Here is a 57,671-nt window from a genome sequence, read left to right as displayed (position 1 = left end):
CCTGATCGACAAAATGCCCGACAATAATACCGCCGAACAGCACGCCTCCGATGCCAAAACCAACACCACGTATTTTTATGTTGCCGATCCATAATCCGACAACTGCCACCATTGCCAGAACGCTGACCGTCAATGCTATATCACTCATTTTCCTGTTCCCTGTGAATAACATTTTATTTAACGAGGATTATGACTGAACCGTTCAGGCATGAATGCAGAGTGGCGCACATTATCATGCTACAAAGCGCCCAGGAGCGCTTGAGAAGGGCGTTCTTTACTGTTTTTCTTCACGTCGATTTGAAATTGCTGAATGCTTTTTTCTGGCAATGGCAGCGCTTCCGGCATCCTGCCCTCCCAGATAATAGTTTCATGTGGGCTGACGCACAAAAAAGCCCCGTCATTTCTGGCGGGGCAAAGGCATGGAGCTATTTAACTGTCTAATGCGGGACGTTCGCTGATGGCGATACGTTGTGGAGCGATGGTTTCAGGTTCATTCCGGGTCAAATCGATATGCAGCAAGCCGTTAGTGAAGCTTGCGCCGGAGACTTCCATATTTTCAGCCAGCGTAAAGCTCAGGCTGAACGGCTGAGTGACCAGCCCCTGATGCAACCATTTGGTCTCTTTTTCCGGCTGCTGCGGCGTACCTTTCACGGTCAGGCGTGTGCCTTCCAGTTGAATATCCAGATCTTCCTGGCGGAAACCGGCTAACGCAAGGGTAATGCGGTAGTGGTTATCATCGCTCTTTTCGATGTTATAAGGCGGGAAGCTCTGGCTTTCGCCCGTGTTTTGCAAGGCATTGGCCAGTTTGTCAAAACCGATCCATTGACGCAGCAGTGGGGATAAATCGTAGTTACGCATAATAATCTCCTTCTAAGAAGCGAGTAAGTACCTTTTGGCTCCCTGACGGCAAGCCGATTGCTTAGCAGGGCCGCCTGAAGCGGCCCACAGAATTAGTTGATTTCGATGCGGCGCGGCTTATTCGCCTCGGGAATCACGCGTTCGAGATCGATATACAGCAGACCATTCACCAGGTTCGCGCCGCGAACATGAATGTTCTCCGCTAACTGGAACTTACGTTCGAAGTTGCGCTCGGCAATCCCCTGATACAGGTAAGTACGTTCTTTTTGATCGTCCGCATGGGCACCTTTCACCACCAGCAGATTGTCCTGGGCAGTAATTTCCAGTTCGCTTTCAGCAAAACCAGCAACGGCAATCGCAATTCGGTAATGGTTTTCGTCTACCAGCTCAACGTTATACGGAGGGTAGCCGCCATTGCTCTGGCCCTGATTGTTTTCCAGCAGGTTAAACAGGCGATCAAAACCAATAGCAGAACGGTACAGTGGGGATAAATCAAAGTTACGCATAATCAATAGCTCCTGAAATCAGCGAGAATAATAGACCTTCCATCATGGACAGGTCAGGTAGCCAGGACACCCATCAGGCATGCCCTTCATTTGTCTACACTCTAAAAATGGGTCTTAATACAAACTTTTCAAGCGTATTCATCTGACTTTTTTTGCAGTTTGTTGTCTATTGCATACACTGGTGGGAGCAGTTGTTATCGTTAAATCGCGATAGCCGCCACAGTGTGACGAAATGGTGATGTTATTTTCGCAACGGATCGCTTTAACTCACCATGCAAACACAATAAATACAGATGAAAAAAATGATGATAAAAAAAATGTTGGTAACACTGACAATGTGCAGCGGGATGGCGTTTGTGAGCGGCTGTTCCAGCATTATGTCGCATACCGGAGGCAAAGAAGGGACGTATCCTGGCACGCGCGCCAGCGCCACAATGATTAGCGAAAGTGATACAAACTGGGGAACCAAGTCACTGGCGATTCTGGATATGCCGTTTACCGCAGTACTGGATACAGTATTACTTCCGTGGGATCTCTTTCGCAAAGATAACTCGGTGAGATCCCGTGTAGAAAAAAGCGAGGAGAGAACGCAGGCCGCGAACGCCGTTATCCCTCCGGCTGAAATGCCTGCTCCTTAAGCTAACGCCCAGTCTCTGTTACCCACAACTGGCGGAAACCCTCGACGTCTTCCATCCACGCAACCTGTCGACCATCAGGAGAGAAGATGATCGCATCGCCCGATGGTGGGTTGCCGTGACGGTCCGTTAGAAAATCAACCTCTCCCGTCTGAGCATCACAACAAGCAATTTTGTTATCCAGTACAAACCCCAGCCATTTCCCTGACGGATGCCAGTTGAATGCTGACTGAATATCCGTGGCGCAGCGGGTAAGCTGACGCGGTTCTCCTCCTTGTGGGGAAATCAGCCACAGTTGCACAATGCCGACGTCATCACGCATTAAAAATGCAATCTCAGATGCCTTTGGATTACTGCGCACCCAATGGCGCGGCTGATTTACCAGACCGGGAAAGGCGCGCGCATGAGTAAACGTCAGGCGGCGTTGATTAATACCGAATGGCGGCGCAGGCATTGTCGCCTCAGTGCCCTCCAGCGGAGCGTCGCCCGGCTGTTTCCAGCCGCTTTCATCCTGAGGTAAATCAACAATAAATAACTCCGGCACTTTCTCGCCCGTGACTGATAACGTATCACCGATAAACGCCAGTCTGTTTTCCCCTACCCAGCCCTCTTCATAGGCGCGGTTAATCTTATCGCTACCCGGTTTAGGCGTGGGTGTCGTCTGGGTTACCAGCACGCACCAATGGCTCCCGCTGTACTCACGGGGATGCTGCGCGGAGACCGTCACCGGACCATAGGGCGCAGCCACACCGACATTGCGTAGATCCAGCGCCGGTGAGCGCTCATGCAGCACATGGTCGTTATAGGTGAAACTGACAAACTCGCCGCTCGGGCTAAATACATGCACATGACTACCGCCACGCAGCGCGCCCGGCGTATATGGGGCGGTAATATCCATCGCATCCAGATTCTCCACTTTTGCCTGCGTAGCTATCACCCCACGCCGATGATGGAAGTCGTAATGCCATGTTTCATCAGGATTTTCAGGCCCATGAATAAACACATATTTTTCCAACTTTGGATGAACGGTCACCACGCCAACGTGCGATCCCTGCATGGCCCGATAAATCACCTCCAGCTCGCCAGTATGAATATTGACGCGCTCAATTGTGTCGCCGGTAAAGGAGGCACCGGAAGGGCGCACATCAAAAACCAGCCACTGGCTGTCCGGTGTCCAGGTATTGATATTGGTAAGCTGATGATTACGCGGCGTAAAGGTGATTTGCTTCATGGAATGCCCTGATACAAGACGATTTCAGCAATCATACTTCACAAGCACTTCACTTTCAGGCTTTAGCGTATCGCCATCTTCATTTTTGCGGACAGAAAGATGGAACATTTTGACGTAGCCATTATCGGGTTAGGCCCGGCAGGCGCAGCGCTGGCACGGCAGTTGAGTGGAAAAATGCGCGTGATCGCGTTGGATAAAAAACACCAGTGCGGCAACGAAGGTTTCACCAAACCCTGCGGCGGTCTGTTGGCCCCGGATGCCCAGCGTTCGTTTATCCGCGACGGGATAACCTTACCCGTTGATGTCATCGCTAACCCACAAATATTTAGCGTTAAAACGGTTGATGTTGCAGCCTCTTTGACGCGTAACTACCAGCGTAGCTACATTAATATCAACCGCCATGCTTTTGATTTATGGCTTAAATCTCTCATTCCTGATGATGTACAGGTGTACCACGACAGCCTGTGTCGGAAAATCTGGCGCGAGGGCGATAAATGGCATGTCATCTTCCGCGCCGACGGTTGGGAGCAGCAGATCACCGCGCGTTATCTGGTGGGAGCCGACGGCGCGAACTCATTGGTACGCCGTCATCTCTATCCCAGGCACCAGATCCGTAAATATGTTGCTATTCAACAATGGTTTGCGGAAAAGCATCCCGTCCCGTTCTATTCCTGCATTTTTGATAACGACGCAACCGACTGTTATTCCTGGAGTATCAGCAAAGATGGCTATTTTATCTTTGGCGGTGCCTACCCGATGAAGGACGGCCAGGCGCGCTTTGACGCGCTGAAAGCGAAGATGGAAGCGTTCCAATTTCAGTTCGGCAAACCGGTGAAAAGTGAAAAATGTACGGTGCTGTTTCCTTCACGCTGGAAAGACTTCGTCTGTGGCAAGGACAACGCATTTTTGATTGGCGAAGCGGCCGGTTTTATCAGCGCCAGCTCACTGGAGGGGATTAGCTATGCGCTGGACAGCGCGGAGGCGCTCAAATCTGTATTGTTGCGGGATGCACCAGATATGAATCACGCTTACCGCAAAGCCACCCGCAAGTTACGTCTCAAACTGTTTGGCAAGATCCTGAAAAGTCGGGCCCTGACGTCGGCGTTTTCCCGTAAATGGATAATGCGCAGCGGCGTGGCGCATATTCCTCAAGGTGACCACTCAGTATCACAACTAATTGCTGAAACAGGGCAAATGCGCCAAGGCATTTGCCCATAACATCTTATTTCAGCGCAAACTTCTCAATGGCATACGCGACGCCATCTTCAAGGTTAGATTTCGTCACAAAGTTGGCGATTTCTTTGACTGATCCAATAGCGTTGTCCATGGCAACGCCCACGCCTGCGTATTCAATCATCGCGATGTCGTTTTCCTGATCGCCAATCGCCATCACCTCTTCGGCTTTTATACCCAACGCATCGGCCAGCGATTTCACGCCAGTCCCTTTATTGACGCGTTTATCGAGGATTTCGAGGAAATACGGCGCACTTTTCAGCACGGTGTACTTCTCTTTTACTTCCGCAGGTATGCGTGAGATAGCTTTATCGAGGATCTCCGGCTCGTCAATCATCATCACTTTCAGGAACTGGGTTGCGGGATCCATTTTCTCGGCTTCACAGAACACCAGCGGAATCGTCGCAACAAACGATTCATGTACCGTGTAGTAGCTGATATCACGGTTCGCGGTATACAGCGTGTTGCGATCGAGTGCGTGGAAATGCGAGCCAACGTCCCGGGAGAGCTGCTCCAGATAACGATAATCATCATAGCTCAACGCGGTTTGCGCGACAGTACTGCCATCCCCTGCTTTCTGCACTAGCGCGCCATTGTAGGTAATGCAGTAGTCACCGGGTTCTTCCATATGCAATTCTTTCAGATAGCTGTGGACGCCGGCATACGGGCGCCCCGTGGTCAGCACCACATTTACGCCACGCGCGCGCGCTGCGGCAATCGCCGTTTTGACCGCGGGTGAAATGGTGTGATCGGGCAGCAGAAGTGTGCCATCCATGTCGATAGCAATAAGTTTGATAGCCATGAGTTCCCCGGATTAAATGAGTCCGTCCTCATGCTAACGCGATTCCGCTCAAAAAACAGCTACGAAAAGGGGGATAGAAAGGGGAATCGAGATTCCCCTTTTGCAGGACGGTTGTAGACCTGGGTGCAAGTTAGATATCGATGTTCGCCGCTTTCAGGGCGTTTTCTTCGATAAACGCGCGACGCGGTTCAACGGCATCGCCCATCAGCGTAGTGAAGAGCTGGTCGGCGGCAATCGCATCCTTCACGGTAACGCGCAGCATACGACGGCTTTCCGGATCCATGGTGGTTTCCCACAGCTGATCCGGGTTCATCTCGCCCAGACCTTTATAACGCTGGATAGCGAGGCCGCGACGTGACTCTTTCTGCAGCCATTCCAGCGCCTGCTCAAAGCTGGCAACCGGCTGGCGGCGCTCGCCACGTTCGATAAACGCATCGTCTTCGATCAGCCCGCGCAGCTTCTCACCGAGCGTACAAATACGACGGTATTCGCCACCGGTCACAAACTCGTGATCCAGAATATAGTCGGTATCCACACCGTGAGTACGGACGCGCACAATCGGCTCAAACAGGTTCTGCTCTGCGTTGTGGTGGATATCAAACTTCCACAGGCTGCCGTGCTGTTCTTTTTCGTTCAGCTCGGTAATCAACGAATTAACCCAGCGGGTAACGGTCTGCTCGTTCGCCAAATCAGCTTCCGGCAGCGTCGGTTGATAAACCAGTTCTTTCAGCAGCGCTTTCGGGAAACGACGTTCCATACGGCCAATCATTTTCTGCGTCGCGTTGTATTCAGAAACCAGTTTTTCTAACGACTCACCTGAAAGAGCAGGTGCGCTGGCATTAGTGTGTAGCGTTGCGCCATCCAGAGCGATAGAAATTTGGTACTGATCCATCGCTTCGTCATCTTTAATGTACTGTTCCTGCTTACCTTTTTTCACTTTGTACAGCGGTGGCTGTGCAATGTAAACGTGGCCGCGTTCCACGATTTCCGGCATCTGACGATAGAAGAAGGTCAACAGCAGCGTACGAATATGCGAGCCGTCGACGTCCGCATCGGTCATGATGATGATGCTGTGATAACGCAGTTTGTCCGGGTTGTACTCGTCACGACCGATGCCACAGCCGAGCGCGGTGATCAGCGTTGCCACTTCCTGAGAAGAGAGCATTTTATCAAAGCGCGCTTTCTCGACGTTGAGGATTTTACCCTTCAGCGGCAGAATCGCCTGGTTTTTACGGTTACGGCCCTGCTTCGCAGAACCGCCCGCGGAGTCCCCTTCCACAAGGTACAGTTCGGACAGCGCCGGGTCGCGTTCCTGACAGTCCGCCAGCTTGCCCGGCAGACCCGCTAAGTCCAGCGCGCCTTTACGACGGGTCATTTCACGCGCGCGACGTGCCGCTTCACGGGCACGTGCAGCATCAATAATTTTGCCAACGACGATTTTCGCGTCAGACGGGTTTTCCAGCAGGTATTCGCTCAGCAGTTCGTTCATCTGCTGTTCTACCGCCGATTTCACCTCAGAGGAGACCAGCTTGTCTTTGGTCTGTGAGGAGAACTTCGGATCCGGTACTTTCACGGAAACAACGGCAATCAGGCCTTCACGGGCATCGTCACCAGTGGCGCTGACTTTAGCTTTTTTGCTGTAGCCTTCTTTATCCATGTAGGCGTTCAGGGTACGGGTCATCGCCGCACGGAAGCCTGCCAGGTGAGTACCGCCGTCACGCTGCGGAATGTTGTTGGTGAAGCAGTAGATGTTTTCCTGGAAACCATCGTTCCACTGCAGCGCAACTTCAACGCCAATACCGTCTTTTTCGGTGGAGAAGTAGAAGATATTCGGGTGGATCGGCGTTTTGTTTTTGTTGAGGTATTCAACAAACGCCTTAATGCCGCCTTCGTAGTGGAAATGGTCTTCTTTACCGTCGCGCTTGTCGCGCAGACGAATGGAGACGCCGGAGTTCAGGAACGACAGCTCGCGCAGACGCTTAGCCAGAATCTCATATTCAAACTCAACGACATTGGTAAAGGTTTCGTGGCTTGGCCAGAAACGTACCTGAGTACCCGTCGCTTCTGTTTCGCCGGTTACCGCCAGCGGCGCCTGCGGCACACCGTGCACGTAAGTTTGCTGATGCACTTTGCCTTCACGACGAATCACCAGCTCCAGTTTCTGTGACAGGGCGTTTACTACGGACACACCTACGCCGTGCAGACCACCGGAAACTTTATAGGAGTTATCATCGAATTTACCGCCTGCGTGCAGAACGGTCATGATAACTTCCGCCGCCGAAACGCCCTCTTCCGGGTGAATACCGGTTGGGATACCACGGCCATCATCGGTAACGGACACGGAGTTGTCAGCGTGAATCGTTACAACGATATCTTTACAGTGACCCGCGAGCGCTTCGTCGATAGCGTTATCTACCACCTCGAATACCATGTGGTGCAGACCGGTGCCGTCATCCGTGTCGCCGATATACATACCCGGGCGCTTACGCACCGCATCCAGTCCTTTCAGGACTTTGATACTGGAGGAGTCATAAGAATTCGACATCAACGTTTCTCGCTCATTTAAACTTGGGTTAATCCGTTATTTTACCCTTTTCCACGGTGAACATCTTCGAATTTTTGTCCGACATGTCCAGAACGTGTTCAGCGCTGATTGCGCTGACAAAGACCTGAGATTGCGTCGCTTTTAAGCGGCTGGCTAACAGCCCACGACGGGCATCATCAAGTTCAGAGGCAAAATCATCTATCAGGTAGAGACACCGCCGCCCACTTTCGCGGGTGAGGAACTCCCCTTGCGCCAGACGTAAGGCGCACATCAGCAGCTTTAGCTGCCCACGCGACAACGTGTCTTCCACCGGCGCACCGTCAGCGCGAATGCGAAAATCCGCTTTGTGCGGACCGTGCGCGGTGTAAGTCAACATGCGATCGCGTTCAAAACTGCGTTCCAGCACTTCGGCATAATCGGTCTCTTTCTCCCAGCCGCGCTGGAATGAGAAGGAGAGAGAAAACTCGGGTAGAAACTGCTGACAGGTATCCGCCATATCCTGCGCGATACCGGCGCTGTACTCCGCGCGCCAGGTGCTGATTTGTTCCGCCAGCGGGATCAGTTCTTTATCCCACGGACGCAGTTGCTCATAACGACTCACCTGGCGCAGGGCTGCGTTGCGCTGCTTGAGCAGTCGCTTCAGATTGCTCCAGGCGGTGAAAAATCCGGCTTCATTGTGAAAGCATCCCCAGTCAAGGAATGCTCTTCTGTATTTGGGGCCGCCATTGAGTAAAGTAAACCCCTCTGGCGTGATCAGCTGCATCGGCATCAGGTGCGCCAGTTCCGCGACCTTGTGCCCGTCAGTGCCGTCAATGCGCACTTTGCTGTCGCCCAGTTTGTCTTTCGTCAGGCCAATCGATGTCTCACGCTCTTCCCCCTGCAAACGCCCGTGTAAAACAAACGACTCCTGCTCGTGGCGAATTACGCGGCCAATCTGCAAACTGCGAAACGCCCGACCGTGGCCGAGCGTATAGATGGCTTCCAGCACGCTGGTTTTGCCGCTGCCGTTCGCGCCAACCAGGAAGTTAAAGCCAGGGGATAAAGCGAGATCCGCGCTTTCGATATTGCGAAAGTCGCGGATCAACAGACGGGTGAGCGACATTACAGTCTCATTGGCATAACAACATAAGCCGCGCTCTGGCTGGCAGCATCTTCAATCTGTACGCTCGATACGGAATCGGTCAGCAGAATACGAACGTTCTCGCACTTCAGCGCGTTCAGTACGTCCAGTACGTAGCTAACGTTAAAACCGATTTCCAGTTCAGTGCCAGGATAGGAGACATCCAGAATTTCTTCCGCTTCTTCCTGCTCCGGGTTGTTGGCGGTGATTTTCAGCTGGTTTTCACTGACATACAGACGCACGCCGCGGAATTTCTCGTTAGAGAGGATCGCCGCACGAGCAAATGCCTGTTTGAGGATATCGCAACCGGCTTCCAGATGTTTGTCCGGATTCTTCGGCAATACGCGGCGATAATCCGGGAAACGGCCATCAACCAGCTTGGAGGTAAAGATGAAGTCACCCACGTGCGCACGAATGTTGTTGCTGCCAATCTGCACGCGCAGCGGGTTGTCGCCGCCGTCGAGCATACGCATCAGTTCAATTACGCCTTTACGCGGAACGATCACCGAATGGCTGGGTAACTGCTGACCGACAGGCATTGAACAGACCGCCAGGCGGTGACCGTCGGTCGCCACGGTACGCAGCTCTTCCCCTTCGGTTTCAAACAGCATGCCGTTTAAGTAGTAACGCACGTCCTGATGCGCCATCGAAAACTGCGTGGCTTCAATCAGGCGCTTCATCGTGGCCTGCGGCAAAGTGAATTCGACTTCGCTCTGCCAGTCGTCCAGATTCGGGAAGTCGGCGGCAGGCAGCGTAGACAGGGAGAAACGGCTGCGGCCAGACCGCACCAACATGCGATCGCCTTCCAGTTGAACGGCAATTTCCGCGCCTTCCGGCAACCCACGGCAAATATCGAAGAATTTACGCGCCGGAACGGTGGTCGCACCAGGTTCATGAGGCTGGATCAGCGCCACGCGCGCCACCATCTCCATTTCGAGATCGGTACCGGTCAGAGAAAGCGCACCGTCAGCAACCTGCAGCAGCAGATTTCCGAGAATAGGCAGTGTAGGACGTCCACCCAGCGGGCCGCTGACCTGCTGAAGCGGTTTTAATAAATGTTCACGTTCAACGGTAAATTTCATAGCGTCACGAAGATAATGTTCTGATTAAATTGGAGAAATCTTCTTTAATATCATGGCTTTCTTCACGCAACTGCTCAATCTTGCGACAGGCATGAAGCACGGTAGTATGGTCACGCCCACCAAACGCGTCGCCAATTTCCGGCAGACTGTGGTTAGTGAGCTCTTTTGCCAGCGCCATCGCCATCTGGCGCGGACGAGCTACCGAGCGAGATCGACGCTTAGAAAGCAGATCCGCAATTTTGATTTTGTAATACTCCGCCACCGTCTTCTGAATATTGTCGATGGTGACCAGCTTTTCCTGCAAAGCCAGCAGATCGCGCAACGCTTCGCGCACGAAATCGATGGTAATCGCCCGGCCGGTAAAATTAGCGTTGGCGATCACGCGGTTCAGTGCGCCTTCCAGCTCACGTACGTTAGAGCGTAGACGCTTGGCAATAAAGAACGCCACTTCACCCGGCAGACGAATGTCGTTTTCGTCGGCTTTTTTCATCAGGATCGCGACGCGCGTTTCCAGCTCAGGCGGCTCGATCGCAACAGTCAGTCCCCAGCCGAAGCGGGATTTCAGACGATCTTCAACGCCGTTGATCTCTTTCGGATAGCGATCCGAAGTCAGGATGATCTGCTGATTGCCTTCCAGCAGGGCGTTAAAGGTGTGGAAAAACTCTTCCTGCGATCGTTCTTTATTCGCGAAGAATTGGATATCGTCAATCAGCAGCGCATCCACGGAACGGTAGTAGCGTTTAAACTCTTCGATCGCGTTGTTTTGCAGGGCCTTAACCATGTCCTGCACAAAACGTTCGGAGTGCATATACACCACTTTCGCGTTTGGCTTACGCGCCATAATACCGTTACCGACAGCGTGCAGCAGGTGGGTTTTACCCAGACCCGTACCGCCATAAAGAAATAACGGATTGTAGGCGCCACCAGGATTGTCCGCCACCTGACGTGCCGCCGCGCGCGCCAGTTGGTTAGATTTACCTTCAACGAAGTTATCAAACGTATGTTTGACGTTGACGTTAGAACGATAGGTAGGTTCTGCCGGTGCCGGGACGTTATCCCAGCCTGAGCGCGCCGCCGGAGCGGCACGTTGCGGTTGCACTTGCTGAGCCACGTAAGCGGGCGCAACAACGTTGTTCACCGGCGTTTTCAGCGTTTGCGTGACGGGTTTAGTACCGACTTCAAAGCGCAGCTGCGGGGCATCCGCTCCACAGAAGTTATTGAGTAATCCATTAATATTATTAAGGTATTTATCCCTTACCCAATCAAGCACGAAACGGTTTGGCGCATACAAAGCCAGCGTGTTATCGCTCAGTTCCGCCTGCAACGGGCGTATCCACATACTGAACTCTGTGGCTGGTAACTCATCCTGCAATCGGGCAAGACACTGCTGCCAAAGCGAAAGTGACACGGCGGACTCCACTCGAACAAAAGTCGATAAATGACAAAGGCTGAAACATTCATGATTGTTGACGCACATCGACAAGACCCTATGCAAAGGGTGACGTGCGAATTGCTATCTGCAATTTTTACCCGATCAGGATCCATTGAAACGATCAGGACCGCGGATCATAGCGTAAACTGAGAAAGAGATCTTCTGTTTCTCACAGATTCTTCCCGATTTATCCACAGGATGATCCAGAATCGGCTAAGTGTAAACGATCCTGGAGAAGTGCTGCAGGTTTTAGCGCGCATATTGAAAAAATTAATGAGTAAAGATGCTTTACTGCTTAAACGATCTAATAAAGATCCCGAGCGATCCTTGCGCTTTATCCGCCAGCCCGTATAATTCTTACCCCCAGCGAGTAACGGTCGCCTTACGGCGTCAACGCTGCCTGTTTTATACGCGAAACCATGCGGAAAAAAGCGGGAAATAAGGAAAGAGAATTGACTCCGGAGTGTACAATTATTACAATCCGGCCTCTTTAATCACCCACACTGTGGCGTAAGTCGTTCGAAATTCGTTCGGGTATACGCAAAAGTCAGTGAATTTATTCAAGTTTAGGTAGAAATCGCCATGAAACGCACTTTTCAACCGTCTGTACTGAAGCGCAACCGTTCTCACGGCTTCCGTGCTCGTATGGCTAATAAAAATGGTCGTCAGGTTCTGGCACGTCGTCGTGCTAAAGGCCGTTCTCGTCTGACCGTTTCTAAGTAATAAAAGCTAGCCCCTGAGTGGTTAAGCTCGCATTTCCCAGGGAGTTACGTTTGTTAACTCCCACTCATTTCACATTCGTCTTCCAGCAGCCACAACGGGCTGGCACGCCGCAAATCACCATCCTCGGCCGCCTGAATTCGCTGGGGCATCCCCGTATCGGTCTTACCGTCGCCAAGAAAAACGTTAAACGCGCGCATGAACGCAATCGGATTAAACGTCTGACACGTGAAAGCTTTCGTTTACGTCAGCACGAACTTCCAGCAATGGATTTCGTGGTGGTGGCGAAAAAAGGGGTTGCTGACCTCGATAACCGTGCTCTCTCGGAAGCGTTGGAAAAATTATGGCGTCGCCATTGTCGCCTGGCTCGCGGGTCCTGATAGCCCTTATTCGGGTCTATCAACGCCTGATCAGTCCGCTGCTTGGGCCGCATTGCCGTTTCACTCCAACCTGCTCGAGCTACGGAATTGAGGCATTGCGCAGGTTTGGAGTGATAAAAGGCAGTTGGTTGACGGTGAAACGCGTATTAAAATGCCACCCTTTACACCCTGGTGGTGACGATCCCGTCCCGCCCGGACCATTTGATACCAGAGAACACTAACGATGGATTCGCAACGCAATCTTTTAGTCATCGCTTTGCTGTTCGTGTCTTTCATGATCTGGCAAGCCTGGGAGCAGGATAAAAACCCGCAACCTCAGGCCCAACAGACCACGCAGACAACGACCACCGCAGCGGGTAGCGCCGCAGACCAGGGCGTACCGGCCAGTGGCCAGGGGAAACTGATTACGGTTAAAACTGACGTGCTTGATCTGACCATCAACACCCGTGGTGGTGATGTGGAACAGGCTTCACTGCCAGCTTACCCGAAAGAACTCGGTTCTACCGAACCGTTCCAGTTACTGGAAACCACGCCACAGTTCATCTACCAGGCACAGAGTGGCCTGACAGGTCGTGACGGCCCGGATAACCCGGCTAACGGCCCGCGTCCGCTGTACAACGTCGAAAAAGACGCGTTTGTACTGGCTGACGGTCAGAACGAACTGCAGATCCCGATGACCTATACTGACGCAGCGGGTAACACATTCACTAAAACGTTTGTACTCAAGCGCGGTGAATATGCTGTCAACGTTAACTACAGCGTGCAGAACGCCGGCGAAAAACCGCTGGAAGTCTCCACCTTTGGTCAGCTGAAGCAATCCATCAATCTGCCATCTCATCGCGACACTGGTAGCAGCAACTTTGCGCTGCACACCTTCCGTGGCGCGGCGTACTCCACGCCGGATGAAAAGTATGAGAAATACAAATTCGACACCATTGCTGAAAACGAAAACCTGAACGTCAATGCTAAAGACGGCTGGGTCGCAATGCTGCAACAGTATTTCGCAACGGCATGGGTTCCGCGTAACGACGGCACCAACAACTTCTATACCGCTAACCTGGGTAACGGCATTGCCGCTATCGGCTATAAATCACAGCCGGTACTGGTTCAGCCTGGCCAGACTGGCGCGATGACCAGCACCCTGTGGGTCGGCCCGGAAATTCAGGATAAAATGGCGGCAGTTGCACCGCACCTGGATCTGACCGTGGATTACGGCTGGTTGTGGTTCATCTCTCAGCCGCTGTTCAAACTGCTGAAGTGGATCCATAGCTTCCTGGGTAACTGGGGCTTCTCCATCATCGTTATCACCTTTATCGTTCGTGGCATCATGTACCCGCTGACCAAAGCGCAGTACACCTCCATGGCGAAGATGCGTATGCTGCAGCCGAAGATTCAGGCTATGCGTGAGCGTCTGGGCGATGACAAACAGCGTCAGAGCCAGGAAATGATGGCCCTGTACAAAGCTGAGAAGGTTAACCCGCTGGGCGGCTGCTTCCCGCTGATCATCCAGATGCCAATCTTCCTGGCGTTGTACTACATGCTGATGGGCTCCATTGAACTGCGTCATGCGCCGTTCGCTCTGTGGATCCATGACCTGTCTGCACAGGACCCGTACTACATCCTGCCGATCCTGATGGGCGTGACGATGTTCTTCATTCAGAAGATGTCTCCGACCACCGTGACCGACCCGATGCAGCAGAAGATCATGACCTTTATGCCGGTCATCTTCACCGTGTTCTTCCTGTGGTTCCCGTCAGGTCTGGTGCTGTACTATATCGTCAGCAACCTGGTAACCATTATTCAGCAGCAGCTGATTTACCGTGGTCTGGAGAAACGTGGCCTGCATAGCCGCGAGAAGAAAAACTCCTGATATTAGTCGCAGGGGCGTTGGCTGCATTTGCTTGCCGCCTTCCTGCAACTTGAATTATTTCGAGTATTCACGGTAAAGTTAATGCCAGAGAAGGCGGTCGTTAGACCGCCTTTTTTACATTTACAAGAGAGCTATCATGAACCATAACGACACCATCGTCGCTCAGGCCACCCCTCCGGGACGTGGTGGCGTGGGTATCCTGCGCATCTCCGGCCTGAAGGCGCGCGAGGTTGCAGAAACCGTACTGGGGAAACTACCAAAACCGCGCTATGCCGACTATCTGCCGTTTAAAGACGCGGATGGCAGCACGCTGGATCAGGGAATTGCCCTGTGGTTCCCCGGTCCGAACTCCTTTACCGGTGAAGATGTTTTAGAGCTTCAGGGCCACGGCGGTCCGGTGATTCTCGATCTGCTGCTTAAACGTATTCTGATCATTCCCGGGCTGCGCATTGCCAGACCGGGTGAATTCTCCGAGCGTGCGTTTCTCAATGATAAGCTTGATCTGGCCCAGGCAGAGGCAATTGCCGACCTGATCGATGCCAGTTCAGAGCAAGCCGCTCGCTCGGCGCTGAACTCGTTGCAGGGCGCATTTTCTGCACGGGTAAATCATCTTGTGGAAGCGCTCACTCACCTGCGCATCTACGTGGAAGCGGCGATCGACTTTCCGGATGAAGAAATCGACTTCCTGTCTGATGGCAAGATTGAAGCGCAGCTCAACAACGTTATCAGCGATCTCGATGCTGTTCGTGCCGAAGCGCGTCAGGGCAGCCTGCTGCGCGAAGGGATGAAGGTGGTCATTGCCGGTCGCCCAAATGCCGGGAAATCAAGCCTACTGAACGCGCTGGCAGGTCGTGAGGCGGCCATTGTGACCGACATTGCGGGTACGACTCGCGACGTACTGCGTGAGCATATTCATATCGACGGTATGCCGCTGCACATCATCGACACTGCCGGTCTGCGCGATGCCAGCGATGAAGTTGAACGCATTGGTATCGAACGCGCGTGGCAGGAAATTGAACAGGCCGACCGCGTTCTGTTTATGGTTGATGGCACCACCACCGACGCCGTGGACCCGGCTGACATCTGGCCAGACTTTATTGCCCGCCTGCCAGCCAAACTGCCGATTACCGTGGTGCGTAACAAAGCGGATATTACCGGTGAGACGCTGGGCCTTAGCGAAGTAAATGGCCACTCACTGGTTCGCCTATCCGCGCGTACCGGTGAAGGCGTTGACGTGCTGCGTAACCATCTCAAACAGAGCATGGGCTTTGAAACCAATATGGAAGGCGGCTTCCTGGCGCGCCGTCGTCACCTGCAGGCGCTGGCAGAAGCGGCGGAGCATCTCGAGCAGGGTAAAGCCCAACTGCTCGGAGCATGGGCCGGAGAATTGCTGGCAGAGGAACTACGTCTGGCGCAGCAGAACCTCAGTGAGATCACCGGGGAATTTACCTCCGACGATCTGCTGGGAAGGATTTTCTCCAGCTTCTGTATTGGCAAGTAACGTTGTGTTGCCCGGTGGTGCGATGCCTACCGGGCCTACAGTACCCGTAAGTCGGATAAAGCAAAGCGGCTATCCGGCTACAAGTAATTTCCCATATGGAAATCACTGTTGTCCAAATGGCAACTCGTGCAGTTGACTCTCTGCCCGTATGCTTAGCGCCACATTCCTCATGAGGTCGCTATGACACGCTTTCTAATCTGCAGTTTCGCCCTGGTGTTACTCTATCCCGCGGGTATTGATATGTATCTGGTGGGGCTGCCCCGTATTGCTGCCGATTTACAGGCCAGCGAGGCGCAACTGCATATCGCGTTTTCGGTTTATCTGGCGGGAATGGCGACGGCGATGCTGTTTGCCGGGAAAATTGCCGACCAGTCAGGACGCAAACCCGTCGCTATTGTCGGCGCCCTCATCTTTATTTTCGCCTCTGCGCTGTGTTCATTCGCCGAAAGCGGTACGCCGTTTCTCACAGGCCGCTTTATTCAGGGCGTCGGCGCAGGCTGCTGCTATGTGGTGGCTTTCGCCATCCTGCGCGATACGCTCGACGATCGCCGCCGGGCGAAGGTACTGTCGCTGTTGAACGGTATCACCTGTATCGTGCCGGTACTGGCGCCGGTGATGGGGCATCTGATTATGCTCAAATATCCGTGGCAGAGCCTGTTCTACACGATGATCGGTATGGGGGTGGCCGTTTGCCTGCTGTCAGTGTTTATCCTGCGAGAATCGCGCCCAGCGACGCTCCCGGCATCTGCAGAGAAGAACCACCTATCTGAATCCCTGGTGAACCGTTTTTTCTTAAGCCGTCTGGCCATCACCACTCTCAGCGTGTCGGTGATCCTGACCTTCGTGAATACTTCGCCGGTGCTGTTGATGGAAGTGATGGGCTTTGACCGTGGAGAGTACGCCACCACGATGGCCATGACCGCAGGCATCAGTATGGCGGTCTCGTTCTCTACGCCATTCGCCCTGAGCGTGTTTAAACCTCGTGTTCTGATGCTGACCTCACAAGTGCTGTTTCTGTCTGCTGGTGTGGTGTTAACCCTTGCCAGTACGCACATGGTGACGCTGTTTGGGCTGACCTTAATCTGTGCCGGGTTCTCGGTCGGCTTCGGTGTCGCGATGAGCCAGGCGCTGGGACCTTTCTCGCTGCGTGCGGGCGTTGCCAGCTCGGCGTTAGGTATTGCGCAGGTTTGCGGTTCCTCTCTGTGGATATGGCTGGCTGCGGTGCTCGGTCTTGATGCGCTGAATATGCTGATCGGGATTCTGATTGGCTGTAGCATAGTGAGTATCATGCTGATTATCACTGTTGCCCCTAGCCGGTCCACGCCAACTCATGAAGAAATCCCTCAGCAGTCTCGATCTTAATTTATTGCTCTGCCTGCAGCTGTTGATGCAGGAACGCAGTGTTACCAAAACTGCCAAACGGATGAACGTCACGCCGTCGGCGGTCAGCAAGTCGCTGTCGAAACTGCGGGCCTGGTTTGACGATCCACTGTTTGTAAACACCCCGCTGGGGCTAACGCCAACACCGCTGATGGTCAGCATGGAACAGAACCTGGCAGAGTGGATGCAGATGGGCAACCAGTTGCTGGATAAGCCGCACCATGAAGCGCCGCGCGGGCTGAAGTTTGATCTGGTGGCCGAAACGCCGCTGGTGATGATCATGTTTAACGCGCTCTCCCGACAGATCTATCAGCGTTATCCCCAGGCGACGATCAAAATACGCAACTGGGACTATGATTCGCTGGATGCAATTATTCGCGGCGAAGTGGATATCGGCTTTACTGGCCGGGAAAGCCATCCGCGTTCGCGTGAACTGTTGAGTTTGCTGCCGTTGTCGATCGACCATGAAGTGCTGTTTTCCGATCTCCCCTGTGTCTGGCTACGTGAAGATCATCCGGCATTGCAGGAAGAGTGGAATCTGGACACATTTCTACGCTATCCGCACATCAGCATTAGCTGGGAGCAAAGTGATACCTGGGCACTGGATGAAGTCCTGCAAGAGATGGGGCGTACGCGCAATATTGCGTTATGTCTGCCCGGTTTTGAGCAGTCGCTGTTTATGGCCGCCCAGCCGGATCACGCGCTAATAGCCACAGCTCCGGTTTATTGCCAGCGTTATAACCAACTCCACCAGCTTCCGCTCGTGGCGCGTCCTATGCCTTTTGATGCCGCGCAGCTGGAAAAAATGCGCGTACCGTTCACCCTTCTTTGGCACAAACGTAACAGTCATAATCCTAAGATCGTCTGGTTGAAAGACACCATCAAGGCGCTTTATCGCGATATGTCCTGACGTTGCACCGCCACTTTGTTGCTAAATCGACTATTCTGGCAACAGAAATGTAAATATCGCGTAATGTATTCTATTTCAGCTTACTTTTTGGGCAGCAAAGCCTGCCTGGATGCCGCGTAAATGTTACTCTGGTAATTATCACGGACCATTAATCACGGAGCGAAAAATGGCGACACATTTTGCCAGAGGGATTCTTACGGAGGGACACCTGGTTTCAGCTCGCCTCCCTTCTCCATGTCATATCGAAGCAAGAGATCTCCCCGCTCATCGCCGAACACGTTTCCTGGCTTCCCGAAGTTTACTCGCTGAACTAATGTTTATGCTTTACGGCACCAGTACGCTGCCCGAGATTGTTACTCAGGCCAAAGGTAAGCCCGTTTTTCGCGATAAGAACCTGCCGGGATTTTCGATTTCTTATGCCGGGAATATCGTTGGCGTTGCGCTAACAACTGAAGGAACGTGCGGGCTGGATATGGAACTGCAGCGAGCTACCCGCAGCTTTCACCATCCGCATTCAACGGAAACATGGCGCTTCTCCAGCAACGAAAATCTGTGGATCAATAACCAAAACGACCCCAACGAAGCACGCGCGCAGCTCATTACGTTGCGCCAGAGCGTACTCAAACTCACCGGCGATGTAAGCAATGATGATCCGCACGAACTCCAGCTTTTACCCGGCGCAGGACGTCTGAAATGTGCCCATGTTGCGCAGGTTGAAGCCATTTGCGATGCGGAAGATGTTCTGGTGTGGTCGGTTGCGGTTACGCCAACCATTGAAAAACTCAAGGTTTGGGAGTTTGATGGTAAACAGGACTGGAAAAGTTTGCCTGATATCCAGACCCGCGCCAATGAGCCTACGGGTCGTCTGATCCGGTTCTCTCAATTATGCGCAGCGAAGAGCCATACGCTTTGATTTAACCTTTATGATGAAACAGGAGTCACCATGTCAGAAACATTGAATGTTGTTACGTTACTGGGAAGTCTGCGCAAAGGTTCGTTTAATGGAATGGTTGCCCGTACGCTGCCCAAGATTGCTCCAGCAGGAATGGAAGTCAACGCGTTGCCATCAATTGGTGATATCCCACTGTACGATGCCGACCTCCAGCAGGAAGAAGGTTTTCCGGCAAGCGTAGAAGCGCTGGCAGAGCAAATCAGGAAGGCTGACGGTGTCGTCATCGTGACACCGGAATATAACTATTCCGTGCCTGGCGGACTGAAGAACGCCATCGACTGGCTGTCCCGCCTGCCGGATCAGCCATTATCGGGTAAGCCGGTGCTGATCCAGACCAGCTCCATGGGCGCCATTGGCGGCGCGCGCTGCCAGTACCATCTGCGTCAGATCCTGGTGTTCCTCGACGCCATGGTAATGAATAAGCCGGAATTTATGGGCGGCGTGATTCAGAACAAAGTGGACCCGCAGACAGGTGAAGTGATCGACCAAAGTACGCTGGACCATCTAACCGGCCAGCTGACCGCATTTGGCGACTACATCCAGCGTGTGAAAGCCTAAAAGAAAAAGCCCGCTGGCTGCAATGCCTGGCGGGCCGTATCCGGTTATCAAATTTGCCTGATGGCGCTGCGCTTATCAGGTCTACACGCCTCGCGCAGCACCGTCTCAGCGGCAATTAATGCGCGTCGATAAACACAATCTTCAACACAAACAGCAGTGCGACAACGATGACGCATGGGCTGAGATCGCGGAAACGTCCGGTACCGATTTTCATCACACAGTAGGAAATAAAGCCCAGCGCGATACCTTCGGTAATCGAGAAGCTAAACGGCATCATCACGGCGGTAATAAACGCCGGAACGGCTTCAGTCAGGTCATCCCACCTCACGCGCGACAGGCTTGATGTCATCAGGACGCCAACGTAAATCAGCGCACCAGCGGCCGCATATCCCGGTACCATTCCCGCCAGCGGCGACAGGAAGATAACCAGCAGGAATAGCAGGCCGACAACTACCGCGGTCAGGCCAGTGCGTCCACCGACAGAAACCCCGGAAGAAGACTCGATATACGCGGTAACGGAAGAAGTACCGATAAACGCACCAGCAACCGATGACACGCTATCCACATACAGCGCCTGCTTCATGCGCGGAAACTTACCCTTCGCATCCGCCAGACCGGCTTTATCCGTGACGCCAATCAGCGTACCGGAGGAGTCGAACAGGTTGACCAGCATGAACGAGAAAATTACGCCCGCAAGACCAATGTTAAACGAACCAGCCAGATCAACATGCCCGATAACGGACATTACGCTCGGCGGCGCGGAGACGATCCCGTTGTAATGGACATCGCCCAGCATCCAACCCAGCAGCGTGGTCACAATGATAGAGATCAGTACCGCCGCATGGATGTTACGTGAAGCCAGAATCGCGATGATAAAGAAGCCCAGAATACCGAGCAGTACGCTGTGGGACGTCAGGTTGCCAATAGACACCAGGGTGTCTTGGTTGGCGACGATAACACCAGCGTTTTTCAGCCCCATCATGCCGATGAACAGACCAATACCGCTGGTGATCCCCACGCGCAAGCTAACCGGGATGTTGGCAATCATCCAGTAACGTACGCGGAAAATCGTCAGTAGCAGCAGACCTACCGCGCCCCAGAAGATTGCGCCCATACCGATCTGCCATGACAGGCCCATCGCGCCAACGACCACGAAGGCGAAGAACGCATTCAGACCCATAGCAGGCGCAAGTGCGACCGGCAGGTTGGCAAACAGGCCCATCAGGATGCTACCAAATGCAGCAATCAGGCAGGTAGTCACAAAGACGGCGCTGGTATCCATGCCAGCCACGCCAAGAATTTGCGGGTTAACAAAAACGATATACACCATCGTCAGGAAGGTGGTTAAACCGGCGATCACTTCGGTCCGTGCCGTCGTGCCATGTTCGCGCAGTTTGAACACGCGTTCCAGCATCCCCTGGCCAGAAGCCTGGGTTGTGTGTTGTTGACTCATTATCAATTTCCGAACAAGGAGGGAAAATTCGTCGCTATCCTATACCAAAATGCGACAATAGGGTTGGGTTATGAGCAACTTTTTTCATTGATTTTGCTTATACGGCAACGATTGCGTCGCCCAATAATGCATTACGAAAACGTTAAACTTGTTAAAACGGAAATGACATGTCCCAGATAGAAGCCGTATTTTTTGACTGTGACGGTACCCTTGTCGACAGTGAAGTGATTTGTTCTCGCGCGTATGTCAGCATGTTCCAGGCGTTCGGCATTACGCTCGATCTTGAAGAAACTTTTAAACGCTTCAAGGGGGTAAAGCTGTACGAGATCATCGACATTATCAACGAAGAGCACGGTGTCGAACTGGCAAAAGCCGAATTAGAACCGGTTTACCGCGCAGAGGTCGCACGTCTGTTCGATACGGAACTGGAGGTGATTGCCGGTGCTAATGCGCTGCTGGACAGCATGACCGTCCCTATGAGCGTGGTATCTAACGGTCCGGTCAGCAAAATGCAGCACTCGCTGGGTAAGCTGGGTATGTTGCACCATTTCCCTGATTTGCTGTTCAGCGGCTACGATATTCAACGCTGGAAACCCGATCCGGCCCTGATGTTCCATGCGGCGAAAGCGATGGATGTTAACGTTGAGAACTGCATTCTGGTTGATGACTCCAGCGCAGGTGCCCAGGCGGGGATTGCTGCAGGGATGGAAGTGTTTTACTTCTGCGCCGATCCGCATAACAAACCAATCGATCATCCAAAAGTGACGACGTTTACCGATCTGGCGCAGTTGCCAGCGTTATGGAAGGCGCGGGGTTGGAATATTACGCGATAACTGAAAGGCCGGATGGCGCTAACGCTGATCCGGCCTGCATGTCTCGTAGAGCGGGTAAGCGTTAGCGCCACCCGCCACAAACATCACTCTTTCGGATCTTTGCCCGCCAGCAGCTTATCCAGCTCATCACCGCCCACGTGACGGAAGTCTTGTCCCTTCACGAAGTAGAAGATGTATTCGCAGATATTCTGGCAACGGTCACCGATACGCTCGATGGAGCGCGCGCAGAACAGCGCGGTCAGCACGCTTGGAATGGTACGCGGATCTTCCATCATGTAGGTCATCAGCTGACGCACGATACCTTCATACTCCTGGTCGACTTTCTTATCTTCGCGATAAATACGTACCGCTTCGTCAAGATCCATACGCGCAAACGCATCCAGCACGTCATGCAGCATTTGTACGGTGTGGCGACCCAGTGATTCCAGGCTTACCAGCAGCGGCTGATGCTGTTGAGAAAATTTCTCCAGCGCGGTGCGGCAAATTTTATCCGCAACGTCGCCAATACGTTCCAGCTCAGCGATCGTTTTGATAATCGCCATCACCAGACGCAAGTCACTGGCGGTCGGCTGACGCTTGGCAATGATACGCACGCAGGCCTCGTCGATCGCCACTTCCATCATATTGACGTTCTTATCGCCTTCAATGACGCGCTTCGCCAGCTCACTGTCCTGATTGTGCATGGCGGTAATCGCATCAGAAAGCTGCTGCTCGACCATGCCGCCCATGGTCATCACCTGGGTACGGATGCTTTCCAGCTCTGCATTGAACTGGCCGGAAATATGTTTATTAAGGTTAAGATTATCCACAACAAGCTCCTGAATCAGCCGTAACGACCGGTGATGTAGTCTTCAGTTTGTTTCTTCGCGGGCTTGGTGAACAGATCGTCCGTGTTACTGAACTCAATCAACTCGCCCAGGTACATAAATGCCGTGTGATCGGAACAACGCGCAGCCTGCTGCATGTTGTGGGTAACGATAACGACGGTGTAATCCTCTTTCAGCTCAGTGATCAGCTCTTCGATACGCCCGGTAGAAATAGGGTCGAGCGCTGAGCACGGCTCATCAAGCAGAAGCACTTCCGGGCGAATGGCGATCCCACGCGCAATACACAGACGCTGCTGCTGACCACCGGAGAGAGAGTACCCGCTCTGGTGTAATTTATCTTTGGTTTCGTTCCACAGTGCGGCCTTGGTCAATGCCCACTGCACACGCTCGTCCATATCCGCACGAGAGAGTTTCTCAAACAGACGCACGCCAAAAGCGATGTTGTCGTAGATGGACATCGGGAACGGCGTCGGCTTCTGGAATACCATGCCCACTTTGGCACGCAGCAGAGCGATATCCTGAGTGTTGGTGAGAATATTGTCGCCATCCAGCAGGATTTCGCCTTCCGCACGCTGTTCCGGGTACAGTTCAAACATTTTATTGAACGTACGCAGCAACGTCGATTTACCACAGCCTGACGGCCCGATAAACGCCGTTACCTGGTTTTTGGCAATATCCAGGTTGATGTTCTTCAGGGCATGGAACTTGCCATAGTAGAAGTTCAAATCACGAACCTGAATCTTACCCGGGGCAGTATCAACCATACTCATTTCAATCTTTTCCTCATCATGCCTGATGGCGCGCAGCTTTCAGGCCTACAAATGTCTTCAATCGTAGGCCGGATAAGGCGTTTACGCCGCCATCCGGCACTTCGTCTTAACCGTGTTTCTTCTTCGCGAAAATGACGCGCGCCAGAATGTTCAGCAGCAGTACGCACAGGGTAATAATCAGTACCCCGGCCCAGGCCAGTTGCTGCCACTCAGCAAACGGGCTCATTGCAAACTTAAAGATAGTGACCGGCAGGTTGGCGATAGGCTGCATCATGTCGGTGCTCCAGAACTGATTGGAGAGCGACGTAAACAGCAGCGGAGCCGTTTCACCTGCGATACGTGCAATAGCCAGTAAAACGCCTGTAATGATGCCTGAGACAGACGCCTTCAGGGTGATTGCAGAAATCATCTTCCATTTCGGCGTACCCAGCGCATAGGCGGCTTCACGCAGGCTATCCGGTACCAGTTTGAGCATGTTCTCCGTGGTACGAATAACAATGGGCACCTGCAGCAGCGCCAGCGCGATAACGCCCGCCCAGCCGGAGAAGTGCTCCATTTTTGCTACCACGATGGTGTAAACGAACAGACCGACCACGATTGATGGCGCAGAAAGCAGGATGTCGTTGATAAAGCGGATCACCTCAGCCAGCCAGGACTTACGTCCGTACTCTGCCAGGTAGATGCCCGCCATAATACCAAGCGGTGTACCAAACACGGTCGCCCACAGAATTAACAGTCCGCTACCGGCCAGGGCATTCGCCAGACCACCACCAGCCGTATTCGGCGGAGGTGTCATTTCGGTGAACAGCGCCAGTGACATACCGTCAATACCGCGGGTGATCGTGGACATCAGGATCCAGATAAGCCAGAACAGACCGAATGCCATGGTCGCCATAGAGAGCGTCAGCGCGATGCGGTTCTTCAGACGACGACGCGCCTGCATTTTACGGCGGGATTCCGCAAGCGCAGCGGTGTTTTGCATTTCAAGCGTAGCCATTAGCGTGCCCCCTCGTTCTTCGCAAGGCGCATGATCATGAACTTAGACGCCGCCAGCACGATGAAGGTAATCACAAACAGAATCAGGCCCAGTTCCATCAACGCGGCAACGTGCAGTCCTGATTCCGCTTCGGCAAATTCATTCGCCAGCGCAGAAGTAATACTGTTGCCCGGCATGTACAGCGAGGCACTATCGAGCTGGTAGGTGTTACCGATGATGAACGTCACCGCCATGGTTTCACCCAGCGCGCGGCCCAGACCGAGCATCACGCCGCCGATCACACCGTTTTTGGTGAACGGCAGGACGATGCGCCAGATAACTTCCCAGGTAGTACAACCGATGCCGTAGGCTGACTCTTTCATCAGCACCGGCGTTTGTTCGAACACATCGCGCATAACCGCCGCAATGTACGGGATGATCATGATGGCGAGGATCACGCCAGCGGCCAGAATACCGATACCAAATGCCGGACCCGCAAACAGCGCGCCAACAAACGGAATGTTGGAAAGGATGTTCCCGACCGGCTCCTGGAAGTAAGTCGCAAACAGCGGGGCAAAGATAAACAGGCCCCACATGCCGTACACGATACTCGGAATTGCCGCCAGCAATTCAATAGCGATACCCAGCGGGCGACGCAGCCAGCCAGGAGCAAGTTCAGTCAGGAATAAGGCTATGCCAAAACTCACCGGAACGGCGATCAGCAGTGCGATAAGCGAGGTGACCAGCGTACCGTAAATCGGTACTAATGCACCGTAGATATCGTTTGGCGCATCCCATTCTTTAGTCCACAGAAAGGAGAAGCCAAATTTCTGAATGCTTGGCCAGGAGGAGATAACCAGAGAGACAATAATGCCACCCAACATCAATAGCACAATCAGCGCAGCCAGTTTTACCAGCGCGCTGAATATCATGTCACCTTTTTTACCCGGTGGGTTCAAAGCAGGCTTGGTTGCAGCCATAAATCACTCTTTAAGTTTGGGCCAGGAAGCACGCATTTTATCGTGCTTCCCGGCTAACGTAATGCCATACCCTAAATAATTCGAGTTGCAGCAAGGCGGCAAGCTTGTGAATACCCAGTCACATAGATTCACTATGTGACTGGGGTGAACAAGCACAGCCAACACAACTGCGGCTCGAAGTATGACGGGTATTTAGTACAGCGCTTTACCGTTGCTGTCCTTCACGTTGGTCTTCCATGCAGCACGAATCTGCTCAACCACGCTGTCCGGCAGGCTGGCGTAATCCAGGTCATTAGCCTGTTTGCCGCCATTTTTGTACGCCCAATCGAAGAACTTCAGCACTTCAGCGCCCTGCTCAGGTTTCTTCTGCTCTTTATGCACCAGGATGAAGGTGGTGGAAGTGATCGGCCACGCATCGTCACCTTTCTGGTTAGTCAGATCCTGAGCGAAGGTTTTGCTCCAGTCAGCGCCTTTTGCAGCGTTGGCAAAGTTTTCTTCGGTCGGACTTACCGGTTTGCCATCAGCAGAGACCAGCTTGGTGTACGCCAGGTTGTTCTGCTTAGCGTAAGCGTACTCAACGTAGCCGATAGAACCCGGCAGACGCTGTACGAACGCAGCGATACCGTCGTTACCTTTACCGCCCAGACCGGTCGGCCAGTTAACGGTAGAGCCGGAACCAATTTTAGATTTCCACTCTTCGTTCACTTTCGCCAGGTAGCTGGTGAAAACGAAGGAAGTACCGGAACCGTCAGCACGACGCACAACGGCGATATTCTGAGAAGGCAGCTTCAGACCCGGGTTCAGTTTGGTGATGGCTTCATCATCCCACTTCTTAATTTTACCGAGGTAGATGTCGCCCAGCGTTTTACCGTCCAGCACCAGTTCGCCGGATTTCAGGCCAGGGATGTTCACCGCCAGCACCACACCACCGATAACAGTCGGGAACTGGAACAGGCCTTCTTGCGCCAGTTTCTCGTCAGACAACGGTGCGTCAGAGGCGCCGAAATCAACGGTATTGGCCGTAATTTGTTTTACACCACCGGAGGAGCCGATACCCTGGTAGTTTACTTTGCTACCGGTCTCTTTCTGATAGGTATCTGCCCATTTGGCATACACTGGCGCAGGGAAGGTTGCACCTGCACCTGTCAGGCTCGCTGCTGCAAACGCAGAAAACGCGCTCATGGATAAGGTCGCGGCGACAACAGTTGCGACAGTGGTACGCATAACTTTCATAATGTCTCCTGCACGGTTTTCGTAAATCGTTGTTTGAGTTGCTACTGTGAGCAAAATAGGACAAACAGGTGACAGTTAAATGTACGAAATATGACAGTTTTATGACAATGAAAAACTCGGGAAGTTTTTTATCTAAAAATACATTTAAAACAGTATGTTAATTACCATCATGACAATAACATTTCGCTGAAATTTTCTTTTTATGACACTGAAAACAGTAGTTGAAGATGACGGTTTGTCACATAAAACAGGCGGGATAATTGATTAAAAACAGAACAAGCTAAAAAAATGCCCCGCTTGCAGCAGGGCATTTTCAGTTCAGTTAAGTGCGGATTACTCTACGGTAACCGACTTTGCCAGGTTACGCGGCTGGTCCACGTCGGTGCCTTTAATCAGCGCCACGTGATACGCCAGCAACTGCAGCGGAACGGTGTAGAAGATCGGTGCAATCACCTCTTCCACATGCGGCATCTCAATGATGTGCATGTTTTCGCTGCTGGTAAAGCCAGCATCCTGGTCCGCAAAGACGTACAACTGACCGCCACGAGCGCGAACTTCTTCAATGTTGGATTTCAGTTTTTCCAACAGTTCGTTGTTCGGTGCAACTACGATAACCGGCATATCGGCATCAATCAGCGCCAGCGGACCGTGTTTCAGTTCGCCTGCAGCATATGCTTCAGCGTGAATATAAGAGATCTCTTTCAGCTTCAGCGCGCCTTCCAGCGCAATCGGGTACTGATCGCCACGGCCCAGGAACAGCGCATGGTGTTTGTCTGAGAAACCTTCCGCCAGAGCGGCAATGCGTTTGTCCTGAGACAGCATCTGCTCAATACGGCTCGGCAGCGCCTGCAGACCATGAACGATCTCCTGCTCGATAGACGCATCCAGGCCTTTCAGACGAGACAGTTTCGCCACCAGCATCAGCAGAACGGTCAGTTGGGTAGTAAATGCTTTCGTCGAGGCCACACCGATTTCGGTACCGGCATTGGTCATCATCGCCAGGTCGGATTCGCGCACCAGAGAAGATCCCGGTACGTTACAAATAGCCAGCGAGCCCAGATAGCCCAGCTCTTTAGATAAGCGCAGACCCGCCAGGGTATCCGCCGTTTCACCGGACTGGGAAAGGGTAATCATCAGACTGTTACGACGCACGGCGGATTTGCGATAGCGGAACTCGGAAGCGATTTCGACATCGCAAGGAATACCAGCCAGCGATTCAAACCAGTAGCGGGACACCATACCGGAGTTGTAGGACGTACCGCAGGCGATAATCTGGATATGCTCAACCTGAGACAGCAACTCGTTGGCACGTGAACCCAGCTCGCTTAAATCCACTTCACCGTGACTAATGCGCCCGGTCAGCGTATTTTTAATTGCGTTCGGCTGTTCGTAGATCTCTTTCTGCATGTAGTGGCGATAAATACCTTTTTCGCCCGCGTCATACTGCAGATTCGATTCGATATCCTGACGCTTCACTTGTGCGCCAGACTTGTCAAAAATAGAGACAGAACGACGGGTCACTTCTGCGATGTCACCTTCTTCCAGGAAGATAAAGCGACGGGTTACCGGCAGCAGCGCCAGCTGATCGGAAGCGATAAAGTTTTCCCCCATCCCCAGACCAATCACCAGCGGGCTACCTGAACGGGCCGCCAGCAGCGTTTCTGGGTTACGGGTATCCATGATCACCGTGCCATAGGCACCGCGCAACTGTGGAATAGTACGCAGTACAGCTTCACGCAGCGTACCACCCTGTTCCAGTTCCCAATGCACCAGGTGAGCAATCACTTCGGTGTCGGTTTCAGAAACAAAGGTGTAACCACGGGTTTTCAGTAGTTCACGCAGAGGTTCATGGTTTTCAATGATGCCGTTATGCACCACAACAATGTGTTCAGAAACATGGGGATGCGCGTTCGCTTCTGAAGGTTCACCGTGTGTCGCCCAACGGGTATGAGCGATACCTGTACCACCATGCAGCGGATGTTCTTCCGCAGCAGCAGTCAGCATCTGCACTTTACCCAGACGACGCAGACGGGTCATGTTGCCTTCAGCATCGACAACGGCCAGACCAGCAGAGTCATAACCACGATATTCCAGACGACGTAAACCTTCGAGAAGGATTTCAGCTACATCACGCTGCGCGATAGCGCCAACAATTCCACACATATTTTTTGATTCCGAATTTAGGCATTTGCCTGTCGTTGTCGCTGACCTGTATTTGCCCTTTCCGGGCGCCCCGAGCCTTGTAGAGAGTGGGGTTATTTTTATGGTACTGCTTGTTGAGCGGAGGATTATGTTATCCCCTCATCTCTTGTCTGCCTGATGGCGCTTACGCTTATCAGGCCTACAGAACGTCACCGCACGTAGGCCGCCATCCGGCAAAAATCACTTACTTCTTCTTCACCGGACGCTGCCAGCCCTGTTTATGGACCTGAGGTACACGGCTTAATACCAGTTCGTTATCGGCGACATTACGCGTTACGGTGGTTCCGGCGGCAATCGTCGCACCTTTACCCACGGTGACTGGCGCCACCAACTGAGTATCAGAACCCACAAACACATCATCACCAATAATGGTTTTAAACTTATTGGCACCATCGTAGTTGCAGGTAATCGTACCCGCGCCGATATTCACATTATCGCCAATTTCCGCATCGCCCAGATAGGTCAGATGACCAGCTTTAGAACCTTTACCCAGACGCGCTTTTTTCATTTCGACGAAGTTACCCACGTGCGCGCCTTCCTGCAGCTCAGCACCCGGGCGCAGACGCGCGAATGGGCCGATGGTGCAAGCGGCTTCCAGATGGGCATCTTCCACCACACTGTATGGGCTAAGCTCACAACCTTCACCAATCACGCTGTTTTTGATGATACAGCCAGCACCAATCTTGACGCGATCCCCAACGGTTACGTTACCTTCAATGATAACGTTAGTATCAATTTCAACATCGCGCCCGTGAATAAGCGTACCGCGAAGATCAAAACGTGCAGGATCGCGCAGCATCACGCCCGCCAACAACAGTTTCTCTGCTTGCTCAGACTGATAAACACGCTCCAGACGGGATAACTGAAGACGGTTATTCACCCCTTCCGTTTCGCTAATACGTGCCGGATGTACCGCAGCAATTTCGCGTCCTTCCTGATACGCCATCGCAATGATATCGGTGATGTAGTATTCACCCTGCGCATTATTATTGGTGAGTTTGGACAGCCAGCGCTTCATATCAGCGCCATTGGCAATCAGAATACCGGTGTTGATTTCCTGGATTTGGCGCTGCTCGTCAGTTGCATCTTTATGCTCGACGATACCAGTGACGTTACCGTTCTCACGCGTAATACGCCCATAGCCGGATGGATCATCCAGTTTTACCGTTAACAGGCCGATGCCGCCCTGCGGTTTAGCATCACGCAGGCTACGTAAGGTATCGGTAGAGATCAGCGGCACATCGCCATAAAGCATTAAAATGTCTTCGTCATCACCAAAGAATGGCGCTGCCTGCTGCATTGCATGGCCGGTCCCCAACTGCTCTGCCTGCAGAATCCAGTTTAGATTGCCATCTTTCAGCGTCTGCTTAAGCAAATCACCACCGTGCCCGTAGACCAGATGTACGTGAGTTGCACCTAATTCATTAGCAGCATCAATGACATGCTGAACCATCGGCTTTCCTGCGAGGGTATGCAGCACTTTAGGGAGATCGGAATACATACGCGTGCCTTTGCCTGCGGCAAGGATCACGACGCTCATAGCATTATTCAACATACACGTCCTGACTGTAATTTGAGAACGAATTTATACCGTTTCACATTGAAAATACTACATTTTTTTCATCGTGAAATGGACCGAAGATAAAACGTTCAATCGGGGAAATTTCCCCTCTGATAACTCTCTATTTTCGTCTATTTCGGCGTCTTTTGTCTCCCAAAAACCAGGAGGCTGCTCTTATTAAAGCCTAGGTTAATGTTTTTGCTATTTTTTTACTGCATGAATAAAGAGCTACAAAAGAAAAGTACAATTTTATTAATGTGATTCAGCGAGAAGCAGAAAAAACAGACAGGGAAAATAGAGTTTTAAAAGGGAAGAGGACAAACGATAAAGCGGAGGAGGGGAATTTAATAACAGCTGGCGCGGGCTGATAACCGTATGAAGCATCGCGCCACAGAGCAGGTCGGGAAGACTAAACTTCCATGCTGCTGAAAAGGGCGATGATTTTATTAATCAGTTTCATGTTGGTATCCTGTTTTTATCTGAGTTAATTATGTGACACACATCACACAAAAAAGAGTCTACGCCTCATCTTTTAACCGATCAATATTTTTGTGACACAAATCACAAAATAATAAAACAGCTTTTTAGTTCCACTTTCACTGAAACAAAACCATAAAAAAAGCCAGCCTGGCAACCAGACTGGCTTTTGTGCTTTTCAAGCCGGTGTTACATCGCTTTTTTGGTCAACTCGATAACGCGCAGTTTCGCGATCGCTTTGGCCAGTTCCGCAGATGCCTGAGCGTAATCCACGTCACCATGAGAGCTCTTGATGTGCTCTTCAGCCTTACGCTTCGCTTCCAGGGCTCTCGCTTCATCGAGATCCTGTCCGCGAATCGCGGTATCAGCCAGAACGGTCACGCTGCCAGGCTGCACTTCGAGAATGCCGCCGGACAGATAGATAAACTCTTCATGACCGAACTGTTTAACGATGCGGATCATACCAGGCTTAATGGCGGTGAGCAGCGGTGCGTGACCCGGGAAAATACCCAGTTCACCTTCACTACCCGTTACCTGGATTTTTTCGACCAGACCAGAGAACATTTGCTGCTCTGCGCTGACGACGTCCAGGTGGTAAGTCATTGCCATATCACCCTCCGATTAAGGCGTTAAAGTTTTTTGGCTTTTTCCACGGCTTCGTCGATAGAACCAACCATGTAGAACGCCTGCTCTGGCAGGTGGTCGTATTCGCCTTCCATGATGCCTTTAAAGCCACGGATGGTGTCTTTAAGGGATACGTATTTACCCGGAGAACCGGTGAATACTTCCGCAACGAAGAACGGCTGGGACAGGAAGCGCTGAATTTTACGTGCGCGTGCTACCACCAGTTTGTCTTCTTCAGACAGTTCATCCATACCCAAGATGGCGATGATGTCTTTCAGTTCCTGATAACGCTGCAGCAGAGACTGTACGCCACGCGCGGTGTCGTAGTGTTCCTGACCAACAACCAGCGGATCCAGCTGACGGCTGGTGGAGTCCAGCGGGTCAACTGCCGGGTAGATACCCAGAGATGCGATCTGACGGCTCAGTACCACGGTTGCATCTAAGTGAGCAAAGGTGGTTGCTGGGGATGGGTCAGTCAAGTCATCCGCAGGTACGTATACCGCCTGAACGGAGGTGATAGAACCGGTTTTGGTAGAGGTGATACGTTCCTGAAGAACACCCATCTCTTCCGCCAGGGTCGGCTGGTAGCCTACCGCTGATGGCATACGACCCAGCAGAGCGGATACTTCTGTACCGGCCAGGGTGTAACGATAGATGTTATCAACGAACAGCAGAACGTCACGACCTTCGTCACGGAACTTCTCTGCCATGGTCAGACCGGTCAGAGCAACGCGCAGACGGTTTCCCGGCGGCTCGTTCATCTGGCCATATACCAGGGATACTTTGTCCAGAACGTTGGAGTCAGTCATTTCGTGGTAGAAGTCGTTACCCTCACGAGTACGTTCACCCACGCCCGCAAACACGGAGTAACCGGAGTGTTCGATCGCGATGTTACGGATCAGCTCCATCATGTTTACGGTTTTACCTACACCCGCACCACCGAACAGACCAACTTTACCGCCCTTAGCGAACGGACACATCAGGTCGATAACTTTGATGCCGGTTTCCAGCAGTTCCTGAGAGCTGGACAGCTCTTCATAGGAAGGTGCCGCGCGGTGGATAGCCCAACGCTCTTCTTCACCGATATCGCCTTTCATGTCGATCGGGTGACCCAGGACGTTCATGATACGACCCAGAGTTGCTTTACCTACCGGGACTTCGATCGGGTGCTCGAGATCTTTGACTTCCAGACCACGACGCAGACCGTCGGAAGAACCCATGGCGATGGTACGTACGATACCGCCGCCGAGCTGCTGCTGAACTTCCAGCACCAGGCTCTCTTTACCATTCATAACCTCAAGAGCATCGTACACGCGCGGTACGGCATCCTGAGGGAATTCGACGTCAACCACGGCGCCGATTACCTGGACAATTTTTCCAGTAGCCATCTTGAATCCTCTACGAATTAACCTGGTTATACCGCGGATGCACCACCGACGATTTCGGTGAGTTCCTGAGTAATGCTGGCCTGACGAGCTTTGTTGTATACCAACTGCAGCTCTTTAATCAGGCTGCCGCCATTGTCGGTCGCGGCTTTCATCGCCACCATACGTGCGGCCTGCTCGCTGGCCAGGTTTTCTACCACGCCCTGATAAACCTGAGACTCGACATAACGACGCAGCAGGGTATCCAGCAGCGCTTTCGGGTCTGGCTCATACAGGTAATCCCAGGATTTACGCTTCAATTCATCATCATCTGATGCCGGCAGAGGCAGCAGTTGGGTGATGGTTGGCGTCTGAGACATGGTGTTAATAAATTTGTTGCTGACAACGTACAGTCTGTCCAGACGACCTTCATCGTAGGCCTGCAGCATCACTTTAACCGGACCGATCAGTTCGGACAGGGAAGGGTTATCCCCCATACCGGTTACCTGAGCAATCACATTACCGCCAACGGAGTTAAAGAAAGACACGCCCTTAGAGCCGATCATTGCGATATCGCACTGAACGCCTTTATCGGACCATGCTTTCATATCCGCCAGCAGCTTTTTGAACAGGTTAATGTTCAAGCCACCGCACAGACCACGGTCGGTCGACACCACCAGGTAGCCCACGCGCTTAACGTCGCGTTCTTCCAGGTAAGGGTGCTTATATTCCAGATTACCATTCGCAAGGTGACCAATCACTTTGCGCATGGTCTCTGCATAAGGACGGCTGGCCGCCATGCGATCCTGCGATTTACGCATTTTGGAAGCGGCGACCATCTCCATCGCTTTAGTGATCTTCTGCGTGTTCTGGACGCTTGCGATCTTACTACGTATCTCTTTTGCGCCGGCCATGAGCTTCTCCTCAATGCCTTGCGGTCCGCCCTAAAGCAGACCGCCAGACGTTACCAGGACTGGGTTGCCTTGAAGGAATCGAGGATAGCTTTCAGCTTGCCTTCGATTTCATCGTTATAGCCACCGGACTGGTTGATCTCTTGCATCAGCGGAGCGTGGTCACGGTCAACGTAAGCCAGCAGAGCGGCTTCAAAGCTACCGATTTTCGCCAGTTCCACATCTTCGAGGTAACCGCGTTCAGCCGCAAACAGCACCACACCCTGCTGTGCTACAGACATTGGGGCGTACTGTTTCTGCTTCAGCAGTTCAGTTACTTTCTGACCGTGGCTCAGCTGCTTACGAGTAGCTTCATCCAGGTCGGAAGCGAACTGAGAAAACGCTGCCAGTTCACGATACTGCGCCAGTGCGGTACGAATACCACCGGACAGTTTCTTAATGATCTTGGTCTGCGCTGCGCCACCTACACGAGATACGGAGATACCCGGGTTAACTGCCGGACGAATACCGGAGTTGAACAGGTTGGTTTCCAGGAAGATCTGACCATCTGTAATGGAAATTACGTTGGTCGGAACGAACGCAGAAACGTCACCTGCCTGGGTTTCGATAATCGGCAGAGCGGTCAGGGAGCCGGTTTTACCTTTAACTTCACCATTGGTGAACTTCTCAACGTATTCCGCGTTTACGCGGGATGCGCGCTCCAGCAGACGGGAGTGGAGGTAAAATACGTCGCCCGGGAATGCTTCACGTCCTGGTGGACGACGGAGCAGCAGGGAAACCTGACGGTAAGCAACAGCCTGTTTAGACAGGTCATCGTAAACGATCAGCGCGTCTTCACCGCGGTCACGGAAGTATTCGCCCATTGCGCAACCGGCATATGGCGCCAGGTATTGCAGAGCAGCAGATTCAGACGCGGTCGCCACAACAACGATGGTGTTGGACAGTGCGCCGTGTTCTTCCAGTTTACGAACCACGTTAGAAATGGTGGACGCTTTCTGGCCGATAGCCACGTACACACATTTGATACCGGAATCACGCTGGTTGATGATGGCGTCGATTGCCATCGCGGTTTTACCTGTCTGACGGTCACCGATGATCAGCTCACGCTGGCCACGACCGATTGGGATCATGGCATCAACAGATTTATAACCTGTCTGTACTGGCTGGTCGACGGACTGACGTTCGATTACGCCTGGTGCGATAACTTCGATTGGCGAGAAGCCATCGTTATCAACCGGACCTTTACCGTCAATTGGGGAACCCAGAGTGTTCACCACACGACCCAGCAGGCCACGGCCAACCGGAACTTCCAGAATACGACCCGTACACTTAACCTTCATGCCTTCGGCGAGGTCAGCGTATGGACCCATCACAACGGCACCTACGGAGTCGCGCTCCAGGTTCAATGCGATAGCGTAACGGTTACCCGGCAGGGAAATCATCTCACCCTGCATACAATCGGCCAGGCCGTGAATGCGGATAACACCGTCACTTACAGAAACAATAGTACCTTCGTTGTGAGCTTCGCTCACAACATTGAACTGAGCAATGCGCTGCTTGATCAGTTCGCTGATTTCGGTGGAATTCAGTTGCATGCTCCAGTCCCCTTAAGACTGCAAGACGTCTGCAAGGCGCTCAAGACGGCCGCGTACGCTGCCATCAATGACCATATCACCCGCTCGGATGATTACGCCTGCCATTACAGACTTATCGATTTTGCAATTCAGCTTAACTTTGCGTGACAGACGTTTTTCCATCGCTGCACTAATCTTCGTAAGCTGTTCATCACTCAGTGCATTGGCAGAAGTGACTTCTACCTCAGAGATAGCCTCACTGGCTGCACGCAGATGAATAAACTGCTTAAGAACATCCGGGAGCGCATTCAGACGGTTATTTTCAGCCATTACCCTAATCAGGTTTTGGCCGCTTTCGTCCAGCTGCTCACCGCACACGGCGATAAACGACTCAGCGAGCGTTTCCGGCGCCAGCGCGCCAGAGAGAAGCTCTGCCATTTGTTCGTTTTTCGTCACCTCAGCGGCAAACGTCAGCATATCCTGCCAACGGTCAACGCTTTGGTGCTCAACGGCAAAGTCAAAAGCTGCTTTGGCGTAGGGGCGAGCTACCGTAATAAATTCAGACATCAGCCCCTCCCTCCTTACAGTTCAGCGACAAGTTTGTCCACGATGTCGCTATTAGCAGCTTCATCCACGGAACGTTCGATGATCTTCTCGGCGCCAGCAACAGCCAGGATAGCAACTTGCTTACGCAGCTCTTCGCGAGCACGTTTACGCTCGGCGTCAATTTCCGCCTGCGCCTGTGCCACGATTTTAGTACGTTCCTGCTCTGCTTCAGTTTTAGCTTCGTCCAGGATCTGAGCACGGCGTTTGTTCGCCTGCTCGATGATTACCTGAGCTTCCGCTTTCGCTTTTTTCAGCTGGTCGGTCGCGCTGGCCTTTGCAAGGTCAAGATCCTTATGTGCTCGTTCTGCAGAAGCAAGGCCGTCAGCAATTTCTTTTTGACGTTTTTCGATGGCAGCCATTAAAGGCGGCCATACGTACTTCATGCAGAACAGAACGAACAGGACAAACGCGATGGCCTGGCCGAGGATTGTTGCGTTAAGATTCACAGCACAATGCCTCTATCTAGTTAACGTTCTGATATTGCTCTTAATTCAAGCAACGCTTACTACGCGACAGCAAACATCACGTACAGACCCAGACCTACAGCGATCATTGGGATTGCATCCACCAGACCCATAACGATAAAGAACTGAGTACGCAGCAGAGGAATCAGATCCGGTTGACGCGCTGCGCCTTCCAGGAATTTACCCCCGAGGATGCCGATACCGATCGCAGCACCGATTGCCGCCAGACCCATCATCACAGCGGCAGCAATGTACAGCAGATCCATATTCAGGTTTTCCATGACAGTCTCCAGTTTGTTTCAGTTAAAACGTAGTAGTGTTGGTAAATTAATGCTCTTCAGATGCCATCGACAGATAGACAATCGTCAGAACCATAAATATGAAGGCTTGCAGCGTGATAATCAGTATGTGGAAAATGGCCCATGGCACATTCAGGATCCACTGTGACCACCACGGCAACAGACCAGCAATCAGAATGAAAATCAGCTCACCGGCATACATGTTGCCGAACAGTCGCAGACCAAGAGAAATTGGTTTGGACAGCAGGCTTACCCCTTCAAGGATTAAGTTGACAGGGATGAACGCCCAGTGATTGAACGGCTGCAGCGTCAACTCTTTCGCGAAGCCGCCGATGCCTTTCATTTTGATGCTGTAGAACAGAATGAGGATAAATACGCCCAGCGCCATCGACAGGGTGATGTTCACGTCAGCAGACGGAACTACACGCAGAGCCGGCAGGCCAAAGATATGCTCACCGATGTACGGAAGCAGGTCGATAGGCAGCAAATCCATCAAGTTCATCAGGAATACCCAGACGAAAATCGTCAGGGCCAGCGGAGCAATCAGCTTGCTTTTGCCATGGTACATGTCTTTCACGCTACCATGCACAAAGCCGATTACCAGCTCAATCGCGGTCTGAAATTTACCTGGTACGCCGCTGGTCGCCTTTTTAGCTACGCTACGGAACATAAGCAGGAACAACAGACCCAGAACCACCGAGAAGAAAATGGAGTCAATATTGAGCGTCCAGAAGGTGGCTGGGGGGTTGTGCGGATCCACCAGCGAGAATGTACGTAGGTCCAACTGAAGGTTATTCAGATGGTGTCCTATGTAATCCTGCGGCGTCATATTTTCTGAAGCCATGATGCCTTTACCCTTTGTTGTTAATTACAGCCGGCGCCAGTATCTGAACCACCAGCACCAAAACCCACGTAACGATCAGCGGCATGAATACCGCTTTCAAAACAGCCAACGCCACCACCAGCAAAACCAGCATAGCTAACACCTTGAAGGCTTCGCCGAAGGCGAACGTCCAGGCTACTCGGCCTTTAGCTGGTGTATGCGCCTGGTGACGCCAGGCAAATATCATAAACAACACATTAGGCAGTAACACTGCCAATCCACCGCACAATGCGGAGATGCCCCAGAAAGGGTCTTTGAGGCTAAACAGCAATCCACTTGCTATTACCGCCAGAAACTGTGTGAGCAAAAGCTTACGAGCAACGTTTCGACTCAAGAGCGACATAGACATCACGTTTTTACTCCTGCTCCCTTCGAGGTATGCCGCGTGTCGTATAAAACGTTCTTTATGGCTTAGAGTCAAGCATCAAAAAGCGGTCAAATTATACGGTGCGCCTTCGTGATTTCAAACAATAAGTAGCTAAAAAGTGAATAAATGTTTAAATATTTTTCGCTACCCCACATTTATCACTTTTAAGCAAACTGTGAACGATCATGCAAAACTGCAAATGCCGCGTAAATACTGGCGGCAAAGCGTGCACCAGATCACATATTGAACATATTCACCTTCGCATAATTTATTTACGTGGCAAATGATGCCTTTTCATCTTTTTGATATTTAAGCGTAAAAATAGCCACTATTTCAAAAACAACAGCTAACAACAAAAAAACCACGCATTGACATTTATAATAAAAAATTAACACAACGGGTGGTTCTTACGTTCTATTTTTAGCAGACTGATATTTTCACAGCTGACTTGTTTCGCTTTTAACAAAAAACGGTACGTTATAGTTATGATGCAAAACCGTAAGGCGCTAGTGAATTGTAACGACATTTAACCACACTATTCCCTATGACTTTTAACACCTGAATAGCCGTTTTTTTTCTATTTTTTTTGATAAAAATTAAATTTTGTTTGGCTTAATAACCACCAGATGACGTTCACCATCCAGTTGCGGAACGCGTAATTTTTCGACCGACTCGACGCTGAATTCTGCAGGCAACGAAGCAATTTCGTCTTCTGGCAACTGCCCTTTTAGCGCATAAAAACGCCCATCCAGGCCAGGCAAATGATGGCACCAACTCACCATATCAGTAAGTGACGCGAACGCACGGCTAATGACCCCATCGAACGGCGGCTCTGAAGGGAATTCTTCAACGCGACTTTGCACAGGAGTGATGTTAGTAAGCGCAAGCTCATGCTGCACCTGACGCAAGAAACGGACGCGTTTTCCCAGACTATCCAGCAGTGTGAAATGCGCTTCTGGGCGCACGATAGAGAGAGGAATACCCGGCAGGCCCGGTCCCGTACCCACGTCGATAAAAAGCTCCCCCTTCAGATACGGCGCGACGACAATACTGTCCAGAATATGGCGCACCAGCATTTCGTTGGGATCCCGTACCGACGTCAAGTTGTACGCTTTGTTCCATTTGTGCAGCATATCGACATACGCAATCAGCTGATTTTTCTGGTGATCGGTAAGAGAAATACCAGCATCAGCCAGCAGACGAGAGAGTTTGTTGAGCACGGTCGTTACCTGTTCATAATCAATTTCCCGATGCGCTATAGCTTATCGGGACTACAAATTGGTAGGGCGGGCAGGCGAAGCGCCCGCCGCCAAAATAGTGTTATCAAGCGCTGCGGCGCAGCATACCTTGTTTCTTCAGCCATACCAGCAGAATGGAAATGGCGGCAGGCGTTACGCCAGAAATACGCGATGCCTGACCGATCGATACCGGTTTGTGATCGTTCAGCTTAGCGATAACTTCATTCGACAAGCCTGAGACCTGACGATAATCCAGCGTTGCAGGCAACAGGGTGTTCTCATTACGCTGTTGTCTTTCGATTTCTTCCTGCTGACGGGCGATATACCCTTCGTATTTCACCTGAATCTCAACCTGTTCCGCGGCCTGAGCATCGTCAAGCGCTGGTGCAAACGCAGATAAAGAGGTCAACTGAGCATAGGTCATATCCGGGCGACGCAGGAGATCTTCACCGCTGGCTTCACGTGACAAAGGCGTAGCCAGGTGAGCATTAACTTCTGCTGCAGATTCCGCTAACGGATTTACCCAGGTTGATTTGAGACGCTGACGTTCCTGTTCGATACGCTCCAGCTTCTCGTTGAAACGAGCCCAGCGCTCGTCGTCCACCAGACCCAGTTCACGACCAATTTCGGTCAGACGCAGGTCGGCGTTATCTTCGCGCAGCATCAAACGGTATTCTGCGCGTGAGGTGAACATACGGTACGGTTCTTTGGTGCCAAGCGTACACAGATCGTCCACCAGTACACCAAGATAAGCCTGATCGCGACGCGGTGCCCAGCCGTCTTTCTCAGCAGACAAGCGTGCGGCGTTCAGACCCGCCAACATCCCTTGCGCGGCAGCTTCTTCGTAACCGGTAGTACCGTTAATCTGGCCCGCAAAGAACAGACCCTGGATGAATTTACTTTCCAGAGTGGGTTTCAGGTCGCGCGGATCGAAGAAATCATACTCAATCGCGTAGCCAGGACGGACGATTCTGGCATTTTCCATACCCTGCATGGAGCGGACAATTTGCATCTGCACATCGAACGGCAAGCTGGTGGAGATACCATTCGGATAAATTTCGTTAGACGTGAGTCCTTCCGGTTCGAGGAAGATCTGATGCTGATTACGATCGGCAAAGCGCATCACTTTGTCTTCGATCGACGGGCAGTAGCGCGGACCGATACCTTCGATCACGCCTGCGTACATCGGGCTACGATCGAGGTTATTGCGGATCACGTCATGGGTTCTCTCATTGGTATGCGTGATGTAACACGGCATCTGACGCGGATGTTGAGAAGCATCGCCCAGGAATGAGAAGACCGGCATCGGGTTATCGCTGTTTTGCTGGCCGAGCACGCTGAAATCAATAGTGCGTGCATCGATACGCGGCGGCGTACCGGTTTTCAGGCGGCTGACGCGTAACGGCAGTTCACGCAGACGGCGTGACAGCGGGATAGACGGCGGATCGCCAGCACGGCCGCCGCTGTAGTTGTCCAGACCAATATGAATTTTGCCGTCAAGAAAAGTCCCTACGGTTAATACAACCGCTTTGGCACGGAACTTCAGTCCCATTTGGGTCACTGCACCCACAACACGATCGTTTTCAACAATCAGATCTTCAACCGCCTGTTGGAAGATCATCAGATTGGGTTGATTCTCGAGTGCGGTGCGTACAGCCTGGCGATAGAGCACACGGTCGGCCTGAGCTCGGGTAGCACGAACGGCTGGCCCTTTGCTGGCGTTTAGTATCCTAAACTGGATACCTGCATGGTCGATCGCTTTTGCCATCAACCCACCAAGCGCATCCACTTCTTTTACCAGGTGTCCCTTCCCAATACCGCCGATCGCCGGGTTGCAACTCATCTGTCCCAGTGTGTCGATATTGTGTGTCAAAAGCAGAGTCTGTTGACCCATTCGCGCCGCGGCCATTGCGGCCTCGGTGCCTGCATGACCCCCGCCAATGATGATGACGTCAAAAGGATCCTGATAAAACATGGTAATTGCCTCGCATAACGCGGTGTGAAAGTGGATTGAAGCCCGGGCCGTGGATTCTACTCAACTTTAGTCGATCGAGAAAGCCCTGGGATCCTGGGTATTAAAAAGAAGATCTTTTTATTTAGAGATCTGTTTTATTGTGATCTCTTATTAGGATCGCAACTTTCTGTGGATAAGGGCGATCCTTTGAATAAGATCAACAGGTTGTTGAGGATCATTAGCTGTGAATGATCGGTGATCCTGGCCCGTATAAGCTGGGAGCAGAATGAAGGGTTATACACAACTCAAAAACTGAACAACGGTTGTTCTTGGGATAACTACCGGTTGATCCAAGCTTTTAACCAGAGTTATCCACATAAAAAAGTACGATCTTTACAAATCTCTGAGCAGTGGATGCCAGGATCCCAGCCAAATTTCAGCCGGATCTTCCGGAATTTCATGTTCCAGTACGTTGATCCTGAGCGTTTCGCCGATCTGTTTTGCCCCGCAGGCTTTCAGTTCGGCTTCCAGCTTGTTGATTGCGCCGCAAAAGGTGTCATACTCACGACTGCCGATCCCGATTGCACCAAAATGCACTTGTGAAAGGTCCGGTTTTTGCTCGCATAAGGCATCATATAAAGGCTGCAGGTTGTCAGGAATGTCTCCCGCACCGTGCGTGGAGCTAATAATCAGCCAGATCCCATTAGTCGGGACCTCTTCAAGCATTGGCCCATGCAGTATTTCGCTGGAAAAACCCGCGTCGTCCAGTTTTTCAGCCAGATGCTCTGCTACATATTCCGCACTGCCAAGCGTGCTGCCGCTGATAAGAGTGATTTCTGCCATGATCGCCCACCTTTATAAAGAGGGCGTATTGTACGCTGTGAGCGAGCTGGGATCTACCTGTGGAAAAATAGGGGATTAAAAAAAGCGATCATGGCTTGATGGTACGCATGATCGGGTTTTGCAGGACGATCAGGGTCTCCGTGGACTGAATTTCGTCAATTGTTTGGATCTTGTTGATAAGTACCTGCTGTAACGCGTCGATCGACTTGCACATCACCTTTATAAAGATGCTGTAGTGCCCGGTGGTGTAATACGCTTCGGTCACCTCATCGAGGCTTTCCAGTCTGGCCAACGCTGACGGATAGTCTTTCGCACTTTTCAGGATGATGCCGATAAAGCAGCCGACGTCATAGCCCAACTGTTTGGGACTAACATCAATCCGTGCGCCGGTAATAATCCCGGCCTGCTTCATCTTCTCTACGCGAACGTGAATTGTCCCCGGGCTAACGCCGAACTGTTTGGCCAATTCGGCATAGGCCGTTCGGGCATTTTCCATCAGGGCGTCAAGAATGCCGCGGTCCAGATTGTCGATCTGATAATTTTCCATAGGTTTTTCTTATGTAGATTAATGATTCCCTCTATTTTAGACGTTAATTTTAACGAATCAAAATCGAAGACGGCTTTTTGTTTGTTGATTATTGAATATTACCTACATTCTGTTGCTTAATCATAGGCAACAGGACACAGGAGTACACATAATGAAAACCGCTTACATTGCCAAACAACGTCAAATTAGCTTCGTAAAATCTCATTTTTCTCGTCAGCTGGAAGAGCGTTTAGGTCTGATCGAAGTTCAGGCTCCGATCCTCAGCCGCGTAGGAGATGGCACGCAAGATAACTTGTCGGGCTGTGAAAAAGCGGTGCAGGTGAAGGTTAAAGCATTGCCAGACGCTCAATTCGAAGTGGTTCATTCACTGGCGAAGTGGAAGCGTCAAACATTAGGACAACACGACTTTAGCGCAGGCGAAGGGCTGTACACGCATATGAAGGCCCTGCGTCCTGATGAAGATCGCCTTTCCCCGCTGCACTCTGTGTATGTTGACCAGTGGGACTGGGAGCGCGTGATGGGCGACGGCGAGCGTCAATTCTCCACTCTGAAAAGCACGGTAGAGGCTATCTGGGCGGGAATTAAGGCTACCGAAGCTGCGGTGAGCAAAGAGTTTGGTCTGGCACCGTTCCTGCCAGAGCAGATCCACTTTGTTCATAGCCAGGAACTGTTATCTCGTTATCCGGGTCTTGACGCAAAAGGTCGTGAACGTGCGATCGCTAAAGAGCTGGGCGCGGTATTCCTGGTGGGGATCGGCGGCAAGCTCAGCGACGGTCACCGTCATGATGTACGTGCGCCGGATTATGATGACTGGAGTTCAGCGTCCGAGCTGGGTCACGCCGGTCTGAACGGTGATATTCTGGTCTGGAACCCGGTACTGGAAGATGCGTTTGAGCTGTCTTCTATGGGGATCCGTGTGGATGCTGACGCTCTGAAACATCAGCTGTCTCTGACCGGAGATGAAGATCGTCTGAGTCTGGAATGGCACCAGGCGCTGCTGCGCGGTGAAATGCCACAGACGATTGGTGGAGGAATTGGGCAGTCGCGTCTGACCATGCTGTTGCTGCAATTACCACACATTGGTCAGGTTCAGTGTGGCGTATGGCCGGCACAGGTACGTGAAAGCGTCGCCTCTCTGTTATAAGAATTAACGCCGCCAGCGTCTGAGCAGGCGGCTTCGCATCCCGGTATCAAAGCGCCAGATATGATCGAAAATGCGCATGATGCCGGGTTTACCATGTGCTGACATCGCCACCGCGTGAAAACGGTGCTGGTGCACCCGCTGTAATTCCCCCACTTTGCTGACAACCTCATCGGGCAATCGCTGAGCGATAAAATCTGAGATCACCACCGCATCAGCATCAAACCATTCCCGACCCTGCATGCGCTCAGTAATGGCGCGAAAACAGCTGGCAATATCGGTACCGCCGCGAAAGCGCTGACTTAAAAAACGGGTCGCCTGTTCGATGCCCTCCGGGCCGGATAGCTCATAGCGCACTACTTCTGTTGAAAACAGCATGATGAAACAGCGTCGGTTATCGGCAAGGGCGACGCGCATTAGCGCCAGGCAAAAGGCTTTCGCACACTGCTCATTAAAGCCGCCCATCGATCCCGAAGTATCAACGCAGACGATAAAAGGTCCGCGCGGTTGCTCGTCAAAATCCTGATGCACCACGGGGCGTTCCGTGACTTTCTCACGCCATGCTTCGCCGTGCAGGCGATAGGTCAACAACTGCTTTTCCACCAGTCGTCGGTAGAACTCGTATTCCAGTTCGGTAATGCCCAGCGTGGCCAGTTCCGGCGGCAGAAGGCGCAGGATATCGTCGCTTTGCTGGATGCCATCTACTTGCTCCGGGACGGTTGCCGGTTCGCGCACGAGGGTACGGAAGGTTTCCATTGGCGCATCTTTACGCGGTACGGATTTCGCTTCTCTGGAACGGCCTAACTGCTCAGCCAGACGCTGGAGTTCAGGTTGTTGCGTCAGGAATTCGCCATATTTCACCATCAACTGATAATCACCGCGCTTGATTTGACCTGCGCTCATATCCCACAACCGGCCTGCGGCGTTGTCATTTTCTGCCAGTACGGGTTCCAGTTGCCCGCTAAGGGTCATCCGTTCCTGTACTTCACTGAGCAAATGCTCGCGCTCTTCTTCCAGCAGTTGCTGATTCAGCGTTGTGGTTTGCACCACCAGGCTCAGGCGCCAGCGCTGGAGAAAAAGCGTATGTAGGGCAGGCGTAAACGCGCTGTTGTCATTGACCAACTGCTGCGCTTGTCCGGCCCATGGCGAATGGAGGTGGTGTAATAGCGACAATATTTGCGGTAGCTGGACGATAAACTGCGCATGAGAGAGGAGCTGGCTTTGTTGATAGCATATAACCTCTTCCGCTAACTCCGGCGGTACATGGGTATCTTTGAGGCGGCTACGCAAAGATTCACGCCAGCGGGGAATATCGTCAGTGATCGCTTTTTTAAGGCGAGGGAATTTGTTAAAAAATACCACCATCTTTGGAGAAGCCAGCAGGGCGACGATCATCTCTTCGATCATCGCTTCTTCACTGACTGCCAGCATGATGTTGAGCGTATCAAGGGTCAGCATTGTTGCGCCTGGCGGATTTGCGCCCCGACATCCTGCAGGCTGGCCTCAATGCGGCCTAACCAGTCGCTATGAATAAACAGACATTTTTGCTGCTCGCTAAATGCGCTGTGCTGCTGATGCCACTCGTTATCGAGCGCTTCAAGCTCCTGTTTTATTTCAGCAGGCATACTCTCTTGTGATGTACCGGGCAATGCCAGACGAGAGCCTTGTAAGCTGACGTCGCGTACAACCAGGTGCTGCGCGCTATCCACTTCCATGTTCAGCGTCTGGGCAAAACCGATGCCGTTTAATTTTCCTCGGATCTCACCGCCTTTGGTTAACCACAGTTCCAGCGCGCTACGTTCGAAAGCAATATGGATTACTTCCATATCATGCAGCTTTAAGGGCTTTTGCAGTAGTAATGTCACGACGGATGACGTGGCCTCCGGCGGTAAATCATAATGAGGACGACGGCTGAACATGCCGCCCTGACGGATCACGGTGAATGCTGTTTTATCGCTTTGCTGCTGCTGGAGCTGAATGCGGCGCTGCACAATACTGCCCAGACGGGTCAGCATGGCTTGTTGTTGCCATGCGTGTCCGGTCATCAATATTTCCAGCTGCTGCTGCATCAGATTCAGACTTTGTGCGTCGTACCACAGGCAGTCTTTCAGCAGGATCAGGTCGATGGGAACTACCTCATCACGTCCGCTAAAGAAGGCGCTGGCCTGGAGCAAGCGAATGGCTTTTTTCCAGCGACGATCGGACACGTAGGGGGCATTCGGTAGCGTGTCCAGCTGCTGGCGCAGCATGAAAATAAGCTCAAACACGCGATCGGGAAGCGTGATGGCGCCAATGTCCTTTTGCCACTGGTAATACTCTTCATCCGTTACCTGTAACGATGCCGGGACCGGATTGTCGCTTTCATCCTGCTGACTTAACAGCATCGAGCGGAAGTTGGCCTTGTCCTGGACTTTATCCAGCCACAGACGAATAAGCATACGGTCGTACAGCGCTTCCAGGCTGCTGTCTGCTTCAGGCAGTTCGTTGGAGGCTGCCACCAGCAGGCGCATCGGGATTTTCTCTTCATGCGCGCCGTTGCGGAAATGGCGTTCGTTGATGGCGGTCAGCAGGGTGTTAAGAATCGCCGGTCCCGCCTTCCAGATTTCATCGAGAAAGACGATTTCAGCTTCAGGCAGATAGCCTGCCGTTAAGCGTTCATAGCGACCTTCGTCTTTTAACGCCTGAATGGACAGCGGGCCGAAAACCTCTTCCGGCGTAGAGAAGCGCGTCATCAGATATTCGAAGGCGCGAGCATTTTGAAAGGCAAATTTCAGTCTGCGGGCAATTAAGCTTTTCGCGATCCCGGGAGGACCTAATAAGAAAACGCTCTCGCCGCTAAGTGCAGCCAGCAGACACAGACGAATGGCGTGGCTACGTTCATAAAGTCCCTTTTCCAGCGCATTGCTCAGACGGGAAATTCTTTCCGCTAATAAATGTGGGTGAGCCATAATGAAGTGGCGTCCTTTCGCCAAATGTACTGCATAAACAGCGAGTATAGATGCTTCACACCAGTGCAGTAATAGACTGAAGGTGCGCTTATTTTTCTTTGAGCCAGATTAATCTGGTCTCATTTAGGGGTACGATTTTGCGATTAATCGTGCATACTGTGCGCCTTTTTGTGGGCCAAGGGACGACGCACACATTTCTTATATATACACCAAATCAATCAAGCTGCACCAAGGCGGCAATGGAGTTTTCTTCTGGGATGGGGGGAATAACGAATGCAGCCCACGCGGAGGTGGCTTGAAAGATGATGTGTATAAACGAAAGACGAGTCTATGAGCACTGATAATAAACAATCATTGTCTGCGATTACCCTTGCGGCCATTGGGGTTGTCTACGGTGATATTGGTACCAGCCCACTTTATACGCTTCGTGAATGTTTGTCCGGCCAGTTTGGTTTTGGCGTTGAACGTGACGCCGTATTTGGCTTTCTCTCGCTGATTTTCTGGCTGCTGATCTTTGTTGTCTCCATTAAATACCTGACGTTTGTCATGCGCGCGGATAACGCCGGAGAAGGCGGGATCCTGACGCTGATGTCATTGGCCGGGCGTAATACTTCAGCACGAACAACCTCCATGTTGGTGATTATGGGGTTGATTGGCGGCAGCTTCTTCTATGGAGAAGTGGTGATAACGCCTGCTATCTCGGTGATGTCGGCGATTGAAGGTCTGGAGATCATTGCCCCGCAACTGGATACCTGGATTGTTCCGCTCTCGATAATCGTACTGACCCTGCTGTTTTTGATTCAAAAACACGGTACCGGCATGGTCGGTAAGCTGTTTGCGCCGATTATGCTGTTGTGGTTCCTGACGCTGGCAGTGTTAGGCGTGCGTAGTATTATTGGCAATCCGGAAGTGCTGCAGGCGCTCAATCCGTATTGGGCGGTGCATTTCTTCCTCGAATTCAAAACGTTGTCCTTTATTGCGCTGGGTGCGGTGGTGTTGTCGATTACCGGTGTTGAAGCGCTGTATGCGGATATGGGCCACTTCGGTAAGTTGCCGATTCGCCTGGCATGGTTCTCCGTGGTATTGCCTTCGCTGGTACTGAACTATTTTGGTCAGGGGGCGTTGCTGTTAAAGCATCCTGAAGCGATTAAAAACCCGTTCTTCCTGCTGGCGCCGGACTGGGCGTTGATACCGCTCCTGATCCTCGCCGCGCTGGCAACGGTTATCGCTTCACAGGCGGTTATCTCCGGTGTCTTCTCACTGACGCGTCAGGCCGTGCGTCTGGGGTATTTATCGCCGATGCGTATCATCCATACCTCGGAAATGGAGTCGGGCCAGATCTACATTCCTTTCGTTAACTGGATGCTCTATTTTGCAGTGGTGATTGTGATTGTGAGCTTTGAACACTCCAGTAATCTGGCTGCGGCGTACGGGATTGCGGTGACGGGGACGATGGTGCTGACCTCAATTCTGTCGACCACCGTGGCGCGCAAAAACTGGCACTGGAATAAATACTTCGTCTTCCTGATCCTGGTGGCGTTCTTGTGCGTCGATGTTCCGCTGTTCTCCGCGAACCTCGATAAACTGATTTCCGGTGGTTGGCTGCCTCTGACGCTGGGTCTGGTGATGTTCACCATCATGACTACCTGGAAAAGCGAGCGTTTCCGTCTGCTGCGTCGCATGCATGAGCACGGCAACTCTCTGGAGGCGATGATTGCCTCTCTGGAGAAATCACCACCGGTACGCGTGCCGGGAACGGCGGTGTACATGTCTCGTGCATTGAACGTCATCCCGTTTGCGCTACTGCATAACCTCAAACATAACAAGGTTCTGCATGAACGCGTTATTCTGCTGACGCTGCGCACGGAAGATGCGCCATATGTTCACAATGTGCGTAGGGTGCAGATTGAGCAGTTATCGCCCACCTTCTGGCGCGTGGTGGCCAGCTACGGTTGGCGCGAAACGCCGAACGTTGAAGAAGTGTTCCATCGCTGCGGTCTGGAAGGCTTAAGCTGTCGGATGATGGAAACCTCGTTCTTCATGTCGCACGAGTCGTTGATTGTTGGCAAACGACCATGGTATCTGCGTCTGCGCGGCAAGCTGTATCTGCTATTACAACGCAATGCGCTGCGCGCCCCGGACCAGTTTGAAATCCCACCTAACCGGGTTATTGAGCTCGGTACTCAGGTCGAGATTTAATCTTATCGACGCCCTCTTTCATCGCGAAAGGGGGCGTTTTGTTTTGTCCCTCCCAGTTTTCATTTCATCGAATGATAATCCTTGCGAAACGTTTCGATGGCGATCACATTTTCGTAACTTCGCGGTGGTTTTATCTCCACTCTTCGCTCTACACTTATCTTCAGCGAAACGTTTCGCTAGTGGGGAAAGAAAATGAAGAAAGGCACGGTACTCAACTCTGAAATTTCATCGGTGATCTCCCGTCTGGGGCATACCGATACGCTGGTGGTGTGTGATGCAGGTTTACCCATCCCGAATAGCACAACGCGTATCGATATGGCATTAACCCAGGGCGTACCTTCTTTTATGCAGGTACTGGATGTGGTGACACGTGAAATGCAGGTCGAGGCGGCCATTCTCGCGACGGAAATTAAACAACATAATCCGCAACTCCACGAAACGTTGCTCAGCCACATTGAGCAACTGCAACAACACCAGGGAAACACCATAGAAATTCGTTACACCACGCATGAACAATTCAAAAAACAAACCGCAGACAGTCAGGCGGTAATTCGCAGCGGAGAGTGTTCTCCGTATGCGAATATCATTCTCTGTGCTGGCGTCACGTTCTGAGGCCATCATGAACGCATTACTGCAACTCAAAGGGATCGATAAAGCGTTCCCGGGCGTAAAAGCGCTATCCGGCGCCGCGCTGAATGTCTACCCAGGCCGCGTAATGGCGCTGGTGGGCGAAAACGGCGCGGGCAAATCCACCATGATGAAAGTGCTGACCGGGATCTATACCCGTGATGCCGGTTCTTTATTGTGGTTGGGAAAAGAGACCACCTTTAACGGCCCTAAATCCTCCCAGGAAGCCGGAATCGGTATCATCCACCAGGAGCTGAATTTGATCCCGCAACTCACTATCGCCGAGAACATTTTTCTTGGCCGTGAGTTCGTTAATCGCTTTGGCAAAATTGACTGGAAGAAGATGTACGCCGAAGCCGATCTGCTGCTTGCCAAACTGAATCTGCGCTTTAAAAGCGACAGACTGGTCGGTGAACTGTCGATTGGCGATCAGCAGATGGTTGAAATTGCCAAAGTGCTGAGCTTTGAATCGAAGGTCATCATTATGGATGAACCGACGGATGCGCTCACCGATACCGAAACCGAATCCCTGTTCCGCGTCATTCGCGAACTGAAATCCCAGGGACGCGGCATTGTCTATATTTCTCACCGCATGAAAGAGATCTTCGAGATTTGTGACGACGTGACCGTTTTTCGCGACGGGCAGTTTATTGCCGAGCGTGAAGTCGCCTCGCTGACCGAAGACTCGCTGATTGAAATGATGGTGGGACGTAAGCTGGAAGATCAATACCCGCGCCTGGAAAAAGCGCCGGGTGATATTCGCCTGAAGGTCGATAACCTGTGCGGCCCTGGCGTAAACGATGTTTCATTCACGCTACGTAAAGGCGAGATCCTTGGCGTATCGGGGCTGATGGGTGCCGGACGTACCGAGCTGATGAAAGTGTTGTACGGCGCATTGCCGCGCACCAGCGGTTACGTCACGCTTGATGGCCATGAAGTGGTCACCCGTTCGCCGCAGGATGGGTTGGCTAACGGCATCGTCTATATTTCTGAAGACCGTAAACGCGATGGTTTAGTGCTGGGCATGTCGGTGAAAGAGAACATGTCACTAACCGCGCTGCGTTATTTCAGTAGCGCTGGTGGAAGCCTTAAACATAAAGACGAGCAGCAGGCGGTAGGTGATTTTATTCGTCTGTTCAATGTTAAAACGCCATCGATGGAACAGGCTATCGGCCTGCTTTCTGGCGGTAATCAGCAGAAAGTGGCGATTGCGCGCGGTCTGATGACCCGACCAAAAGTCCTGATCCTCGATGAACCAACGCGCGGCGTTGACGTTGGGGCTAAGAAAGAAATCTATCAGCTTATCAACCAGTTTAAGGCCGATGGGCTGAGCATCATTCTGGTCTCCTCTGAGATGCCAGAAGTATTGGGCATGAGCGATCGAATTATCGTTATGCATGAAGGGCATCTCGGCGGTGAGTTCACTCGCGAGCAGGCCACTCAGGAAGTATTAATGGCTGCCGCTGTGGGCAAGCTTAATCGCGTGAATCAGGAGTAAAAAAGATGACTACCCAGGCTGTTTCTGGTCGCCGTTATTTCACTAAAGCATGGCTTCTGGAGCAAAAGTCGCTCATCGCTCTGTTAGTGCTGATCGCGATTGTTTCCACCATGAGCCCTAACTTTTTTACCGTTAATAACCTGTTCAACATCCTCCAGCAAACGTCGGTGAACGCCATCATGGCCGTTGGCATGACGCTGGTTATCCTGACGTCGGGGATCGATCTGTCTGTCGGTTCTTTGCTGGCGCTTACCGGTGCGGTTGCGGCTTCCATTGTAGGGATTGAAGTCAATGCGCTGGTGGCTGTCGCTGCGGCCCTGGCGCTCGGTGCTGCTATTGGCGCGGTAACCGGGGTGATTGTCGCGAAAGGCCGGGTACAGGCGTTTATCGCGACCCTGGTGATGATGCTGCTGCTGCGTGGTGTGACCATGGTATACACCAACGGCAGTCCGGTTAATACCGGGTTTACTGACAATGCCGATCTGTTTGGCTGGTTTGGTATTGGTCGTCCGTTAGGCGTCCCTACGCCTGTGTGGATTATGGGGATTGTCTTCCTCGCGGCGTGGTACATGCTGCACCACACTCGTCTGGGTCGTTATATCTATGCGCTGGGCGGTAACGAAGCGGCAACGCGCCTGTCCGGTATCAGCGTAAGTAAAATCAAAATTATCGTTTACTCCTTGTGTGGTCTGCTGGCATCGCTGGCGGGCATCATTGAAGTAGCGCGCCTCTCCTCTGCGCAACCGACGGCAGGTACTGGCTATGAGCTGGATGCTATCGCCGCGGTGGTGTTAGGTGGTACCAGCCTGGCGGGCGGTAAAGGACGTATTGTTGGGACGCTGATCGGCGCATTGATTCTTGGCTTCCTCAATAATGGTTTGAATTTGTTAGGTGTATCCTCCTATTACCAGATGATCGTCAAAGCGGTGGTGATTTTGCTGGCGGTACTGGTAGACAACAAAAAGCAGTAACAACGATTACAGGACATCTTAAATATGAACATGAAAAAACTGGCTACCCTGATTTCTGCTGTTGCGCTGAGCGCCACCGTGAGCGCGAATGCGATGGCGAAAGATACCATTGCGCTGGTGGTCTCCACCCTCAACAACCCGTTCTTTGTTTCTTTGAAGGATGGGGCGCAAAAAGAGGCCGATAAGCTGGGCTACAACCTGGTGATTCTGGACTCACAGAACAACCCGGCGAAAGAGCTGGCTAACGTTCAGGATTTAACGGTTCGTGGAACTAAAATTCTGCTGATTAACCCGACGGACTCCGATGCTGTTGGTAACGCTGTGAAGATGGCTAACCAGGCGAAAATTCCGGTTATCACCCTTGACCGCGTTGCGTCCAAAGGCGAAGTAGTAAGCCATATTGCATCTGATAACGTGCTGGGCGGTAAGATTGCGGGCGATTATATCGCGAAGAAAGCGGGTGAAGGCGCGAAAGTTATCGAACTGCAGGGTATTGCCGGTACTTCAGCGGCGCGTGAGCGTGGCGAAGGTTTCCAGCAGGCTGTTGCGGCACACAAATTTAACGTACTGGCCAGCCAGCCGGCCGACTTCGACCGCACCAAAGGTCTGAACGTCATGCAGAACCTGCTGACCGCGCATCCTGACGTGCAGGCCGTATTTGCCCAGAACGATGAAATGGCGTTGGGTGCGCTGCGCGCACTGCAGACCGCGGGTAAATCTGATGTGATGGTGGTTGGATTTGACGGTACTCCAGATGGCGAAAAAGCAGTAAATGATGGCAAACTGGCTGCGACCATTGCTCAGTTGCCGGATCAGATCGGCGCGAAAGGCGTTGAGACTGCGGATAAAGTCCTGAAAGGCGAGAAGGTTCAGGCTAAATATCCGGTTGACCTGAAGCTGGTCATCAAGCAGTAATACCGATTCAGGTCGCTCGCGGCCTGATGGAGACATAAAGACGCCATCCCCGTATCGGGTTTTGGGGATGAAAGCGTAAAAAGAAAAGCAGGGCACGCGCCACCCTAATCCGGTGGCGCACTTTGACTTGGAACACCAAATATGAAAACCGCAGGCAACCTCGTTGTTCTTGGCAGTATCAATGCCGATCACATCCTCAACCTTAACTCTTTCCCGACACCTGGTGAAACCGTAACCGGTAACCATTATCAGGTTGCATTTGGTGGTAAAGGCGCGAATCAGGCTGTTGCTGCGGGGCGTAGTGGCGCGAATATCGCATTTATTGCCTGTACGGGTGATGATGATATTGGCGAAAGTGTTCGTAAACAGTTAGCCAAAGATAATATCGATATTGCGCCGATTAGCGTAATTTCGGGGGAATCGACCGGTGTGGCGTTGATTTTTGTGAATGGTGAAGGTGAGAACGTCATCGGCATTCATGCTGGTGCGAACGCGGCACTTTCGCCTGCGCTGGTGGAAGCTCAGCATGAGCGTATTGCCCAGGCGTCTGCCTTACTGATGCAGTTAGAGTCGCCGATCGAAAGCGTACTGGCTGCGGCAAAGATTGCACATCAAAATAAAACCACGGTAGCCCTTAACCCGGCCCCGGCACGTGAACTTTCTGACGAACTGCTGGCGCTGGTGGATATTATTACCCCGAATGAAACCGAGGCTGAAAAGCTCACGGGAATCCGGGTTGAAAACGATGAAGACGCGGCCAAAGCTGCGCAGGCATTGCACGCGAAGGGGATCCATACTGTACTGATTACCTTAGGCAGTCGCGGGGTGTGGGCCAGCGTAAATGGTGAAGGTCAGCGTGTGCCTGGGTTTAAAGTGGACGCCGTTGATACCATCGCCGCTGGGGATACCTTTAACGGCGCGTTAATTACAGCGTTACTGGAAGAGACTCCGCTGCCTGAAGCTATCCGATTTGCACATGCCGCTGCGGCGATTGCGGTCACCCGTAAGGGCGCACAGCCTTCCGTTCCATGGCGCGAAGAAATAGAAGCGTTTTTAAGTCAACAGAGGTAACGCTTGGCTACAATGAAGGACGTCGCCCGCCTGGCGGGGGTTTCCACGTCGACGGTTTCTCACGTCATTAATAAAGATCGCTTTGTCAGTGAGTCTGTCACTGACAAAGTTGAAGCGGCGATTAAAGAGCTTAACTACGCGCCCTCAGCGCTGGCGCGTAGTCTCAAGTTAAACCAGACCCACACTATTGGCATGTTAATCACTGCCAGTACCAACCCCTTTTATTCCGAGCTGGTGCGCGGCGTTGAACGTAGTTGTTTTGAACGCGGCTACAGCCTGGTGCTGTGCAACACTGAAGGTGATGAACAGCGCATGAACCGTAATCTGGAAACGTTAATGCAAAAACGGGTGGATGGCTTGCTGCTGCTCTGCACGGAAACACATCAACCTTCCAGGGAGATCATGCAACGCTATCCTTCTATACCGACCGTCATGATGGACTGGTCGCCTTTTGATGGTGAAAGCGATCTGATCCAGGATAACTCCCTGTTGGGCGGGGATTTAGCCACTCAACATCTTATCGAAAAAGGTTTTACGCGCATTGCCTGCATCACCGGGCCGCTGGATAAAACTCCAGCGCGTTTACGTCTGGAAGGATATCGGGCGGCAATGAAGCGGGCGGGGTTGCCGGTCCCGGAAGGTTACGAGATTACCGGTGACTTTGAGTTCGGCGGCGGCTTTGAAGCTATGCAAACGTTGCTGTCGCATAAACAGCGACCGCAGGCCGTTTTTACCGGCAATGATGCCATGGCGGTTGGCGCGTATCAGGCTCTGTACCAATCGGGATTGCGCATTCCGCAGGATATGGCGGTGGTGGGTTATGATGATATCGAGCTGGCGCGCTATATGACGCCGCCGCTGACGACCATCCATCAACCAAAAGATGAACTGGGCGAACTGGCCATCGATGTATTAATCCACCGGATGGCGCAGCCCGCATTACAGCAACAGCGCCTGCAACTTACTCCTGTTTTGATGGAGCGGGGGTCGGTTTAGGATTATGTCGCTCTTTAATCAGATTACGTCCATCTTTTGCTTTTAGCAGCATGAACATCAGCGCAGACACTACCGTGATAGCGCCCATCGTCATAAAGGTGTAGTGGAACTGCTCGACCGTATTGGTTCCTTCCATACCTTCATAGATACGCAGAACGGCAGCGCTGATGGCGACCCCTAAACTGATTGATAACTGCTGAGTAACGGCCAGCACACTGTTGCCGCTGCTGGCGTTTTCATCGGTCAGGTCCGCCAGAGTGATGGTATTCATGGAGGTAAACTGGGTGGACATCGCCATACCCAAAATGAACAACGGCAGGATCAACATCCAGACCGGCATGGCGGGAGATTGCAATGCGAACTGCGCAATCATCAGGCCGATAAAAACCGTAACACCCACCAGTGTGGTTCTGTAGCCGAGCCGGCGCAGCACCTGCGTCACCATTGATTTCGCCAGTATTGATCCCAGCGCCGTTGGCGCCATCATGCAACCGGCTATCAGCGCCGGGTATCCAAAGCCTACCTGCAACATCAGCGGCATTAAGAAGGGCACGCACCCTGTACCCAGACGAGTGGCAAGGTTTCCGGCGATCCCGACGGAAAAAGTTCGGGTCTTAAATATAGGAAGCGATATTAGCGGCGTTGGGTGACGACGCGCGTGGCGAATGTAGGCGAGCAGTAACAGAATACTGGCAAGAATAATGCTGAGTGCTATCCAGGTCTCGACAAGCTTCTCACCGAACAGCTCTACCCCGCTGGAAAACAACACCAGGCTCAAACCAAACAGAAAGAAACCGGTCATATCAAAACCGCGGCGCGGCGTGGTGAAGTTCGGCATATATTTGCGGGCATAGAAGATACCGGCAACCCCAATTGGAATATTAATCAGGAAGATCCAGTGCCAACTGGCCCACGTGACCAGTACACCGCCCAATACTGGACCTAAAATCGGCCCCACAAGTCCAGGCATGGTTACGAAGTTAAGCACGGGAAGCAGTTCGCTGCGGGGGTAAGCACGTAATAATGCCAGACGGGCAACGGGCATCATCATGGCGCCACCGATGCCCTGAATGACGCGGAAAATCACCAGTTCGCTTAGGGAGCTGGACAGCGCACAGGCCAGCGAACCCAGCGTAAACAGGCTCACAGCTATCATAAAGACGCGCCGGGTACCAAACCTGTCTGCCAGCCATCCACTCACCGGGATCAGCATCGCGACCGTCAGGGTGTAGCTGATAATGGCCGACTGCATGGCGAGCGGAGAGCGGTTAAGGCTGTGTGCTATTGCGGGTAAGGCGGTATTGAGGATCGTGGCGTCTAGTGCCTGCATAAAAAAGGCCATGGCTGCTATCCACGGTAGCCCGGCCATACTGCGTGATTTCTTTTCTGACATATTATTTATCCGGTAGCACGTTCGGTGCTATCAGCAATGCCTGACAGGCAGCGAAGGCGCGATCGCCATCGCTCTCATCTATTGCGTCGACAATGGCCTGGTGTAAATCCAGCTTGACCACGTCGTTATAGGTAATAGAGGTAAAGTAGGTCTGGTAAACGGAATGGAAGAGTGACGCGAAGGAGATAAGGAACGGGTTCGCACTCATTTCATAGATGTGTTCATGCCAGGCGATATCAACCTCAATCCAACGCTCGCGTCTGAAGTTTCTTTTCAGCTCGACCATTTCTTCCATTAGCGTGTTGAGATGCGCTTTCTGTTCTGCCGTACCTATAGTCGCCGCCAGTAAACACGCCTGAGGCTCCAGGCTGATACGCATCACCAGAAAATGTTTAATGACCTGAGAGAAATTATCTTCTGTCATCCACCAGGTGAGCAGCTCCTGGTCGAGGAAGTTCCAGTTTGCCTGCGGCATGACGCGTGTACCAATACGCGGGCGCGGTAATACCATACCTTTTGCCGTTAACGTCTTTACCGCTTCTCTTACCGCGGTACGACTTACGCCAAACTGATCGCCCAGCTCTATTTCGCCAGGCAATATAGCGCCCGGTGCGTATTCACCTTTTAATATTCGCTGAGCCAGCTTTTCGGCCAGAACGTAGGACAGGTTTTTCTGTGCGGCTAGCTGTTGGGCATTTAACGGCATGAATGGTTTTCCTTACTTTATTTCCTATTCATTAGTATGCCACCTGGAAGTGTTATTGCGGCTGCAAAAACGGCAATTTGCTTATTTTATGGCATGTTAATGGTGGTTTTGCTGAAAAAACACGCACTCGGAAAGTTATTTTAAATTTCCCCTTGTCAGCCTGAAATAACTCCCTATAATGCGCCTCCACTGACACGGAACAACGGATTACAAACCGCCGGGTCAGCGGAGAAAAGCGAAAATAAACGCTTGACTCTGTAGCGGGATGGCGTAATATGCACACCCCGCGCCGCTGAGAAAAAGCGAAGCGGCACTGCTCTTTAACAATTTATCAGACAATCTGTGTGGGCACTCGAAGATACGGATTCTTAACGTCGCAAGACGAAAAATGAATACCAAGTCTCTGAGTGAACACGTAATTCATTACGAAGTTTAATTCACGAGCATCAAACTTAAATTGAAGAGTTTGATCATGGCTCAGATTGAACGCTGGCGGCAGGCCTAA

At 52.1% G+C, this 57,671-nt stretch carries 56 protein-coding genes and 1 other annotated feature (1 of these 57 running past the window's edge); of the genes, 22 read left to right on the top strand and 34 right to left on the bottom strand.

Features of this window, described 5'->3' with window-relative positions; genetic code table 11:
• On the bottom strand, window positions 1-148 hold the 5' portion of the coding sequence (locus BZK42_RS12390; protein ID WP_046276202.1) for a putative transporter. The gene continues 1,514 nt to the left of window position 1, outside the view; only the first 148 of its 1,662 coding nucleotides appear in the window; the start codon lies at window positions 146-148; its stop codon lies off the left edge, out of view.
• A gap of 41 nt (window positions 149-189) precedes the next feature.
• Here BZK42_RS12390 and BZK42_RS28300 point away from each other — a divergent pair, with 41 nt between their 5' ends.
• Window positions 190-441: a hypothetical protein gene (locus BZK42_RS28300; protein ID WP_141244074.1), complete on the top strand. Its 252-nt coding sequence runs from the start codon at window positions 190-192 to the stop codon at window positions 439-441.
• Here the strand turns inward: BZK42_RS28300 and ibpB are convergent.
• Together ibpB and ibpA are read right to left on the bottom strand one after the other, a co-directional pair.
• Complete coding sequence (ibpB, locus tag BZK42_RS12385) at window positions 430-858, bottom strand: small heat shock chaperone IbpB (protein ID WP_003827096.1); 429 nt, start codon at window positions 856-858, stop codon at window positions 430-432. The genes BZK42_RS28300 and ibpB overlap by 12 nt on opposite strands.
• A 92-nt stretch (window positions 859-950) precedes the next feature.
• Window positions 951-1,364: a small heat shock chaperone IbpA gene (gene ibpA / locus BZK42_RS12380; protein ID WP_003023882.1), complete on the bottom strand. Its 414-nt coding sequence runs from the start codon at window positions 1,362-1,364 to the stop codon at window positions 951-953.
• Window positions 1,358-1,430, bottom strand: a sequence feature (ROSE (Repression Of Heat Shock gene Expression) occurs in the 5'-region of heat shock genes and acts as an RNA thermometer to modulate expression.). It overlaps the preceding gene by 7 nt.
• Before the next feature lie 236 nt (window positions 1,431-1,666).
• On the opposite strand from ibpA, the gene BZK42_RS12375 reads away from it, so the two are divergent.
• A complete protein-coding gene (locus tag BZK42_RS12375) occupies window positions 1,667-2,002 on the top strand; it encodes a YceK/YidQ family lipoprotein (protein WP_016155062.1) in 336 nt (111 codons plus the stop codon).
• Between the two features lies 1 nt (window position 2,003).
• Here the strand turns inward: BZK42_RS12375 and BZK42_RS12370 are convergent, their stop codons facing one another.
• The gene (locus BZK42_RS12370) at window positions 2,004-3,230 is read right to left on the bottom strand and encodes a YidR family protein (protein WP_080859247.1); all 1,227 of its coding nucleotides are present in this window, start codon (window positions 3,228-3,230) and stop codon (window positions 2,004-2,006) included.
• Window positions 3,231-3,329: 99 nt separating this feature from the next.
• Here BZK42_RS12370 and cbrA point away from each other — a divergent pair, with 99 nt between their 5' ends.
• Entirely contained in the window at window positions 3,330-4,448 is a 1,119-nt protein-coding gene (gene cbrA, locus BZK42_RS12365; protein WP_049271669.1) for a colicin M resistance lipid reductase CbrA, read from the top strand.
• Between the two features lie 4 nt (window positions 4,449-4,452).
• Here the strand turns inward: cbrA and yidA are convergent, their stop codons facing one another.
• The 5 genes from yidA to dnaA form a co-directional block, all read right to left on the bottom strand.
• Window positions 4,453-5,265 (bottom strand): sugar-phosphatase, encoded by an 813-nt coding sequence (gene yidA / locus BZK42_RS12360; protein WP_016155065.1) that lies wholly within the window; start codon window positions 5,263-5,265, stop codon window positions 4,453-4,455.
• A 130-nt stretch (window positions 5,266-5,395) separates the two neighbouring features.
• Window positions 5,396-7,810 (bottom strand): DNA topoisomerase (ATP-hydrolyzing) subunit B, encoded by a 2,415-nt coding sequence (gyrB, locus tag BZK42_RS12355; RefSeq protein WP_016157816.1) that lies wholly within the window; start codon window positions 7,808-7,810, stop codon window positions 5,396-5,398.
• Between the two features lie 28 nt (window positions 7,811-7,838).
• Window positions 7,839-8,912 (bottom strand): DNA replication/repair protein RecF, encoded by a 1,074-nt coding sequence (recF, locus tag BZK42_RS12350; RefSeq protein ID WP_016155067.1) that lies wholly within the window; start codon window positions 8,910-8,912, stop codon window positions 7,839-7,841.
• Window positions 8,912-10,012 (bottom strand): DNA polymerase III subunit beta, encoded by a 1,101-nt coding sequence (gene dnaN / locus BZK42_RS12345; RefSeq protein ID WP_016155068.1) that lies wholly within the window; start codon window positions 10,010-10,012, stop codon window positions 8,912-8,914. Before dnaN ends, recF begins: the two co-directional genes overlap by 1 nt.
• A 4-nt stretch (window positions 10,013-10,016) precedes the next feature.
• Entirely contained in the window at window positions 10,017-11,420 is a 1,404-nt protein-coding gene (gene dnaA / locus BZK42_RS12340; RefSeq protein ID WP_016155069.1) for a chromosomal replication initiator protein DnaA, read from the bottom strand.
• Window positions 11,421-11,642: 222 nt separating this feature from the next.
• Between dnaA and BZK42_RS29675 the strand changes: the two genes are divergently transcribed.
• The 10 genes from BZK42_RS29675 (at window position 11,643) to BZK42_RS12295 (ending at window position 19,715) form a co-directional block, all read left to right on the top strand.
• Window positions 11,643-11,798 carry a hypothetical protein gene (locus BZK42_RS29675; RefSeq protein WP_418135004.1) on the top strand — a complete coding sequence of 52 codons (156 nt, stop codon included), beginning with the start codon at window positions 11,643-11,645 and terminating at the stop codon, window positions 11,796-11,798.
• 228 nt (window positions 11,799-12,026) lie between these two features.
• Window positions 12,027-12,167, top strand: a complete 141-nt coding sequence (gene rpmH, locus BZK42_RS12335) for a 50S ribosomal protein L34 (protein ID WP_003023858.1) — start codon at window positions 12,027-12,029, stop codon at window positions 12,165-12,167.
• 17 nt (window positions 12,168-12,184) lie between these two features.
• The gene (gene rnpA / locus BZK42_RS12330; RefSeq protein WP_003844432.1) at window positions 12,185-12,544 is read left to right on the top strand and encodes a ribonuclease P protein component; all 360 of its coding nucleotides are present in this window, start codon (window positions 12,185-12,187) and stop codon (window positions 12,542-12,544) included.
• Complete coding sequence (gene yidD / locus BZK42_RS12325; RefSeq protein WP_003023846.1) at window positions 12,508-12,765, top strand: membrane protein insertion efficiency factor YidD; 258 nt, start codon at window positions 12,508-12,510, stop codon at window positions 12,763-12,765. Before rnpA ends, yidD begins: the two co-directional genes overlap by 37 nt.
• Window positions 12,766-12,767: 2 nt before the next feature.
• Window positions 12,768-14,414, top strand: coding sequence for a membrane protein insertase YidC (yidC, locus tag BZK42_RS12320; RefSeq protein ID WP_003023844.1), 1,647 nt, complete (start codon window positions 12,768-12,770; stop codon window positions 14,412-14,414).
• Between the two features lie 136 nt (window positions 14,415-14,550).
• A complete protein-coding gene (mnmE, locus tag BZK42_RS12315; RefSeq protein WP_016157817.1) occupies window positions 14,551-15,915 on the top strand; it encodes a tRNA uridine-5-carboxymethylaminomethyl(34) synthesis GTPase MnmE in 1,365 nt (454 codons plus the stop codon).
• 180 nt (window positions 15,916-16,095) lie between these two features.
• Window positions 16,096-17,277: an MFS transporter gene (locus BZK42_RS12310; RefSeq protein WP_080859246.1), complete on the top strand. Its 1,182-nt coding sequence runs from the start codon at window positions 16,096-16,098 to the stop codon at window positions 17,275-17,277.
• Window positions 17,246-18,205, top strand: coding sequence for an HTH-type transcriptional regulator YidZ (gene yidZ, locus BZK42_RS12305; RefSeq protein ID WP_080859245.1), 960 nt, complete (start codon window positions 17,246-17,248; stop codon window positions 18,203-18,205). Before BZK42_RS12310 ends, yidZ begins: the two co-directional genes overlap by 32 nt.
• A 166-nt stretch (window positions 18,206-18,371) precedes the next feature.
• A complete protein-coding gene (locus BZK42_RS12300; RefSeq protein ID WP_016157819.1) occupies window positions 18,372-19,118 on the top strand; it encodes a 4'-phosphopantetheinyl transferase family protein in 747 nt (248 codons plus the stop codon).
• Between the two features lie 30 nt (window positions 19,119-19,148).
• A complete protein-coding gene (locus BZK42_RS12295; RefSeq protein ID WP_003827046.1) occupies window positions 19,149-19,715 on the top strand; it encodes an NADPH-dependent FMN reductase in 567 nt (188 codons plus the stop codon).
• 115 nt (window positions 19,716-19,830) lie between these two features.
• On the opposite strand, the gene adeP is transcribed toward BZK42_RS12295, so the two are convergent.
• Window positions 19,831-21,168, bottom strand: coding sequence for an adenine permease AdeP (gene adeP, locus BZK42_RS12290; protein ID WP_080859244.1), 1,338 nt, complete (start codon window positions 21,166-21,168; stop codon window positions 19,831-19,833).
• Window positions 21,169-21,335: 167 nt separating this feature from the next.
• On the opposite strand from adeP, the gene yieH reads away from it, so the two are divergent.
• Window positions 21,336-22,001: a 6-phosphogluconate phosphatase gene (gene yieH / locus BZK42_RS12285; RefSeq protein ID WP_016155076.1), complete on the top strand. Its 666-nt coding sequence runs from the start codon at window positions 21,336-21,338 to the stop codon at window positions 21,999-22,001.
• An 83-nt stretch (window positions 22,002-22,084) separates the two neighbouring features.
• Here yieH and phoU read toward each other — a convergent pair whose 3' ends face one another.
• From phoU to asnC, 20 genes are all read right to left on the bottom strand, one after another.
• Window positions 22,085-22,810, bottom strand: coding sequence for a phosphate signaling complex protein PhoU (gene phoU, locus BZK42_RS12280; RefSeq protein ID WP_003023824.1), 726 nt, complete (start codon window positions 22,808-22,810; stop codon window positions 22,085-22,087).
• 14 nt (window positions 22,811-22,824) lie between these two features.
• On the bottom strand, window positions 22,825-23,598 hold the full coding sequence (gene pstB / locus BZK42_RS12275) for a phosphate ABC transporter ATP-binding protein PstB (RefSeq protein ID WP_003023821.1): 774 nt from the start codon (window positions 23,596-23,598) through the stop codon (window positions 22,825-22,827).
• Between the two features lie 106 nt (window positions 23,599-23,704).
• Window positions 23,705-24,595, bottom strand: coding sequence for a phosphate ABC transporter permease PstA (gene pstA / locus BZK42_RS12270; protein WP_016155077.1), 891 nt, complete (start codon window positions 24,593-24,595; stop codon window positions 23,705-23,707).
• Window positions 24,595-25,554, bottom strand: a complete 960-nt coding sequence (gene pstC, locus BZK42_RS12265) for a phosphate ABC transporter permease PstC (protein WP_016155078.1) — start codon at window positions 25,552-25,554, stop codon at window positions 24,595-24,597. The genes pstA and pstC overlap by 1 nt, the downstream gene beginning before the upstream one ends.
• Window positions 25,555-25,746: 192 nt before the next feature.
• Complete coding sequence (gene pstS, locus BZK42_RS12255; protein WP_016157820.1) at window positions 25,747-26,787, bottom strand: phosphate ABC transporter substrate-binding protein PstS; 1,041 nt, start codon at window positions 26,785-26,787, stop codon at window positions 25,747-25,749.
• Window positions 26,788-27,120: 333 nt separating this feature from the next.
• Window positions 27,121-28,950: a glutamine--fructose-6-phosphate transaminase (isomerizing) gene (gene glmS, locus BZK42_RS12250; protein ID WP_016155081.1), complete on the bottom strand. Its 1,830-nt coding sequence runs from the start codon at window positions 28,948-28,950 to the stop codon at window positions 27,121-27,123.
• Window positions 28,951-29,173: 223 nt separating this feature from the next.
• Entirely contained in the window at window positions 29,174-30,544 is a 1,371-nt protein-coding gene (glmU, locus tag BZK42_RS12245) for a bifunctional UDP-N-acetylglucosamine diphosphorylase/glucosamine-1-phosphate N-acetyltransferase GlmU (RefSeq protein ID WP_019077996.1), read from the bottom strand.
• Between the two features lie 672 nt (window positions 30,545-31,216).
• Window positions 31,217-31,636, bottom strand: coding sequence for a F0F1 ATP synthase subunit epsilon (locus tag BZK42_RS12240; RefSeq protein WP_003023809.1), 420 nt, complete (start codon window positions 31,634-31,636; stop codon window positions 31,217-31,219).
• A 20-nt stretch (window positions 31,637-31,656) separates the two neighbouring features.
• Window positions 31,657-33,039, bottom strand: a complete 1,383-nt coding sequence (gene atpD, locus BZK42_RS12235) for a F0F1 ATP synthase subunit beta (RefSeq protein WP_003023806.1) — start codon at window positions 33,037-33,039, stop codon at window positions 31,657-31,659.
• A gap of 26 nt (window positions 33,040-33,065) precedes the next feature.
• Complete coding sequence (atpG, locus tag BZK42_RS12230; protein ID WP_016155083.1) at window positions 33,066-33,929, bottom strand: F0F1 ATP synthase subunit gamma; 864 nt, start codon at window positions 33,927-33,929, stop codon at window positions 33,066-33,068.
• A gap of 50 nt (window positions 33,930-33,979) precedes the next feature.
• Window positions 33,980-35,521 carry a F0F1 ATP synthase subunit alpha gene (gene atpA, locus BZK42_RS12225; protein WP_003023802.1) on the bottom strand — a complete coding sequence of 514 codons (1,542 nt, stop codon included), beginning with the start codon at window positions 35,519-35,521 and terminating at the stop codon, window positions 33,980-33,982.
• Between the two features lie 12 nt (window positions 35,522-35,533).
• Window positions 35,534-36,067: a F0F1 ATP synthase subunit delta gene (gene atpH, locus BZK42_RS12220; RefSeq protein ID WP_080859243.1), complete on the bottom strand. Its 534-nt coding sequence runs from the start codon at window positions 36,065-36,067 to the stop codon at window positions 35,534-35,536.
• Window positions 36,068-36,081: 14 nt separating this feature from the next.
• Window positions 36,082-36,552, bottom strand: coding sequence for a F0F1 ATP synthase subunit B (gene atpF, locus BZK42_RS12215; protein ID WP_003827022.1), 471 nt, complete (start codon window positions 36,550-36,552; stop codon window positions 36,082-36,084).
• A gap of 59 nt (window positions 36,553-36,611) precedes the next feature.
• Window positions 36,612-36,851 (bottom strand): F0F1 ATP synthase subunit C, encoded by a 240-nt coding sequence (gene atpE / locus BZK42_RS12210; RefSeq protein WP_003023794.1) that lies wholly within the window; start codon window positions 36,849-36,851, stop codon window positions 36,612-36,614.
• Between the two features lie 46 nt (window positions 36,852-36,897).
• Window positions 36,898-37,713 carry a F0F1 ATP synthase subunit A gene (gene atpB / locus BZK42_RS12205; protein WP_003023792.1) on the bottom strand — a complete coding sequence of 272 codons (816 nt, stop codon included), beginning with the start codon at window positions 37,711-37,713 and terminating at the stop codon, window positions 36,898-36,900.
• Between the two features lie 7 nt (window positions 37,714-37,720).
• Entirely contained in the window at window positions 37,721-38,101 is a 381-nt protein-coding gene (gene atpI, locus BZK42_RS12200) for a F0F1 ATP synthase subunit I (RefSeq protein WP_003023790.1), read from the bottom strand.
• A gap of 614 nt (window positions 38,102-38,715) precedes the next feature.
• The gene (gene rsmG / locus BZK42_RS12195; RefSeq protein WP_080859242.1) at window positions 38,716-39,339 is read right to left on the bottom strand and encodes a 16S rRNA (guanine(527)-N(7))-methyltransferase RsmG; all 624 of its coding nucleotides are present in this window, start codon (window positions 39,337-39,339) and stop codon (window positions 38,716-38,718) included.
• Window positions 39,340-39,442: 103 nt separating this feature from the next.
• The gene (gene mnmG, locus BZK42_RS12190; protein ID WP_016155085.1) at window positions 39,443-41,332 is read right to left on the bottom strand and encodes a tRNA uridine-5-carboxymethylaminomethyl(34) synthesis enzyme MnmG; all 1,890 of its coding nucleotides are present in this window, start codon (window positions 41,330-41,332) and stop codon (window positions 39,443-39,445) included.
• Between the two features lie 372 nt (window positions 41,333-41,704).
• Window positions 41,705-42,154, bottom strand: coding sequence for an FMN-binding protein MioC (gene mioC / locus BZK42_RS12185; RefSeq protein WP_080859241.1), 450 nt, complete (start codon window positions 42,152-42,154; stop codon window positions 41,705-41,707).
• An 88-nt stretch (window positions 42,155-42,242) separates the two neighbouring features.
• Window positions 42,243-42,701: a transcriptional regulator AsnC gene (asnC, locus tag BZK42_RS12180; RefSeq protein ID WP_003023780.1), complete on the bottom strand. Its 459-nt coding sequence runs from the start codon at window positions 42,699-42,701 to the stop codon at window positions 42,243-42,245.
• Between the two features lie 151 nt (window positions 42,702-42,852).
• On the opposite strand from asnC, the gene asnA reads away from it, so the two are divergent.
• Window positions 42,853-43,845, top strand: a complete 993-nt coding sequence (gene asnA, locus BZK42_RS12175) for an aspartate--ammonia ligase (RefSeq protein WP_016155087.1) — start codon at window positions 42,853-42,855, stop codon at window positions 43,843-43,845.
• Window positions 43,846-43,848: 3 nt separating this feature from the next.
• Here asnA and viaA read toward each other — a convergent pair whose 3' ends face one another.
• Both viaA and ravA read right to left on the bottom strand, forming a co-directional pair.
• Window positions 43,849-45,300 (bottom strand): ATPase RavA stimulator ViaA, encoded by a 1,452-nt coding sequence (gene viaA, locus BZK42_RS12170; protein WP_080859240.1) that lies wholly within the window; start codon window positions 45,298-45,300, stop codon window positions 43,849-43,851.
• The gene (ravA, locus tag BZK42_RS12165) at window positions 45,294-46,790 is read right to left on the bottom strand and encodes an ATPase RavA (protein WP_046276280.1); all 1,497 of its coding nucleotides are present in this window, start codon (window positions 46,788-46,790) and stop codon (window positions 45,294-45,296) included. The genes viaA and ravA overlap by 7 nt, the downstream gene beginning before the upstream one ends.
• Before the next feature lie 330 nt (window positions 46,791-47,120).
• Here ravA and kup point away from each other — a divergent pair, with 330 nt between their 5' ends.
• The 7 genes from kup (at window position 47,121) to rbsR (ending at window position 55,067) form a co-directional block, all read left to right on the top strand.
• Entirely contained in the window at window positions 47,121-48,989 is a 1,869-nt protein-coding gene (gene kup, locus BZK42_RS12160; protein ID WP_003023768.1) for a low affinity potassium transporter Kup, read from the top strand.
• A gap of 192 nt (window positions 48,990-49,181) precedes the next feature.
• The gene (gene rbsD, locus BZK42_RS12155; protein ID WP_016155090.1) at window positions 49,182-49,601 is read left to right on the top strand and encodes a D-ribose pyranase; all 420 of its coding nucleotides are present in this window, start codon (window positions 49,182-49,184) and stop codon (window positions 49,599-49,601) included.
• Between the two features lie 7 nt (window positions 49,602-49,608).
• Window positions 49,609-51,114, top strand: coding sequence for a ribose ABC transporter ATP-binding protein RbsA (gene rbsA / locus BZK42_RS12150; RefSeq protein ID WP_046276281.1), 1,506 nt, complete (start codon window positions 49,609-49,611; stop codon window positions 51,112-51,114).
• Between the two features lie 5 nt (window positions 51,115-51,119).
• Entirely contained in the window at window positions 51,120-52,085 is a 966-nt protein-coding gene (gene rbsC / locus BZK42_RS12145) for a ribose ABC transporter permease (protein ID WP_003023762.1), read from the top strand.
• Between the two features lie 24 nt (window positions 52,086-52,109).
• Window positions 52,110-53,000, top strand: a complete 891-nt coding sequence (gene rbsB, locus BZK42_RS12140; protein ID WP_016155091.1) for a ribose ABC transporter substrate-binding protein RbsB — start codon at window positions 52,110-52,112, stop codon at window positions 52,998-53,000.
• A 141-nt stretch (window positions 53,001-53,141) separates the two neighbouring features.
• Window positions 53,142-54,071, top strand: a complete 930-nt coding sequence (gene rbsK, locus BZK42_RS12135) for a ribokinase (RefSeq protein ID WP_016157826.1) — start codon at window positions 53,142-53,144, stop codon at window positions 54,069-54,071.
• Between the two features lie 3 nt (window positions 54,072-54,074).
• Window positions 54,075-55,067, top strand: coding sequence for a ribose operon transcriptional repressor RbsR (rbsR, locus tag BZK42_RS12130; RefSeq protein WP_016155093.1), 993 nt, complete (start codon window positions 54,075-54,077; stop codon window positions 55,065-55,067).
• On the opposite strand, the gene mdtD is transcribed toward rbsR, so the two are convergent.
• A complete protein-coding gene (gene mdtD / locus BZK42_RS12125; protein ID WP_046276279.1) occupies window positions 55,033-56,460 on the bottom strand; it encodes a multidrug transporter subunit MdtD in 1,428 nt (475 codons plus the stop codon). The genes rbsR and mdtD overlap by 35 nt on opposite strands.
• A gap of 1 nt (window position 56,461) precedes the next feature.
• Window positions 56,462-57,166 (bottom strand): FadR/GntR family transcriptional regulator, encoded by a 705-nt coding sequence (locus tag BZK42_RS12120; protein WP_016157828.1) that lies wholly within the window; start codon window positions 57,164-57,166, stop codon window positions 56,462-56,464.
• Window positions 57,167-57,671 lie beyond the last annotated feature (505 nt).

The sequence above is a fragment of the Citrobacter braakii genome (assembly GCF_002075345.1).
In the GTDB taxonomy this organism is placed as follows: domain Bacteria; phylum Pseudomonadota; class Gammaproteobacteria; order Enterobacterales; family Enterobacteriaceae; genus Citrobacter; species Citrobacter braakii.
Note: the sequence above shows the minus strand (reverse complement) of the source record. Positions and strands in the feature narration are given on the sequence as shown.

What these genes read in the sequence shown, in the direction of transcription:
- BZK42_RS28300 (WP_141244074.1), top strand. Translation starts at nt 190, where the DNA reads ATGACTGAACCGTTCAGGCATGAATGCAGAGTGGCGCACATTATCATG.
- ibpB (WP_003827096.1), bottom strand. Translation starts at nt 858, where the DNA reads ATGCGTAACTACGATTTATCCCCACTGCTGCGTCAATGGATCGGTTTT.
- ibpA (WP_003023882.1), bottom strand. Translation starts at nt 1,364, where the DNA reads ATGCGTAACTTTGATTTATCCCCACTGTACCGTTCTGCTATTGGTTTT.
- BZK42_RS12375 (WP_016155062.1), top strand. Translation starts at nt 1,667, where the DNA reads ATGATGATAAAAAAAATGTTGGTAACACTGACAATGTGCAGCGGGATG.
- BZK42_RS12370 (WP_080859247.1), bottom strand. Translation starts at nt 3,230, where the DNA reads ATGAAGCAAATCACCTTTACGCCGCGTAATCATCAGCTTACCAATATC.
- cbrA (WP_049271669.1), top strand. Translation starts at nt 3,330, where the DNA reads ATGGAACATTTTGACGTAGCCATTATCGGGTTAGGCCCGGCAGGCGCA.
- yidA (WP_016155065.1), bottom strand. Translation starts at nt 5,265, where the DNA reads ATGGCTATCAAACTTATTGCTATCGACATGGATGGCACACTTCTGCTG.
- gyrB (WP_016157816.1), bottom strand. Translation starts at nt 7,810, where the DNA reads ATGTCGAATTCTTATGACTCCTCCAGTATCAAAGTCCTGAAAGGACTG.
- recF (WP_016155067.1), bottom strand. Translation starts at nt 8,912, where the DNA reads ATGTCGCTCACCCGTCTGTTGATCCGCGACTTTCGCAATATCGAAAGC.
- dnaN (WP_016155068.1), bottom strand. Translation starts at nt 10,012, where the DNA reads ATGAAATTTACCGTTGAACGTGAACATTTATTAAAACCGCTTCAGCAG.
- BZK42_RS29675 (WP_418135004.1), top strand. Translation starts at nt 11,643, where the DNA reads ATGATCCAGAATCGGCTAAGTGTAAACGATCCTGGAGAAGTGCTGCAG.
- rpmH (WP_003023858.1), top strand. Translation starts at nt 12,027, where the DNA reads ATGAAACGCACTTTTCAACCGTCTGTACTGAAGCGCAACCGTTCTCAC.
- yidD (WP_003023846.1), top strand. Translation starts at nt 12,508, where the DNA reads ATGGCGTCGCCATTGTCGCCTGGCTCGCGGGTCCTGATAGCCCTTATT.
- yidC (WP_003023844.1), top strand. Translation starts at nt 12,768, where the DNA reads ATGGATTCGCAACGCAATCTTTTAGTCATCGCTTTGCTGTTCGTGTCT.
- mnmE (WP_016157817.1), top strand. Translation starts at nt 14,551, where the DNA reads ATGAACCATAACGACACCATCGTCGCTCAGGCCACCCCTCCGGGACGT.
- BZK42_RS12310 (WP_080859246.1), top strand. Translation starts at nt 16,096, where the DNA reads ATGACACGCTTTCTAATCTGCAGTTTCGCCCTGGTGTTACTCTATCCC.
- yidZ (WP_080859245.1), top strand. Translation starts at nt 17,246, where the DNA reads ATGAAGAAATCCCTCAGCAGTCTCGATCTTAATTTATTGCTCTGCCTG.
- BZK42_RS12300 (WP_016157819.1), top strand. Translation starts at nt 18,372, where the DNA reads ATGGCGACACATTTTGCCAGAGGGATTCTTACGGAGGGACACCTGGTT.
- BZK42_RS12295 (WP_003827046.1), top strand. Translation starts at nt 19,149, where the DNA reads ATGTCAGAAACATTGAATGTTGTTACGTTACTGGGAAGTCTGCGCAAA.
- adeP (WP_080859244.1), bottom strand. Translation starts at nt 21,168, where the DNA reads ATGAGTCAACAACACACAACCCAGGCTTCTGGCCAGGGGATGCTGGAA.
- yieH (WP_016155076.1), top strand. Translation starts at nt 21,336, where the DNA reads ATGTCCCAGATAGAAGCCGTATTTTTTGACTGTGACGGTACCCTTGTC.
- pstB (WP_003023821.1), bottom strand. Translation starts at nt 23,598, where the DNA reads ATGAGTATGGTTGATACTGCCCCGGGTAAGATTCAGGTTCGTGATTTG.
- pstA (WP_016155077.1), bottom strand. Translation starts at nt 24,595, where the DNA reads ATGGCTACGCTTGAAATGCAAAACACCGCTGCGCTTGCGGAATCCCGC.
- pstC (WP_016155078.1), bottom strand. Translation starts at nt 25,554, where the DNA reads ATGGCTGCAACCAAGCCTGCTTTGAACCCACCGGGTAAAAAAGGTGAC.
- pstS (WP_016157820.1), bottom strand. Translation starts at nt 26,787, where the DNA reads ATGAAAGTTATGCGTACCACTGTCGCAACTGTTGTCGCCGCGACCTTA.
- glmS (WP_016155081.1), bottom strand. Translation starts at nt 28,950, where the DNA reads ATGTGTGGAATTGTTGGCGCTATCGCGCAGCGTGATGTAGCTGAAATC.
- glmU (WP_019077996.1), bottom strand. Translation starts at nt 30,544, where the DNA reads ATGTTGAATAATGCTATGAGCGTCGTGATCCTTGCCGCAGGCAAAGGC.
- BZK42_RS12240 (WP_003023809.1), bottom strand. Translation starts at nt 31,636, where the DNA reads ATGGCAATGACTTACCACCTGGACGTCGTCAGCGCAGAGCAGCAAATG.
- atpD (WP_003023806.1), bottom strand. Translation starts at nt 33,039, where the DNA reads ATGGCTACTGGAAAAATTGTCCAGGTAATCGGCGCCGTGGTTGACGTC.
- atpG (WP_016155083.1), bottom strand. Translation starts at nt 33,929, where the DNA reads ATGGCCGGCGCAAAAGAGATACGTAGTAAGATCGCAAGCGTCCAGAAC.
- atpA (WP_003023802.1), bottom strand. Translation starts at nt 35,521, where the DNA reads ATGCAACTGAATTCCACCGAAATCAGCGAACTGATCAAGCAGCGCATT.
- atpH (WP_080859243.1), bottom strand. Translation starts at nt 36,067, where the DNA reads ATGTCTGAATTTATTACGGTAGCTCGCCCCTACGCCAAAGCAGCTTTT.
- atpE (WP_003023794.1), bottom strand. Translation starts at nt 36,851, where the DNA reads ATGGAAAACCTGAATATGGATCTGCTGTACATTGCTGCCGCTGTGATG.
- atpB (WP_003023792.1), bottom strand. Translation starts at nt 37,713, where the DNA reads ATGGCTTCAGAAAATATGACGCCGCAGGATTACATAGGACACCATCTG.
- atpI (WP_003023790.1), bottom strand. Translation starts at nt 38,101, where the DNA reads ATGTCTATGTCGCTCTTGAGTCGAAACGTTGCTCGTAAGCTTTTGCTC.
- mnmG (WP_016155085.1), bottom strand. Translation starts at nt 41,332, where the DNA reads ATGTTTTATCAGGATCCTTTTGACGTCATCATCATTGGCGGGGGTCAT.
- mioC (WP_080859241.1), bottom strand. Translation starts at nt 42,154, where the DNA reads ATGGCAGAAATCACTCTTATCAGCGGCAGCACGCTTGGCAGTGCGGAA.
- asnC (WP_003023780.1), bottom strand. Translation starts at nt 42,701, where the DNA reads ATGGAAAATTATCAGATCGACAATCTGGACCGCGGCATTCTTGACGCC.
- asnA (WP_016155087.1), top strand. Translation starts at nt 42,853, where the DNA reads ATGAAAACCGCTTACATTGCCAAACAACGTCAAATTAGCTTCGTAAAA.
- viaA (WP_080859240.1), bottom strand. Translation starts at nt 45,300, where the DNA reads ATGCTGACCCTTGATACGCTCAACATCATGCTGGCAGTCAGTGAAGAA.
- ravA (WP_046276280.1), bottom strand. Translation starts at nt 46,790, where the DNA reads ATGGCTCACCCACATTTATTAGCGGAAAGAATTTCCCGTCTGAGCAAT.
- kup (WP_003023768.1), top strand. Translation starts at nt 47,121, where the DNA reads ATGAGCACTGATAATAAACAATCATTGTCTGCGATTACCCTTGCGGCC.
- rbsD (WP_016155090.1), top strand. Translation starts at nt 49,182, where the DNA reads ATGAAGAAAGGCACGGTACTCAACTCTGAAATTTCATCGGTGATCTCC.
- rbsA (WP_046276281.1), top strand. Translation starts at nt 49,609, where the DNA reads ATGAACGCATTACTGCAACTCAAAGGGATCGATAAAGCGTTCCCGGGC.
- rbsC (WP_003023762.1), top strand. Translation starts at nt 51,120, where the DNA reads ATGACTACCCAGGCTGTTTCTGGTCGCCGTTATTTCACTAAAGCATGG.
- rbsB (WP_016155091.1), top strand. Translation starts at nt 52,110, where the DNA reads ATGAACATGAAAAAACTGGCTACCCTGATTTCTGCTGTTGCGCTGAGC.
- rbsK (WP_016157826.1), top strand. Translation starts at nt 53,142, where the DNA reads ATGAAAACCGCAGGCAACCTCGTTGTTCTTGGCAGTATCAATGCCGAT.
- mdtD (WP_046276279.1), bottom strand. Translation starts at nt 56,460, where the DNA reads ATGTCAGAAAAGAAATCACGCAGTATGGCCGGGCTACCGTGGATAGCA.
- BZK42_RS12120 (WP_016157828.1), bottom strand. Translation starts at nt 57,166, where the DNA reads ATGCCGTTAAATGCCCAACAGCTAGCCGCACAGAAAAACCTGTCCTAC.